Source organism: Gordonia desulfuricans NBRC 100010, assembly GCF_001485495.1.
Classification (GTDB): domain Bacteria; phylum Actinomycetota; class Actinomycetes; order Mycobacteriales; family Mycobacteriaceae; genus Gordonia; species Gordonia desulfuricans.
In genome coordinates, this window is the sequence record NZ_BCNF01000065.1 from 1 (window position 1) to 53,369 (window position 53,369).

General features: G+C 68.1%; 55 protein-coding genes and 2 tRNA genes. 30 read left to right on the forward strand and 27 right to left on the reverse strand.

The annotated features are described in order from the left end of the window. Positions 1-123: 123 nt before the first annotated feature. Positions 124-273, reverse strand: a complete 150-nt coding sequence (locus tag GD1_RS24700; protein WP_157079443.1) for a hypothetical protein — start codon at positions 271-273, stop codon at positions 124-126. Between the two features lie 357 nt (positions 274-630). Here GD1_RS24700 and GD1_RS24705 point away from each other — a divergent pair, with 357 nt between their 5' ends. After that, positions 631-864 carry a hypothetical protein gene (locus GD1_RS24705; RefSeq protein WP_157079444.1) on the forward strand — a complete coding sequence of 78 codons (234 nt, stop codon included), beginning with the start codon at positions 631-633 and terminating at the stop codon, positions 862-864. Positions 865-1,022: 158 nt separating this feature from the next. Here GD1_RS24705 and GD1_RS11325 read toward each other — a convergent pair. The 4 genes from GD1_RS11325 to GD1_RS11340 form a co-directional block, all read right to left on the reverse strand. Next, positions 1,023-1,111: transfer RNA gene (locus tag GD1_RS11325), tRNA-Ser, on the reverse strand. 47 nt (positions 1,112-1,158) lie between these two features. Continuing rightward, entirely contained in the window at positions 1,159-2,247 is a 1,089-nt protein-coding gene (locus GD1_RS11330) for an HtaA domain-containing protein (protein ID WP_059037098.1), read from the reverse strand. A gap of 42 nt (positions 2,248-2,289) precedes the next feature. After that, positions 2,290-3,372, reverse strand: coding sequence for a DNA polymerase domain-containing protein (locus GD1_RS11335; RefSeq protein WP_059037099.1), 1,083 nt, complete (start codon positions 3,370-3,372; stop codon positions 2,290-2,292). Further along, the gene (locus tag GD1_RS11340; protein ID WP_059037100.1) at positions 3,372-4,424 is read right to left on the reverse strand and encodes an ATP-dependent DNA ligase; all 1,053 of its coding nucleotides are present in this window, start codon (positions 4,422-4,424) and stop codon (positions 3,372-3,374) included. The genes GD1_RS11335 and GD1_RS11340 overlap by 1 nt, the downstream gene beginning before the upstream one ends. Positions 4,425-4,458: 34 nt before the next feature. On the opposite strand from GD1_RS11340, the gene gluQRS reads away from it, so the two are divergent. Further along, the gene (gluQRS, locus tag GD1_RS11345) at positions 4,459-5,391 is read left to right on the forward strand and encodes a tRNA glutamyl-Q(34) synthetase GluQRS (RefSeq protein ID WP_083534101.1); all 933 of its coding nucleotides are present in this window, start codon (positions 4,459-4,461) and stop codon (positions 5,389-5,391) included. Between the two features lie 138 nt (positions 5,392-5,529). On the opposite strand, the gene GD1_RS11350 is transcribed toward gluQRS, so the two are convergent. The 3 genes from GD1_RS11350 to tgt form a co-directional block, all read right to left on the reverse strand. After that, entirely contained in the window at positions 5,530-6,531 is a 1,002-nt protein-coding gene (locus GD1_RS11350) for a hemolysin family protein (RefSeq protein WP_059037101.1), read from the reverse strand. Then, complete coding sequence (locus GD1_RS11355) at positions 6,528-7,922, reverse strand: hemolysin family protein (RefSeq protein ID WP_059037102.1); 1,395 nt, start codon at positions 7,920-7,922, stop codon at positions 6,528-6,530. The genes GD1_RS11350 and GD1_RS11355 overlap by 4 nt, the downstream gene beginning before the upstream one ends. A gap of 244 nt (positions 7,923-8,166) precedes the next feature. Beyond that, positions 8,167-9,429 (reverse strand): tRNA guanosine(34) transglycosylase Tgt, encoded by a 1,263-nt coding sequence (gene tgt, locus GD1_RS11360; RefSeq protein WP_157079449.1) that lies wholly within the window; start codon positions 9,427-9,429, stop codon positions 8,167-8,169. 124 nt (positions 9,430-9,553) lie between these two features. Between tgt and GD1_RS11365 the strand changes: the two genes are divergently transcribed. Together GD1_RS11365 and GD1_RS11370 are read left to right on the forward strand one after the other, a co-directional pair. Continuing rightward, positions 9,554-10,000, forward strand: coding sequence for a hypothetical protein (locus tag GD1_RS11365; RefSeq protein ID WP_059037136.1), 447 nt, complete (start codon positions 9,554-9,556; stop codon positions 9,998-10,000). A gap of 74 nt (positions 10,001-10,074) precedes the next feature. After that, on the forward strand, positions 10,075-10,863 hold the full coding sequence (locus GD1_RS11370; RefSeq protein ID WP_059037104.1) for a MerR family transcriptional regulator: 789 nt from the start codon (positions 10,075-10,077) through the stop codon (positions 10,861-10,863). Positions 10,864-10,876: 13 nt separating this feature from the next. Here GD1_RS11370 and GD1_RS11375 read toward each other — a convergent pair whose 3' ends face one another. Beyond that, complete coding sequence (locus GD1_RS11375) at positions 10,877-12,193, reverse strand: UDP-N-acetylmuramoyl-tripeptide--D-alanyl-D-alanine ligase (protein WP_059037105.1); 1,317 nt, start codon at positions 12,191-12,193, stop codon at positions 10,877-10,879. 60 nt (positions 12,194-12,253) lie between these two features. Here GD1_RS11375 and GD1_RS11380 point away from each other — a divergent pair, with 60 nt between their 5' ends. The 15 genes from GD1_RS11380 to nuoN all read left to right on the forward strand — a co-directional run bounded on the left by GD1_RS11380 (position 12,254) and on the right by nuoN (position 29,744). After that, positions 12,254-13,330, forward strand: a complete 1,077-nt coding sequence (locus GD1_RS11380) for a D-alanine--D-alanine ligase family protein (protein WP_059037106.1) — start codon at positions 12,254-12,256, stop codon at positions 13,328-13,330. Positions 13,331-13,360: 30 nt separating this feature from the next. Further along, positions 13,361-13,774, forward strand: a complete 414-nt coding sequence (locus GD1_RS11385; RefSeq protein ID WP_174519043.1) for a hypothetical protein — start codon at positions 13,361-13,363, stop codon at positions 13,772-13,774. A 212-nt stretch (positions 13,775-13,986) separates the two neighbouring features. After that, positions 13,987-14,376 carry an NADH-quinone oxidoreductase subunit A gene (locus tag GD1_RS11390; protein ID WP_020792022.1) on the forward strand — a complete coding sequence of 130 codons (390 nt, stop codon included), beginning with the start codon at positions 13,987-13,989 and terminating at the stop codon, positions 14,374-14,376. Positions 14,377-14,447: 71 nt separating this feature from the next. Then, positions 14,448-15,002, forward strand: a complete 555-nt coding sequence (locus GD1_RS11395) for a NuoB/complex I 20 kDa subunit family protein (protein WP_059037107.1) — start codon at positions 14,448-14,450, stop codon at positions 15,000-15,002. Beyond that, positions 14,999-15,685: an NADH-quinone oxidoreductase subunit C gene (locus GD1_RS11400; RefSeq protein ID WP_059037108.1), complete on the forward strand. Its 687-nt coding sequence runs from the start codon at positions 14,999-15,001 to the stop codon at positions 15,683-15,685. Before GD1_RS11395 ends, GD1_RS11400 begins: the two co-directional genes overlap by 4 nt. Beyond that, positions 15,682-17,007, forward strand: a complete 1,326-nt coding sequence (locus tag GD1_RS11405) for an NADH-quinone oxidoreductase subunit D (protein ID WP_059037109.1) — start codon at positions 15,682-15,684, stop codon at positions 17,005-17,007. The genes GD1_RS11400 and GD1_RS11405 overlap by 4 nt, the downstream gene beginning before the upstream one ends. Next, on the forward strand, positions 17,004-19,085 hold the full coding sequence (gene nuoF, locus GD1_RS24280; RefSeq protein WP_083534103.1) for an NADH-quinone oxidoreductase subunit NuoF: 2,082 nt from the start codon (positions 17,004-17,006) through the stop codon (positions 19,083-19,085). The genes GD1_RS11405 and nuoF overlap by 4 nt, the downstream gene beginning before the upstream one ends. After that, positions 19,082-21,472, forward strand: a complete 2,391-nt coding sequence (locus GD1_RS11415) for an NADH-quinone oxidoreductase subunit G (protein WP_059037110.1) — start codon at positions 19,082-19,084, stop codon at positions 21,470-21,472. Before nuoF ends, GD1_RS11415 begins: the two co-directional genes overlap by 4 nt. After that, complete coding sequence (nuoH, locus tag GD1_RS11420; protein ID WP_059037111.1) at positions 21,469-22,803, forward strand: NADH-quinone oxidoreductase subunit NuoH; 1,335 nt, start codon at positions 21,469-21,471, stop codon at positions 22,801-22,803. The genes GD1_RS11415 and nuoH overlap by 4 nt, the downstream gene beginning before the upstream one ends. Continuing rightward, positions 22,796-23,449, forward strand: coding sequence for an NADH-quinone oxidoreductase subunit NuoI (gene nuoI, locus GD1_RS11425; protein WP_083534105.1), 654 nt, complete (start codon positions 22,796-22,798; stop codon positions 23,447-23,449). Before nuoH ends, nuoI begins: the two co-directional genes overlap by 8 nt. Then, entirely contained in the window at positions 23,446-24,207 is a 762-nt protein-coding gene (locus GD1_RS11430; protein WP_059037112.1) for an NADH-quinone oxidoreductase subunit J, read from the forward strand. The genes nuoI and GD1_RS11430 overlap by 4 nt, the downstream gene beginning before the upstream one ends. Further along, on the forward strand, positions 24,204-24,518 hold the full coding sequence (gene nuoK, locus GD1_RS11435; RefSeq protein WP_059037113.1) for an NADH-quinone oxidoreductase subunit NuoK: 315 nt from the start codon (positions 24,204-24,206) through the stop codon (positions 24,516-24,518). Before GD1_RS11430 ends, nuoK begins: the two co-directional genes overlap by 4 nt. 13 nt (positions 24,519-24,531) lie before the next feature. Then, entirely contained in the window at positions 24,532-26,448 is a 1,917-nt protein-coding gene (gene nuoL / locus GD1_RS11440; protein ID WP_059037114.1) for an NADH-quinone oxidoreductase subunit L, read from the forward strand. 3 nt (positions 26,449-26,451) lie between these two features. Next, positions 26,452-28,032, forward strand: coding sequence for an NADH-quinone oxidoreductase subunit M (locus GD1_RS11445; RefSeq protein WP_059037115.1), 1,581 nt, complete (start codon positions 26,452-26,454; stop codon positions 28,030-28,032). Then, entirely contained in the window at positions 28,029-29,744 is a 1,716-nt protein-coding gene (gene nuoN, locus GD1_RS11450; RefSeq protein WP_059037116.1) for an NADH-quinone oxidoreductase subunit NuoN, read from the forward strand. Before GD1_RS11445 ends, nuoN begins: the two co-directional genes overlap by 4 nt. Before the next feature lie 34 nt (positions 29,745-29,778). Here nuoN and GD1_RS25435 read toward each other — a convergent pair whose 3' ends face one another. Beyond that, the gene (locus tag GD1_RS25435) at positions 29,779-30,756 is read right to left on the reverse strand and encodes a DUF4234 domain-containing protein (protein WP_244882675.1); all 978 of its coding nucleotides are present in this window, start codon (positions 30,754-30,756) and stop codon (positions 29,779-29,781) included. A 259-nt stretch (positions 30,757-31,015) separates the two neighbouring features. Here GD1_RS25435 and GD1_RS11460 point away from each other — a divergent pair, with 259 nt between their 5' ends. Next, on the forward strand, positions 31,016-32,692 hold the full coding sequence (locus tag GD1_RS11460; RefSeq protein ID WP_059037117.1) for a nitrite/sulfite reductase: 1,677 nt from the start codon (positions 31,016-31,018) through the stop codon (positions 32,690-32,692). Here the strand turns inward: GD1_RS11460 and GD1_RS11465 are convergent, their stop codons facing one another. After that, positions 32,693-33,184, reverse strand: coding sequence for a hypothetical protein (locus tag GD1_RS11465; protein ID WP_059037118.1), 492 nt, complete (start codon positions 33,182-33,184; stop codon positions 32,693-32,695). It lies immediately after the preceding gene. A gap of 116 nt (positions 33,185-33,300) precedes the next feature. Here GD1_RS11465 and GD1_RS11470 point away from each other — a divergent pair, with 116 nt between their 5' ends. Both GD1_RS11470 and GD1_RS11475 read left to right on the forward strand, forming a co-directional pair. Next, positions 33,301-33,963: a fasciclin domain-containing protein gene (locus tag GD1_RS11470; RefSeq protein WP_053777025.1), complete on the forward strand. Its 663-nt coding sequence runs from the start codon at positions 33,301-33,303 to the stop codon at positions 33,961-33,963. A gap of 37 nt (positions 33,964-34,000) precedes the next feature. After that, positions 34,001-34,582 (forward strand): lipocalin family protein, encoded by a 582-nt coding sequence (locus tag GD1_RS11475; protein ID WP_059037119.1) that lies wholly within the window; start codon positions 34,001-34,003, stop codon positions 34,580-34,582. A gap of 93 nt (positions 34,583-34,675) precedes the next feature. On the opposite strand, the gene GD1_RS11480 is transcribed toward GD1_RS11475, so the two are convergent. The 5 genes from GD1_RS11480 to GD1_RS11500 all read right to left on the reverse strand — a co-directional run bounded on the left by GD1_RS11480 (position 34,676) and on the right by GD1_RS11500 (position 37,738). Next, positions 34,676-36,037 carry a TIGR01777 family oxidoreductase gene (locus GD1_RS11480; protein WP_059037120.1) on the reverse strand — a complete coding sequence of 454 codons (1,362 nt, stop codon included), beginning with the start codon at positions 36,035-36,037 and terminating at the stop codon, positions 34,676-34,678. A gap of 145 nt (positions 36,038-36,182) precedes the next feature. Beyond that, a tRNA-Ser gene (locus GD1_RS11485) sits at positions 36,183-36,273 on the reverse strand. 89 nt (positions 36,274-36,362) lie between these two features. Beyond that, entirely contained in the window at positions 36,363-36,629 is a 267-nt protein-coding gene (locus GD1_RS11490; RefSeq protein ID WP_059037121.1) for a hypothetical protein, read from the reverse strand. A 96-nt stretch (positions 36,630-36,725) separates the two neighbouring features. Next, positions 36,726-37,160, reverse strand: a complete 435-nt coding sequence (locus tag GD1_RS11495; RefSeq protein ID WP_053777055.1) for a nucleoside deaminase — start codon at positions 37,158-37,160, stop codon at positions 36,726-36,728. Between the two features lie 38 nt (positions 37,161-37,198). After that, complete coding sequence (locus GD1_RS11500) at positions 37,199-37,738, reverse strand: tRNA adenosine deaminase-associated protein (RefSeq protein WP_020793121.1); 540 nt, start codon at positions 37,736-37,738, stop codon at positions 37,199-37,201. Between the two features lie 103 nt (positions 37,739-37,841). On the opposite strand from GD1_RS11500, the gene GD1_RS11505 reads away from it, so the two are divergent. Next, a complete protein-coding gene (locus tag GD1_RS11505; RefSeq protein WP_373855313.1) occupies positions 37,842-38,804 on the forward strand; it encodes a prephenate dehydrogenase in 963 nt (320 codons plus the stop codon). Positions 38,805-38,882: 78 nt separating this feature from the next. Here the strand turns inward: GD1_RS11505 and GD1_RS11510 are convergent, their stop codons facing one another. The 4 genes from GD1_RS11510 to aqpZ form a co-directional block, all read right to left on the reverse strand. Continuing rightward, positions 38,883-39,488 (reverse strand): putative glycolipid-binding domain-containing protein, encoded by a 606-nt coding sequence (locus tag GD1_RS11510; RefSeq protein ID WP_244882676.1) that lies wholly within the window; start codon positions 39,486-39,488, stop codon positions 38,883-38,885. Between the two features lie 63 nt (positions 39,489-39,551). Then, complete coding sequence (locus GD1_RS11515) at positions 39,552-40,448, reverse strand: hypothetical protein (RefSeq protein WP_157079445.1); 897 nt, start codon at positions 40,446-40,448, stop codon at positions 39,552-39,554. Between the two features lie 85 nt (positions 40,449-40,533). Then, positions 40,534-42,228 (reverse strand): cation:proton antiporter, encoded by a 1,695-nt coding sequence (locus GD1_RS11520; RefSeq protein WP_059037123.1) that lies wholly within the window; start codon positions 42,226-42,228, stop codon positions 40,534-40,536. A 163-nt stretch (positions 42,229-42,391) separates the two neighbouring features. Then, positions 42,392-43,165, reverse strand: coding sequence for an aquaporin Z (aqpZ, locus tag GD1_RS11525; RefSeq protein WP_059037124.1), 774 nt, complete (start codon positions 43,163-43,165; stop codon positions 42,392-42,394). Between the two features lie 308 nt (positions 43,166-43,473). Between aqpZ and GD1_RS11530 the strand changes: the two genes are divergently transcribed. From GD1_RS11530 to GD1_RS11540, 3 genes are all read left to right on the forward strand, one after another. Continuing rightward, complete coding sequence (locus GD1_RS11530; RefSeq protein WP_059037125.1) at positions 43,474-44,262, forward strand: DUF899 family protein; 789 nt, start codon at positions 43,474-43,476, stop codon at positions 44,260-44,262. Positions 44,263-44,427: 165 nt separating this feature from the next. Beyond that, on the forward strand, positions 44,428-44,634 hold the full coding sequence (locus GD1_RS11535) for a cold-shock protein (protein ID WP_059037126.1): 207 nt from the start codon (positions 44,428-44,430) through the stop codon (positions 44,632-44,634). A gap of 317 nt (positions 44,635-44,951) precedes the next feature. After that, positions 44,952-46,016, forward strand: coding sequence for a fatty acid desaturase family protein (locus GD1_RS11540; protein WP_059037127.1), 1,065 nt, complete (start codon positions 44,952-44,954; stop codon positions 46,014-46,016). Positions 46,017-46,532: 516 nt separating this feature from the next. Here GD1_RS11540 and GD1_RS11545 read toward each other — a convergent pair. Both GD1_RS11545 and GD1_RS11550 read right to left on the reverse strand, forming a co-directional pair. Next, positions 46,533-46,982 carry a helix-turn-helix domain-containing protein gene (locus tag GD1_RS11545; protein WP_059037128.1) on the reverse strand — a complete coding sequence of 150 codons (450 nt, stop codon included), beginning with the start codon at positions 46,980-46,982 and terminating at the stop codon, positions 46,533-46,535. A gap of 96 nt (positions 46,983-47,078) precedes the next feature. After that, positions 47,079-47,276 (reverse strand): hypothetical protein, encoded by a 198-nt coding sequence (locus GD1_RS11550; RefSeq protein ID WP_059037129.1) that lies wholly within the window; start codon positions 47,274-47,276, stop codon positions 47,079-47,081. A 210-nt stretch (positions 47,277-47,486) separates the two neighbouring features. On the opposite strand from GD1_RS11550, the gene GD1_RS24715 reads away from it, so the two are divergent. Together GD1_RS24715 and GD1_RS11555 are read left to right on the forward strand one after the other, a co-directional pair. After that, the gene (locus tag GD1_RS24715) at positions 47,487-47,702 is read left to right on the forward strand and encodes a hypothetical protein (protein ID WP_157079446.1); all 216 of its coding nucleotides are present in this window, start codon (positions 47,487-47,489) and stop codon (positions 47,700-47,702) included. A gap of 345 nt (positions 47,703-48,047) precedes the next feature. After that, the gene (locus GD1_RS11555) at positions 48,048-49,166 is read left to right on the forward strand and encodes a Fic family protein (RefSeq protein WP_202927089.1); all 1,119 of its coding nucleotides are present in this window, start codon (positions 48,048-48,050) and stop codon (positions 49,164-49,166) included. An 80-nt stretch (positions 49,167-49,246) separates the two neighbouring features. On the opposite strand, the gene GD1_RS25760 is transcribed toward GD1_RS11555, so the two are convergent. Then, entirely contained in the window at positions 49,247-49,714 is a 468-nt protein-coding gene (locus GD1_RS25760) for a DUF2690 domain-containing protein (RefSeq protein ID WP_157079447.1), read from the reverse strand. A 485-nt stretch (positions 49,715-50,199) separates the two neighbouring features. Here GD1_RS25760 and GD1_RS11560 point away from each other — a divergent pair, with 485 nt between their 5' ends. Next, complete coding sequence (locus GD1_RS11560; RefSeq protein ID WP_059037130.1) at positions 50,200-50,622, forward strand: hypothetical protein; 423 nt, start codon at positions 50,200-50,202, stop codon at positions 50,620-50,622. Between the two features lie 32 nt (positions 50,623-50,654). On the opposite strand, the gene GD1_RS11565 is transcribed toward GD1_RS11560, so the two are convergent. From GD1_RS11565 to GD1_RS25250, 4 genes are read right to left on the reverse strand one after another with little or no spacing between them, the layout of a single operon-like run. Next, positions 50,655-51,020: a hypothetical protein gene (locus tag GD1_RS11565; RefSeq protein ID WP_059037131.1), complete on the reverse strand. Its 366-nt coding sequence runs from the start codon at positions 51,018-51,020 to the stop codon at positions 50,655-50,657. Next, entirely contained in the window at positions 51,020-51,280 is a 261-nt protein-coding gene (locus tag GD1_RS11570) for a hypothetical protein (protein ID WP_059037132.1), read from the reverse strand. Before GD1_RS11570 ends, GD1_RS11565 begins: the two co-directional genes overlap by 1 nt. Further along, positions 51,277-52,299 (reverse strand): glycine-rich domain-containing protein, encoded by a 1,023-nt coding sequence (locus GD1_RS11575; protein WP_059037133.1) that lies wholly within the window; start codon positions 52,297-52,299, stop codon positions 51,277-51,279. Before GD1_RS11575 ends, GD1_RS11570 begins: the two co-directional genes overlap by 4 nt. A gap of 5 nt (positions 52,300-52,304) precedes the next feature. Next, positions 52,305-52,676 (reverse strand): hypothetical protein, encoded by a 372-nt coding sequence (locus GD1_RS25250; protein ID WP_217997890.1) that lies wholly within the window; start codon positions 52,674-52,676, stop codon positions 52,305-52,307. Between the two features lie 415 nt (positions 52,677-53,091). Here GD1_RS25250 and GD1_RS25255 point away from each other — a divergent pair. Then, a partial coding sequence (locus GD1_RS25255; protein WP_217997891.1) for a hypothetical protein occupies positions 53,092-53,369 on the forward strand: 278 nt, incomplete at its 3' end.

Sequence of the window (53,369 nt, forward strand, 5' to 3'; positions counted from 1 at the left end):
AGCGCGAGGACCCGAGTCGAAATCTCCGCAGCATGCACCGGGAGGTGACCACTCCCCGAGCCCGGCCGGCGGAGTTTCGACACGCCGTCACCACGCTCGGCGTCGGCTCAGCTCGACCAGCAACTACCCCGCCGGCGCGGAGATCAGAACGATCGCAAGCATCAGCACTGCAACAACGCAGGCCAGGGTGAAGAGTGCGGCAGTGGTGGCCCCGAACGTGGAGGGCGTGTCGTCGACGGTCGGCGAGCTTCCCGGTGCGGTATCTGACTGCATGGGAAGAACTTCACCATAGATAACAGGATGTTTTCAATCATACATCCGAATGAACGTGCAACAGCCCAGGTCAGAGGATCTGACACACTATCCGGTCCGGAACGGTCGGCGCGCGTTCAGCCGACGTTGCGCAGGACGTAGAACCAGTAGGCCCCGTCGTGGGCGAAGCACTCGCTCTTGACCGACGGCCACACTGCGTGGCTTCGACCGCATAGCCCATCCTCTGCGTACGGTCCGAGCGGTATCCACTCCCGGCCGGCTGCCGCCGGAAATGGCGGGCTCGGCCAGTCGCCCGCCCGGACCGGAGGTTGCGCCGGTTCCGGCGCGGCTGCGGCCGGAGACTCGGTATAGGTCACCGTGACCGTTCTGGTCGAGGACAGCCGCTCGGTGTGCGTCGTCGTCGTAGTACTCGGCACTGCCGCCGAGGAGGCCGTTGCCTCGACGGTGGCCACCACGGCCCAGACCAGAAAGACTGCGGCGAGGAATGCGCTGATACCGGCCGGCCAGAGCCACATCCTGGTGTCGCGTGAAGGCGGTGTCATCAGCGGCGTCGGCGATCCCTGCGGCACGCCACCGGGCAGTAGGAACTGACCGGTCGTCGAGTGATACGGATGCTGTTGTGGTCCCCCCGGGTACGTCATGGCCTGACGATAGGCCGCGACATGCCGACTGACGGGTGCTGCGGGGAGCCTGTGGATAGCTGAAACGAACCGGACCGGTTCTCGACTACTCGAGAACCGGTCCGGCTGTGGCGGAGGATAGGAGATTCGAACTCCTGAGGGCTGTTAACCCAACCCGCGTTCCAGGCGAGCGCCATAGGCCACTAGGCGAATCCTCCAACGACGGTCGATCATATCCGAGCCGACCTCACAAACCCAAACCGCCTCAGTTGACCGGGAAGTTCAGGTCGAGCGGCGACGCCTGACCCAGGCTCAGCGCAGCGAGGACCTCCGGGGTGATCCCGGCGCGGAAGCGCACCGGCGCGCCGTGGACGTCGGACCCGTTGCCGATACCGGCGAGGTCGACGTCGGCGATGTCGACGCGACGCAGTGCATCGGTGCCGTTCATGTTGGTGGTCGAGGTCTTCATGCTCAGCACGCCCTTGCCGCCCTGGACACGGATGATCGGGTCGACGAGCGCGATCTCCGACAGATGGAACCGGCTCCACGCGACGACGGTCCCCTCGAACCGCAGCTCACCGGTGCCGTTGCGCACAGTCGACGAGGCCAGGGTGAAGGTCATCGCACCGTTGTCGGTGATACCTGCGCCCTTCGAGCCGGAGATACCGCCCTGCGCGTCCTCGGTGATGGTGCGATGGAACGACGGCGAGTATCCCCACACCAGGTTGCGCGGGGCCGGTGCCGGCGTGTTGGGGCCGGGGGCGGTGGAGTAGTTGACCGGGACCGACAGTTCCTGTGCCGCGTTGTCGGCGCCGGCGGCACCGTAGGTGTAGACGCCGTAGCGGGCACCGGCCGGGATGTCCTTCGGGGTGGAGGCGGTCACCGTGGCCGTGAACGAGCCGTCGGTGTTCAGCGGCACCCACTGCTGCCGGATCGTGCGACGCATGTCGAACGGCACGTCGGGCACCTGGGCGAGTGCCGAGCGCGACAACGCCCAGGCCACACCCGAACGGTTGGTGGCCCGCGCCGACTCCGGGGCACCCGCCGACGGCTTCCAGTCCGGGGCGAACGCACCGAATGCGATGAAGGTGCCGTGCGGCACACCCGGCGGGACCGGCAGCGGCAGGCCACTGCGATTGGCGTTCGGGTCGAACCCGGTGCCCTTGACGACGAGCTTGTCACCGGGATGGACGACGGTCTGACCGACCGGGGTGGTGCCGTCGGCGAGGAAAACCGAGACCGCCGGTCGCCACGTCGGCGCCGCCGATGCCTCCCCGGTCCCGACGAGTCCGCCGGCCACCAGACCCACCAGGGCCACCACGACTCCGACAACCAACCCAAAGCGTGCGCGCATGAGGCGACCCTAACCTACGAGTCACGGGCCGGACCAGGGTATTCAGTCCTCGATCCGGTTGCCCTCGGCATCCCAGTGCGCGGCGACCTTCTTGCTGGGCTGCACCCGGGGCGGCTCCCCCGGCATCTTCGGATAGCTCGGCGGATACGGCATGTCCCCCAACCCGTCCGCGTCGTCACGCTGCACCATCTCCAGCAGCGGTTCCAGTCCGGCGCGGTGCTCGTCGATGCCCGCCATCGGGTCGCCGCGGCGGGCGACGAGGTCGGCGACGGTGGCCATGGTGCAGTCGTCGGGATCGACGTCGACGAGTTCGGCCCACGTCACCGGCGTCGACACCCGGCCACGGGCATTTCGCCGTACCGAATACGGCGAGGCCATCGTCCGGTCGCGGGCATTCTGGTTGAAGTCGATGAAGATCCGTTCGCCGCGTTCCTCTTTCCACCATGAGGTGGTGACCGAATCGGGGTCACGACGTTCCATCTCGCGGGCCAGTGCGATCACGGCGCGGCGGCCGGCGATGAAGTCCCACCGCGGTTCGATCGGGATGTACACGTGGATGCCCCGACCACCCGAGGTCTTGGGGAATCCGGTGTAGCCCAGGTCGTCGAGGATCGGGCGCAACACCTCCAGCGCCACGCGACGGACGTCGTCGAAGTCGGTTCCGGGTTGCGGATCGAGGTCCACCCGAAGCTGATCCGGGTGATCGTGGCCGGAATCGGTTCGGGTGGGCCAGGAATGGAAGGTGACGGTCCCGAGATTGGCGGCCCACACGATGTCGGCGGGCACGGTGGGCCGGAGGGCATCGCCGGTTCGCCCGGACGGGAACACGATTCGGGTCGACTGCACGTGTTCGGGACGCTTCTTGGCGATGTGCTTCTGATAGATCTCGTCGCCCTCGATGCCGTCGGGGAAGCGCTGCAAGAAGGTGGGGCGATCCCGCAGGGCGGCCATGATCGGCCCGTCCGCCCCGTCGCGGGGCAGTGCCATGGTGCGGTAGTAGCCGACCAGATCGCGCTTGCGCCCGCCGTCGTCGCCGAGTTCGGGGAAATAGATCTTGTCCGGGTTGCTCATCCGGACGTCGATGCCGTCCACCTCGAGCTGTTCGGCGGGTGAGCGGGACGCCATCAGTCGGTTCCTTCCAGCACATCGTGCAGGTCGTAGGTCAACGGCACCTCGAGCTGGTCGTATCCACAGCTCTCCGGCTCACGGTCGGGCCGCCAGCGCAGGAACTTCACCGTGTGCCGGAAGCGGCCCTTCTCCATCTGGTCGTAGGCCACCTCGGCGACCAGCTCGGGCCGGATCGGAATCCACTCCCCCGACTTCTCCGACCGCCACCTCGTGGGTTCGCCGGACGCGGGCTTGTCCGGGTCGAGCCGCATCGGCTCGAACTTCGCCTGCAGCTCCTGACGTTTGGCGTCGGTGAAGGCACCCGCCCCGCCCACCATCCGCAGCTCACCCTCATGGAACAAGCCGAGCAGCATCGACCCGAGCCCGGTCCCCGACTTGTGCACCCGGTAGCCGATGACGACGCAGTCGGCGGTGCGCTTGTGCTTGATCTTGACCATCTCGCGCTTGTTCTCGACATACGGTCCGTCGAGACGTTTGCCGACCACCCCGTCCAGGCCGGCGCCCTCGAATGCCGAGAACCAGTCCTGCGCGATCACCGGGTCGGTGGTGACGCGGCTGACGTGGAAATGCCGATCCCGTGACCCCGGCCCGATGGCCTCCACCAGGGTCTCCCGGCGCACCCGGAACGGCTCGGCCATCACCGGCTCCGATCCGAGCGCCAGTGCGTCGAAACCGATGAACACCGCCGGGGTCTGTTCGGCCAGCAGGGCCACCCGGGATGCGGCCGGATGGATGCGTTGGGCGAGACGATCCCAGTCCAGGCGGTGGGTGCCGTCGATCAGATGCGGCACCCCGATTTCGCCGTCGAGCACCACCTTGTACGGCAGTTCTTCCTTGGCGGCGGCGACGATCTCCGGGAAGTACCGGGCCAGATCCTTGCCGCCGCGCGACCCGATGACCACCTCGTCGCCGTCTCGAAAGATCAACGCGCGGAATCCATCCCACTTGGGCTCGTAGGACCATTCCAGGGCATCGGCGGGCTGGGCGGGGACGGTCGTGACCGCCTTGGCGAGCATGGGCGCGACAGGTGGTGTGACGGGGAGCTCCACCCGACCATCGTCACCCACTTGTAGCCTCAGGGCAATGACCTCGGACTCCGGAACCCTCCGACCGGCCGGCCCCGCCGGCCGGTATGCGCCGTCGCCGTCGGGTGAGCTGCACGTCGGCAACCTCCGGACGGCGGTGCTCGCATGGCTGTTCGCCCGCACCACCGGACGCCGATTCCTGCTGCGTATGGAAGATCTGGACCGTACCGCCGCCGGCGCCGACCGGCAGCAGATCGCCGACCTGATCGCCCTCGGTGTCGAGTGGGATCCGCCGATCGTCTATCAGACCGATCGGCTCCCCCGATACCGCGAGGTGATCGACGAGCTCACCGCCGCGGGCCGCACCTTCGAGTGCTTCTGCACCCGCCGCGAGATCCTGGAGGCACCGAGTGCCCCGCACACCCCGCCGGGTGCATATCCGGGGACGTGCCGTCGGCTCGGCGAGGCACAGCTGGCGGCGAAGCGGGCATCCGGTCGCCCGCCGGCCATCCGGATCGTCGCCGACGTCACGCAGTTCACCGTCACCGATGTGCTCGCCGGCCAGTACACCGGAGCCGTCGACGACTTCGTCATCCAACGCGGCGACGGCACCCCCGCCTACAACCTCGCCGCCATCGTCGACGACGCCGAGCAGGGTGTCGACCAGGTGTGCCGCGGCGACGACCTGCTCGCCTCGGCGCCGCGCCAGGCGTATCTGACGGCACTGCTGGGCTATGCCCCGCCGGTATACGCCCATGTCCCGATGGTGTTGAACGCCGACCACATTCGGCTGAGCAAACGCGACGGGGCGATCACCCTGGCCGATCTGTCCGCCCGCGGGGTGGACACCGCCACCGTGCTCTCGCACATCGCGGTATCGCTGGGCCTGGGCGCCGTCGGTGAGCGGGTGGACCTGCCGACGCTGGCCGAACGATTCGATCCGGCGACCCTACCCAGACACCCCTGGATTCTCACCGACGACGAGTGGTGAGGTGCGCGCGGACCGAACACCGAGAGACACCGGCGACGATGCGGCCGTCGAAACCTCCTGCGGCCGAAGCGCGTAGGTGACCACCTCGGCGGCGGTCACCTGCTGGCGCCACCCGCCGGCGGGCCGCTTCACCGAGGACTATCGCGCGGTGGCCAGCAATCTGGTCAGCACGTCGTCGATGGACAGGATGCCGGTCGCGACCCCGTCCTCGACCACCACGGCGATGTGGTTGCGGCTCTGGCGCATCCGGTTGAGCACGTCGTAGACCGGTACCGTCGGCGACACCTCGAGAACCGGATGCATCAGATCCACCGCGGTGGCGCCGGCGGGAGCCTCCAGGCTGTCCCGCACGTGCACCACCCCGCAGATGAGGCTGCCGTCGCGCACCACCAGGCGGCGATGCCGCGTCACCCTCGACAACTCCTGGATCTCGCCGACACCCGCGGTGCGATCCACGCCGCTCGGCTCTCCGACGCCGGCGACATCACCGACGGTCAGAGACGCCAGATCCAGTGCGCTGGTGAGGTGCTCGCTGTAACGATCCTCCAGGGTGCCGACCATCACGGAATGCTCGACGAGCTGGCGCAGCGTCTCCGGATCCTGGCCGGAACCGACCTGGTCGACGGCCTCCACACCCACCTTGCGCAACACCCAGTTCGCAAGCTTGTTGAGCTGCACGATGATCGGGCGGGTGAACCACATGAACACCCGCATCGGGACCGCCAGCATCATGGCCGAGCGCTCCGGGTGGGCGATCGCCCACGACTTCGGTGCCATCTCGCCGATCACCAGGTGCAAGAAGGTCACGATGATCAGGGCGAGGATGAAGCCGGCCACGTCGGCCAGCCACAACGGTGCGCCCAGGTGCTCGATGGCCGGGGTGATCCAGTGATGCACTGCGGGTTTGGTGATCGAACCGAGAGCCAGGGTGCAGATGGTGATACCCAGCTGCGATCCGGCCAGCAGTACCGACAGCTCCGATGCGCTGCGCAGGGCGGCGCGGGCGGATCGACTGGTCGGGGCGGCGTCCTCGAGGCGATGACGACGTGCCGCGATGAGTGCGAACTCGACGGCGACGAAGAAGGCGCTGGCCGCGATCAGGACGACGGTGGCGACGAGCACCACCCACGGGTTGCTCATCGCGGGTCCTCCTCGGGATCGGCGGTGGCCGTGGCCGGTTCGGCGACACTCACCCGGACCCGGCCGGGCACCCGGTTGACCACCTCGACCACGGTCGCGATCAGGCGGGGCGCCTCCGGCACATCGGCTTCGGCGAAGTCGCCCGGATCCTGTTCCACCGGGAGTTCGACGGTGTCGCCGACCGCGGGCAGGGTGCCGGCCGCGGCGATCACCAGACCGCTGAGGGTCTCGTAGTAGCCCTCGCGCAGTTCGTGTCCGATCGCCCGCGACACCTCGTCGAGGTGGGTGTCACCGAGGATCAGCCAGCCACCGTCGATGGGTTCGACCGGTTGCGGCGCATCCGGGTCGTGCTCGTCGTCGATCTCGCCGACCAGTTCCTCGGCGATGTCCTCGGCGGTGACGATGCCGGCCACACCGCCGTATTCGTCGATCACCACCGCCATCTCGTCGCCGGCGGCGACGATCCGGTCCAACACCTGCGGCAGCGGCAGCGTGGTGGGCACGATCACCGCCGACCGCGCGAGGTCACGTGCGGTACGTGCCGTCGCGTCGCCGTCGGCCGACCAGTCGAGGATGTCACCGAGGTGCACCACACCGATGATGTCGTCGGAGGCGTTGTCGAGCACCGGGTATCGCGTGTGACCGGTGGCCATCCGGGTGCGGACCTCGGGCAGCGGGAGGTCGGCGTGCACGGTGTCGACCTTGGGTCGCGGCACCATCGCGTGCTCGGCGTTGCGGTCCGGGAAGTCGAGCACGCGGTCGAGCAGCTGCGACAGTTCGGCGGGCAGTTCACCGGATTCGGCCGACTCGGCGACGATGTGCTCGAGGTCGCGAGGGGTGGCCGAGTGTTCGACGTCATGCACCGGTTCGATCCGCAGCAGCTTGAGCAGCAGGTTGGACGATGCGTCGAACAGGGTGATGATCGGTCCGAAGATGCGCAGGTAGATGTTGGTGGAGAGGGCGAGGCGGCGCGCGACGGGCTCGGGCCGCGCGATCGCGAGGTTCTTGGGGAACAGCTCACCGAAGACCATCTGGACCACGGTGGACACCAGCAGCGCGACGATCGCGCCGATCGCGACTCCCACCGCCACCGGCACACCGGCGTCACCGAGGAGGTCGCCGACGCCGGCACCGATCAGCGGTTCGGCCACATAGCCGACGAGCAGGCCGGTCACGGTGATGCCGAGCTGGGCGCCGGAGAGCATGAACGACGTTCGGCCGGTCACCGACAGGACGCGCTTGGCAGTGGCGTCACCGGCCTCGGCACGGGCTTTGAGGCGGGAACGGTCGACCGCCATGAAGGAGAACTCCTGCGCCACGAAGTAGCCGGTCAGGGCCGTGATCACGACCACCACCAGGACTCCGAGCAGGATGCCGAGCACGGTCATCATCGGCCATCACCGCGTGGGTGGGCGGAGACCAGGGCTCGCTCAGGAATGGTTGCCCCCGATTGGGGGCCGGTTCGTCGGGGTTTCTTGCGTTTGCGCTGCGCGCGGGACATCGCATCTTTCGTGGTCGGTGGACAAGATGTGAGGGACCGGGGTCCATCGGGACATCAGGGTACGCACCCCCAACGTCGCAGAACGCGGCGGAGTTCCCGGATATCGCAGACCTCCGGATATCCGCTTTGTACGGTTATGCCTTCTTCGCGTAGTAGCGGCCGAGGAAGTCGTCGCGGTAGGCCTCGTAGTCGCCGCTCTCGATCGCCTTGCGGGCACCGTCGACCAGGTCGATCACGAAGGCCACGTTGTGCAGGGTGGCGAGGGTCGCGCCGAGACCTTCCTTGGCCTTGAACAGGTGATGCAGGTAGGCCCGCGAATACTGCGAGGTGTAGTTGGTGGTCTCCGGATCGATCGGCCCGAAGTCGTTACGGAACCGGGCGTTGGTGATGTTGAACCGGCCGTCGCGCGAGTACACCGCACCGTTGCGGGCGACGCGGGTCGGCGAGACGCAGTCGAAGGTGTCGGCGCCGTTCTCGATGGCGGTGAAGATGTCGTCGGGTTCGCTGATCCCGAGCAGGTGTTTCGGGGCGTCCTCGGGCAGTTCGGAGTTCACCCAGCCGACGATGGTGCCCAGATTGTCCTTCTCCAGCGCTCCACCGATCCCGTACCCGCCGAAGCCCTTGCCACCGGCGTCCCGGTCGCGACGGCTCAGTTCGGTGAGGTCGCGGGCGGCCTTGCGGCGCAGATCCTCGTACTGGGCGCCCTGGATGACACCCCACAGTGCCTGCTGCGGACGGTGTGCACGCTCCACCGACAGCCGATTGTGTTCGGCCAGACAGCGGATCGCCCACAGCCGGGTGCGTTCCAGCGAGTTCTCCTGGTATCCACGGGTGTTCATCAGGGTGGTGAGCTCGTCGAACGCGAAGATGATGTCGGCGCCGAGCTGATGCTGGATCTGCATCGACACCTCGGGGGTGAACCGGTGGAACGATCCGTCCAGATGCGACTTGAACGTCACCCCGTCGTCGTCGACGCGGGAGAGCCGTTCCTTGCCCTCGGCGATGATGTCGTCGTCCTGCTGACCGGTGACATCCATCGAGATGACCTTCTTGAACCCGACGCCGAGCGACATCACCTGGAATCCGCCGCTGTCGGTGTAGGTGGGTCCCGACCAGTTCATGAACGCGCCGAGACCGCCGGCCGCGTCGATGATCTCCGGGCCCGGCTGCAGGTAGAGGTGATAGGCGTTGGCGAGCACCGCCTGGGCGCCGAGCGCGGCCACCGATTCCGGCAGCACCGTCTTGACCGTCGCCTTGGTGCCGACCGGGACGAATGCCGGTGTCGCGATCTCGCCGTGCGGGGTGGAGATCACCCCGGTGCGGCCGAGGGTGCCGGGCAGCCGGGTGCCGACGCGGAAGCCGTGCGTGTCGGTGGAGGTGCCGGCCGGACTGTCGATCGGGGTGTCGTGCGAGCTCACGGGTGCATCTTCCCAGGACGGCCCGGCTCACCCAAACCGGACGGCCTCGCGACGGCAGGCCGCCGGCCGGGAGCCGATCGGTGTTTTCGATACGGTGAAGACCATGTCGCACCGCATCACCCGCTGGACCCTCGCCGCGGTGGCCGGGGCCGCCGCGCTCACCCTCGCCGCCTGTGGCAGCGAGCAGGAATCGTCCTCCGCCGAGTCCGCCCCGTCCGCATCTGCGCCGGTCGGCGCGGGTCCGTCGGGCTCGGCCCCGGTGGTCGCCGGTCCCCGCCCGGCCAGCCCCACCCGCTCGGTCTCCGACACCGTCGCCGCCTCCCGTGAGGTCTGCGGCACCACCCCCGGCCCCGACGGCGCGCTGCGCGTGATCATCCTCGAGGGCTCCACCAGCTGCACCGACGCGAAGGCGCTCGCCGAGGCGTACGGACCGAAGATCGCCACCGGCGCCCCGCAGACCGTCGACGGATGGGACTGCGAGCCGTCGTCGCAGGCCGGTTTCCTCTCGACCTGCACCAAGGACGGCGCAACGGTCGGATTCGCACCCTGAGCTGCCGGTCGCCCGGCAACGCACACCGGCGGTACTTGACCCTCACGCCGCGTGAGCCCCGAAGGTGGTGAGTCGTGAGCGAAGGAGATCCCCGCGACGACGGGCGGTGCGAACTGACCGTCGGCGCCACCGCCGGGCTCGTCGGTGTCAGCGTGCGCACTCTGCACCACTACGACGCCATCGGGCTGGTGGTCCCGTCCGGGCGTACCCCGGCGGGCTACCGCGTCTACCACGACGCCGACGTCGAACGGCTCCACCAGGTACTCATGTACCGGGAGTTGGGATTTCCGCTCGAGCGGATAGCGACCCTGCTCGACGATCCGACCGCCGATGCACTCGAGCATCTGGCCGTCCAGCGCGACCTGCTGAACGAACGGATCGCACGCTTGCACCGGACGGTCGCAGCCGTGGAGGCGATGATGAACGCGAAGAAGACCGGAATGTATCTGTCGGCGGCCGAGCAGGCGGAGATCTTCGGCGACGACTGGCTCGGCGAGCAGTATGCCGAGGAGGCCGAACAGCGCTGGGGTGACACCGATGCGTGGGCGCAGAGCCGCGAACGCAGCGCGTCGTTCACCACACAGGACTGGCAACAGGTCAAGGCCGAGACCGACGAGTTCGAGGCCCGCCTCGCCGACGCGATGACCCGCGGGGTGCGGCCGGGCTCGACCGAGGGCAATGCCCTGGCCGAGGAGCATCGCGCCCAGATCGCACGCTTCTACGACTGCGATCACGCGATGCAGGTGTGCCTGGCCGACATGTACGTCGCCGACCCGCGGTTCACCGCGCACTACGACGACATCGCATCCGGCCTCGCCGGATACCTCCGTGCGGTGATCCGCGCGAACGCCGGAGCCGAGTAGGGCGCGACCCGCCTCAGGCGAGTCGGTCGGCGACGCGTTCGAGGGCGGCCACACGGCTGCCCTTGACCAGCACGGCGTCACCGGCGGCGGTGCCGGCGAGTGCGGCGACCGCCTCGTCGACGCCGGCAACATGGGTGGCCGACGGCCCGTAGGCCGGTTCGTCGACGGCGATCACCTCGATGCCCAGGTCACGGGCCTGTTCGGCAACGGCGACGTGGTGGCGGTCGGAGTCGTCGCCGAGTTCGGCCATGCTGCCCAGCACCGCCACCCGACGACCCGCGTTCAGGGTGGCGAGGGAGCGCAGCGCCGCCGACATCGACGTCGGGTTGGCGTTGTAGGCGTCGTTGATCACGATCACCCCGGCCGCGGTGGTGGTCATCTCCATCCGCAGCCCCGACAGCGCGGCACCGAGCAGACCGCCGGCCATCGCCTCCACCGGCACACCCAGGCCACCGGCCGCGGCGGCCGCGGCCAGGGCGTTGGCCACCTGGTGCTCGCCGCGGGCACCGAGGCGCACCGCGGTCGATCCCCACGGGGTGTGCAGCCGGAACGATGCGCGCAGCTGGTCGTCGAGGGTGATGTCGGTGGCCGACACATCCGCCGACGGTGTCAGCCCGTAGCTGAGCACCCGCGCACTGGTCCGCGGCGCCATCCCGATGACCACCTCGTGGTCGGCGTTGAGCACGGCGATGCCGTCGGCGGGCAGGGCCTCGATCAGCTCCCCCTTGGCCTGGGCGACGGCGTCGATGCTGCCGAACAGCTCCAGGTGCACCGCCTCCACCCGGGTGATCACGCCGACGGTGGGATGGGCGATGGAACACAGATGCGCGATGTGGCCGATCCCACGGGCACCCATCTCGGCGACGACGGCCTCGGTGTCGTCGGGGGCGTTGGCCAGGGTCAGCGGCAGGCCGAGCTCGTTGTTGAACGACTTCTCACTCGCCGCGGTCACGAACGTGGTCGCGAGCACTCCGGCGAGGAGATCCTTGGTGGAGGTCTTGCCGACCGATCCGGTCACGCCGACCACCCGCTCGGGCAGCCGACGCCGCACCGCGCGGCCCAGATCGGAGAACGCCTCGGCGGTGTCGGCGCAGGTGATGGCGGTGGCATCGACCCCGGCGACCGGTCCGGTGGCGGTCAGGTAGGCACTCGCGCCGGCCTGGACCGCGGCCGGGATGAAGTCGTGTCCGTCACGGGCGGCGACGATCGGGACGAACAGCCGGCCCTCGGCCACGGCCCGGGAGTCGATACTCGCCCCGGTCACGGTCACGTCGGGTCCGATCAGTTCTCCACCGACCGCGTCGGCCACATCACTCGCCTGGATACGCACGCCACAACCCTAGGCCCCATGCCGAGAACTGCCACGGTCGGTGGCCGTAAGGTGACAGGCATGTCGACTCCCCTGCTGCGTCTGGTTGTTCTCTACGGTGGCGCGTCCGCAGAACACGACGTCTCCCGGGTGACCGCGGCACATGTCATCGCCGCCGCCGATCCGGCCAAGTACTCGGTGGTCCCGATCGGCATCGGCAAGGACGGCACCTGGGTTCGCAACGACAAGGTGATCGCCGCGCTCTCCGACGGCACCCCGCTGCCGTCGGAGCTGGAGATCGCCGGCACCATCGTCGCCCCGCTCGCCGAGCTGCGCGCCCATTCCGAGGCCGCGCTCACCGTCGTGCTGCCGCTGCTGCACGGCCCGCACGGCGAGGACGGCACCATCCAGGGGATGCTCGAACTGTTCGGTCTGCCCTACGTCGGCACCGGGGTGCTCGGCTCGGCGGTGTGCATGGACAAGGCGATGGCCAAGGTCGTCGCCGCACAGGCCGGAATCCCGCAGTGCAGGTGGGTCGAGTTCCGCGACGGTGTGGACGACTCGAAGACCATCACCTTCCGGGCGATCGAAGAACTCGGTCTGCCGGTGTTCGTCAAACCCGCCAACATGGGCTCGTCGGTGGGGATCACCAAGGCCCACGACGCCGCCGAGCTCGATGCCGCGATCAACCTGGCGCTGCGCTACGACGACGTCGTGGTGATCGAGGAGATGGTGACCGGCCGCGAGATCGAGGTGGCCGTGCTCGGCAACACGCTGCCCGAGGCATCGGTGCCGGGCGAGATCGTGCCGGGCAGCGAGTTCTACGACTACGAGGACAAGTACGTCACCGGTGCGGCCGAACTGGTCATCCCGGCACCGCTTCCCGGCGCCGACGCCGCACAGGTGCGGGAGCTCGCCGCGCAGGTGTTCGGCGCGATGCGGTGCACCGGGCTGGCCCGGGTCGACTTCTTCTTCGAGGAGAACGGCCGTGGCTGGCTCCTCAACGAGGTCAACACCATCCCCGGCTTCACCCCCGGATCGATGTACCCCAAGCTGTGGGAGGCCACCGGCGTGCCCTACGCCGACCTCATCGACCGCCTGGTCACTCTGGCACTGGAGTCCCATCAGCGACGCTCGGGTTTCTCCACCGAGCACTGAGACCGATTGTGGTGTCGTAACATCGGGGACGTGACCGACGTGCAGCCGCGCCCGCCTTCGGTGTTGCGCGTGCTGGTGTACTCCGACGACGCGACCACCCGACGTGAGGTGATCGGCGCCCTCGGGCACCGTCCCGACCCGGAACTGCCGGAGCTGAGTTTCGTCGAGATCGCCACCGGTCCGATGGTGTTCTCCCAACTCGACGCCGGCAACATCGACGTCGCGATCCTCGACGGGGAGGCCAGTCCGCAGGGCGGGATGGGGATCGCCAAGCAGATGAGCGACGAGTACGACCCGCGCCCGCCCACCCTGGTGCTGCTCGGCCGCGCCGACGACCGCTGGCTGGCCGACTGGTCGCGGGCCGACGCCACCGCATCCCTGCCGGTCGATCCGATCGGCCTGCCGCAGGCCTTCGTCACGATGCTGCGCACCGCCGAGTTCTGAGCGCGGCCCGATCGCGGGCACCGGCGGGTCACGAGCACTGCCCCACTCCCCGGATCGAGGTCTCTGACCACCGGTTTCGGCTCCTCGGCGGCCGAGAACGCCGAAATCAGCACGGCAAACTCGGTGAATACAGTCGACTTCCCCGACACCGCTTGTAAGGTTGTGGTGTACCTCACACCAGTCCCGGTGGAGTACTCGGAGGGCTCGATCGTATGAACGCTTACGTCCCGATCCTGGTGCTCGGGGCGATCGCTGTGGCGTTTGCGGTGTTCTCGGTGTTCATCGCATCGGCGGTCGGCCCGCGCCGAGACAACCGTGCCAAACTCGAAGCCTACGAATGCGGCATCGAGCCACTCGGCAAAGGCGCCTTTGCCACCCCATCCGGTTCCAGACCGTCGGTGGTGCAACGCATTCCGGTCAAGTACTACCTCACCGCCATGCTCTTCATCATCTTCGACATCGAGATCGTGTTCCTGTACCCGTGGGCCGTCGCCTTCGACGCCCTCGGCTGGTTCGGCCTGGCCGCGATGGCCCTGTTCATCGTCAACGTCTCCGTTGCCTACGCCTACGAATGGCGCCGCGGAGGACTCGCTTGGGATTGACCGTTCCGGCCGGTGCCCGACGCCCCTGAACCGGGGCCGACAGCACGGCCGGCGACACGAGGAGGTGCCCGATGGGTCTCGAGGAGAGACTGCCCAGCGGATTCCTGCTGAGTACCGTCGAGGAACTCGCCGGATTCATGCGCAAGGGCTCGTTGTGGCCGGCCACCTTCGGGCTCGCGTGCTGTGCGATCGAGATGATGGCCACCACGTCGGGCCGCTACGACCTCGCCCGCTTCGGCATGGAGGCCTTCCGCGCATCCCCCCGGCAGGCCGACCTGATGATCGTCGCCGGCCGGGTGAGCCAGAAGATGGCGCCGGTGCTGCGGCAGATCTACGACCAGATGACCGAACCCAAATGGGTTCTCGCGATGGGGGTGTGCGCGTCGTCGGGCGGCATGTTCAACAACTACGCGATCGTCCAGGGTGTCGACCACGTGGTCCCCGTCGACATCTATCTGCCCGGCTGCCCGCCGCGCCCCGAGATGCTGCTCAACGCGATCCTCGCGCTACACGACAAGATCGCACAGACCCCGCTCGGGGTGAACCGCGAGGAGGCGATCTGGGCCGCCGAACAGGCTGCGCTGCAGTCGGCTCCGACCATCGAGCTCAAGGGGTTGCTGCGATGACCGAACACAACCGGCAGGCCGGTGACGAGGTGATCGGCGTACGCCGCGGCCTGTTCGGGGTGCACGGCAGCGGCGACACCTCCGGCTACGGCGGCCTGGTGGAGCCGGTCACCCTGCCCGCCGCGGCACGCCCGTACGGCGGGTACTTCGACGCCGTCGCCGACGACCTGGCCACCGCACTCGCCGACGCCGGCGGTCCGGCCTACGACGCCGCGATCGAGAAGGTGGAGATCCACGCCGGCGAGATGACGCTGTACGTGGTGGCCGAACATCTGCCCGCGGTGGCACTGACCCTGCGTAACCATCCGGCGCTGCGTTTCGAGTTGTGCTTGGGCGTCAACGGGGTTCACTATCCCGACGACGCCGGCCGCGAGCTGCACGCGGTGTATCCGCTGGCCTCCATCACCCACAACCGCCGGCTGCGGCTGGAGGTGGCCGCATCCGACGCCGATCCGCACATCCCCAGCCTGTGCGATGTCTACCCCACCAACGACTGGCACGAGCGGGAGACCTACGACTTCTTCGGGATCGTCTTCGACGGGCACCGCGCCCTGACCCGGATCGAGATGCCCGACGACTGGGTCGGACATCCGCAGCGCAAGGACTACCCGCTGGGTGGTGTCCCGGTGGAGTACAAGGGAACCCGCATCGCGCCCCCTGACCGGCGGAGGTCGTACTCATGACGAAGGTGGAGCACCGTCATCCCGAGCACACCTACACCGTGTCGGGACAGGACTGGGACGAGATCGTCTCCGAGGTCGCCGCGCGGGCCGCCGAACACCACGGCGAGGAGCGCATCGTGGTGAACATGGGCCCCCAGCATCCCTCCACCCACGGGGTGCTGCGCCTGATCCTGGAGATCGAGGGTGAGACGGTCACCGAGGCCCGCTGCGGAATCGGCTACCTGCACACCGGGATCGAGAAGAACCTGGAGTACCGCAACTGGATTCAGGGGGTCACCTTCGTGACCCGGATGGACTATCTGTCACCGTTCTTCAACGAGACCGCCTACTGCCTCGCGGTGGAGAAGCTGCTCGGTATCACCGATGCGATCCCCGAGCGTGCGTCGGTGATCCGGGTGATGCTGATGGAGCTCAACCGGATCGCCAGCCACCTCGTCGCCCTGGCCACCGGCGGGATGGAACTCGGTGCGGTCACCGCGATGTTCAGCGGATTCGGCATCCGGGAACGAATCCTGGACCTGTTCGAGCTCGTCACCGGCCTGCGGATGAACCACGCCTACATCCGGCCCGGCGGTGTGGCCGCCGACCTGCCCGACGGCGCCACCGACGCGATCGCGGCCACCCTCGCCGACCTACCCGGCGAACTCGACAAGCTCGGGGATCTGCTGACCGACAACTACATCTGGAAGTCACGTACCTGCGACGTCGGATATCTCGACCTCGCCGGATGCATGGCCCTGGGCATCACCGGACCGGTGCTGCGGTCCACCGGCCTGCCCCACGACGTCCGCAGGTCCGAACCCTACTGCGGCTACCAGGACTACGAGTTCGACGTGATCACCGACACCACCTGTGACTCCTACGCCCGGTACGTGATCCGGGTACGGGAGATGTACGAGTCGGTGCGGATCGTCGAGCAGTGTCTGGCCCGGCTGCGGCCCGGCCCGGTGATGGTCGCCGAGGCCGACATCGCCTGGCCCGCCGACCTCACCGTCGGACCCGACGGTCTGGGCAACTCGCCCGCACACATCGCCGAGATCATGGGCGAGTCGATGGAATCGCTGATCCACCACTTCAAACTGGTCACCGAGGGGATGCGGGTCCCGCCCGGCCAGTGCTACGTGGCGGTCGAATCGCCCCGCGGCGAACTGGGCGTACACATGGTCTCCGACGGCGGAACCCGGCCCTACCGAGTACATTTTCGCGATCCGTCGTTCACCAACCTGCAGGCCGTCGCCGCGATGTGCGAGGGCGGCATGGTGGCCGACGTGATCACCGCGGTGGCCAGTATCGACCCCGTGATGGGAGGGGTGGACCGATGAGTGAACCCGTCTTCGTCGAGCTCGGGGTGGGCCCGCCCGACCCCGTCGCCGAACCCCCGGCCACAGGCGGCCCCGGCGCCCATCCACCGATTACGTTCTCCGGACCCGATTCCTACCCCGACGACGTCCTCGCGCGGTTGCGTGCACAGGCCGGTCCGGTGATCGCCCGCTATCCGCAGTCCCGCTCGGCACTGCTGCCGCTGCTGCACCTGGTGCAATCGGAGGACGGACTCATCTCCCGCGCCGGAATCGGCTTCTGCGCCGAGGTTCTCGGACTCAGCGACGCACAGGTCGCCGCCGTCGCCACCTTCTACTCGATGTTCCGGCGCACGCCCACCGGCGAGTACCTGATCGGGGTGTGCACCAACACGCTGTGCGGGATCGTCGGCGGCGAGGAGATCCTGCGCCGGCTGTGTGATCACCTGGGCGTGGAACCCGGTGGCACCACGTCGGATTCGCGGATCACCGTGGAGGAGATCGAGTGCAACGCGGCCTGCGATCGCGCGCCGGTGGTGATGATCAACTGGGAGTTCTTCGACACCCAGACCCCCGAGTCGATCGTCGAGATCGCCGAGGATCTGCGTGCCGGGCTGGTCCGGGCGCCGTCACGCGGGTCGTCGACGCTGTGCGGATTCCGCGACACCGAACGGATCCTGGCCGGGGTGGACGTGGGGGCACGCCCGGCCTCAGATCCCTCTGCACCGGATTCGTCCGAGGCCACCGCCGAACCCGAACCCGAACCCGCCGAGGTTCCGGTGCTCACCCGGCACTGGGGTGAGCCACAGTCGTGGACGCTACCCAACTATCTGCGGCACAACGGCTATCGCGGCCTGCGCACCGCACTCGGGATGGCACCCGACGAGGTGATCGAACTGGTCAAGGCCTCCGGGCTACGCGGGCGCGGAGGCGCAGGCTTCCCGGTGGGCATGAAGTGGTCGTTCATCCCCCAGTCCGACGACCCGCACGCGCCGCCGCACTACCTCGTGGTCAACGCCGACGAATCCGAGCCGGGCACCTGCAAGGACATGCCGCTGATGCTGGCCGACCCGCACTCGCTGGTGGAGGGCGCGATCATCGCCGCCTATGCCATCCGGGCCCGGCATGCGTTCATCTATCTGCGCGGCGAGGTGGTCGGTGTGCTGCAACGGCTTCGCGCCGCCGTCGACGAGGCCTATGCCGCAGGCTATCTGGGCGAGAACATCCTCGGTTCCGGGGTCGACGTGGAACTGCTGGTGCACGCCGGGGCCGGTGCCTACATCTGCGGTGAGGAGACGGCACTGCTCGACTCGCTGGAGGGTCGTCGCGGGCAGCCCCGACTACGACCGCCGTTCCCCGCGGTCGCCGGACTGTATGCCAGTCCGACGGTGGTCAACAACGTCGAGTCCATCGCGAGTGTGCCGGCGATCCTGCGCAACGGGATCGACTGGTTCCGGGCGATGGGCACCGAGAAGTCGCCGGGCTTCACGCTGTACTCGCTGTCGGGACATGTGCGCAACCCCGGCCAGTACGAGGCCCCGTTGGGGATCACGTTGCGGGAGTTGCTCACCCGGGCCGGCGGGGTTCGACCGGGGCACACCCTGAAGTTCTGGACCCCGGGCGGCTCGTCCACCCCGATGTTCACCGCCGGGCACCTCGACGTCCCGCTCGACTACGAGGGGGTGGGTGCGGCCGGTTCGATGCTGGGCACCAAGGCATTACAGATCTTCGACGAGACCACCTGCGTGGTGCGGGCAGTACTGCGGTGGACGAGGTTCTACGCCCACGAATCGTGCGGCAAGTGCACGCCCTGCCGCGAGGGCACCTACTGGCTGGTCCAGCAACTACGCCGGATCGAGTCCGGGCAGCTCACCGAACCGGAGATCGTCGCGGCCCTCGACGTCCTCGCCGACGTGACCGACGGGGTCGTCGGGAAGTCGTTCTGCGCACTCGGTGACGGCGCAGGCAGCCCCATCACGTCCTCGCTCGCCCACTTCCGCGACGAGTATCTCGCCCACGCGCGCACCGGCCACGGCCCCGGTGGCTGTCCGTTGGATCCAGCCGCGGCCACGGTGTTCGCCGATCACGGAGGTGTCCGATGACCGCGTTGTCCGACCGCCCCACCGGCACCGAACAGGCGAATCCGGTGTCGGCGACCATCGACGGCATCGAGATCCACGTCCGCCCCGGCACCCTGGTGATCCGGGCGGCCGAGCAGGTGGGCATCACCATCCCCCGCTTCTGCGATCATCCGCTGCTCGCACCGGTCGGTGCGTGCCGGCAGTGCCTCGTCGACGTCGAGGGTCAGCGCAAACCACTCGCCTCGTGCACCACCACGGTCACCGAGGGCATGGTGGTGCACACCCAGTTCACCTCCGGCGCCGCGGCCAAGGCGCAGGGCGGGGTGATGGAGCTGCTGCTGATCAACCATCCCCTCGACTGCCCGATCTGCGACAAGGGCGGCGAGTGCCCGCTGCAGAACCAGGCGATGACCGCCGGTCGCGCCACCTCACGGTTCACCGGGACCAAACGCACCTACGTCAAGCCGGTGCCGCTGTCCACGGCGATCCTGCTCGATCGTGAACGATGTGTGCTGTGCGCCCGCTGTACCCGCTTCGCCGATCAGGTGGCCGGTGACCCGCTGATCGATCTCGCCGATCGCGGTGCGCTGCAACAGGTCAGCACCGCCGACGGGACACCGTTCGACTCCTACTTCTCCGGCAACACCGTGCAGATCTGTCCGGTGGGGGCGCTCACCGGCACCGACTACCGCTTCCGGGCCCGGCCGTTCGATCTGATCTCCACCCCGAGCGCGTGTGAGCACTGCGCGAGCGGCTGCGCCCAGCGGGTCGACCACCGGCGCGGAACGGTGTTGCGCCGCCTGGCCGCCGACGACCCCGAGGTCAACCAGGAATGGAACTGCGACAAGGGCCGCTGGGCGTTCGCCTATGCCACCGCCGCGGACCGGCTGACCACCCCGCTGGTCCGTGACGCCCACGGCGAACTCCGCGAGGTGTCGTGGGCCCATGCACTGCGCGCGGCCGCCGACGGTCTCGCCACCCGCCGCACCGGGGTGCTGACCGGTGGCCGGGTCACCGTCGAGGACGCCTACGGATACTCGCGGTATGCGCGAACCGTGTTGCAGACCAACGACATCGACTTCCGAGCCCGCGCCCACAGTGCGGAGGAGAGCGCCTTTCTCGCCGACCGGATCGCCTCCCGCACCGACGATCTCACCTACGCCCAGCTGGTCGCCGCGCCGACGGTCCTGCTGGTCGGATTCGAACCCGAGGAGGAGTCCCCCATCGTCTTCCTGCGGTTGCGGCGGGCGGTACGGGAGTCCCGCACCCGGGTGGTCACCATCGCCCCGTGGCGCAGTCCCGGGAACGCGAAGCTGTCGGCGACGCTGCTGCCGACCGCCCCCGGCGGCGAGGCAGCACTCCTCGAGAATCCCGACACCGCAGCGCTACTGGATGATCCGGCCTCGGTGATCGTCGTCGGTGAGCGTCTGGCCACCAGTCCCGGAGGACTGTCGGCGGCGGTGTCGCTCTCGGCGCGCACCGGCGCCCGACTGGTCTGGATTCCCCGGCGGGCCGGGGAACGCGGCGCCCTCGAAGTGGGTGCGACGCCCGGCCTGCTGCCCGGAGGGCGCCCCGTCTCCGACGACACCGCCCGCACCGAGATGGCGGTGGCCTGGGGGGTGCGGTCCCTACCGACCCGCCCCGGCCGCGACACCTCGGACATCCTGGCCGCGGCCGCCGCCGGCGACCTCGACGCGCTGCTCGTCGGCGGGGTCGACCCCGCCGATCTCGCGAATCCCGATCTCGCTGTGCGAGCGCTCGACACGGCCTTCGTGGTGAGCCTGGAGATCCGACGTTCGGCGGTCACCGATCGTGCCGACGTGGTGCTCCCGGTGGCCACCGTCGCCGAGAAGTCCGGCACCTTCCTCGACTGGGAGGGACGGGCCCGCAGTTTCCCGGCCGCGCTGGGTGAGACCGGCCGGATCTCCGACCACCGGGTCCTCGACGCGCTGGCCGCCCACACCGGTGTCGACCTGGAATGCGATGACGCCGAGGACATCCTGACCCAACTCGGCACCATCGGGCCGTGGAGCGGACCCCGGGAGCTCCGCTCGTCCACCCCGGCATCCGGCCCACCCGATGTCGGTGACGGACAGGCGGTCCTGGCGTGCTGGGCCCACCTGCTCGATCACGGCCGGATGCAGGACGGTGCACCGCATCTCGCCGGCACCGCCCATCCCGCCCGCGCACGGCTGTCGGCGACGACCGCTGCACGCGTGGGCGTGGGCGACGGGGACCGCCTCGAGATCCACACGGCCACCGGATCGCTGGTCCTTCCGCTGGCGGTCACCGAGATGGTCGACGACGTGGTGTGGGTGCCCACCAACTCCGCCGGCGCCCCACTGCCCGCGCTGTTGGGGGCCGGAGCCGGGGACGTCGTCGGACTCCGACCGGGAGGTGACCGATGACCACCTCGTTCTCCGCTGCCACCGAGTACCCGACACTCACCGACTTCGGGCACGATCCGTGGTGGCTGGTGATCGTCAAGGCGGTGGCGGTGTTCGCCTTCCTCATCGTCAACCCGCTGGTCGCGATCCTCGCCGAACGAAAGATCATGGCGCGCATGCAGAACCGGATCGGACCCAATCGGGTGGGTCCACGCGGACTGTTGCAGAGCCTGGCCGACGGCGTGAAACTGGCCCTCAAGGAGGGGATCACCCCGAGCGGCGTCGACAAGGTGATCTACCTGCTCGCCCCGATCATCGCGGTGGTGCCGGCGGTCATCGCGTTCGCGGTGATCCCGTTCGGCCCGATGGTGTCGGTGTTCGGTCACCACACGCCGCTGCAACTCACCGATCTGCCGGTGGCCGTGCTGTTCATCCTCGCGATGGCCTCGGTCGGGGTGTACGGGATCGTCCTGGCCGGATGGTCGTCGGCGTCGACCTATCCGCTGCTCGGCGGGCTGCGGTCCACCGCGCAGGTGATCTCCTATGAGATCGCGATGGGGCTGACCTTTGCCGCGGTCTTCCTCGACGCCACCACCATGTCGACGTCGGGAATCGTGGCCGGCCAGCACAATTACTGGTACGCCCTGGTCCTGCTGCCGTCGTTCGTGATCTATGCGGTGTCGATGGTCGGTGAGACCAACCGCGCCCCGTTCGATCTGCCCGAGGCCGAGGGCGAACTCGTCGGCGGCTTCCACACCGAGTACTCGTCACTCAAGTTCGCCATGTTCATGCTCGCCGAATACATCAACATGGTCACCGTGTCGGCGCTGGCCACCACCCTGTTCCTGGGCGGCTGGCAGGCCCCGTGGCCGCTGTCGCTGATCGACGGCGCCAACTCCGGATGGTGGCCGATCCTGTGGTTCACCATCAAGGTCTGGGTGTTCCTGTTCGTGTTCATCTGGCTGCGCACCAGCCTGCCGCGACTGCGCTACGACCAGTTCATGAATCTGGGCTGGAAGGTACTGATCCCGGTGTCGCTCATGTGGGTGATGGTGGTGGCGCTGATCCGGGTGTGCATCCCCGGAGCCGACAACACGGTGCCGCGGGCGCTGGTGTCGGCGGCCGCCGGACTCGTCGTCACCGTCGGCCTGCTGCTGATCATCCGTCGGGTGATGCGCCCCCGCCGTCCCGCAGCTCCCCCGGCTGCAACCGCCGGTGCGACAACCGCATCCGGTCCGCCTGCCTTCGATGCCTTCGCCGGTGGCTTCCCGGTACCCCCGCTCCCCGGCCAGTCCCTACCCGGCCACACACCGGGTCCCACGCCGACCGCAAAGGAGACCTCCGATGCCTGACACCTCGCGTACAGAATCGGCCGGCGCCGCACCGCCCCCCACCGACGCACCCCGGCCGGGGACCACCCGCACCGATGCACCCCGGCAGGATCCGTTCGGCCCGGTCGGCGGTCTGCGCCGCACCTTCGAGGCGATGTTCGGCCCCACCGTCACCGAACAGTATCCGGAACAGAAACGGCCCCCGGCACCGCGCTATCACGGTCGGCACCAGCTCAATCGGCATCCCGACGGGCTGGAGAAATGTGTCGGGTGCGAACTGTGTGCGTGGGCGTGCCCCGCCGACGCGATCTTCGTCGAGGGCGCCGACAACACCGACGCCCAACGCTTCTCGCCCGGGGAACGCTACGGCCGGGTGTACCAGATCAACTACCTGCGGTGTATCGGCTGCGGGTTGTGCATCGAGGCGTGCCCCACCCGGGCGCTGACCATGACCGGCGACTACGAACTCACCGACGACAACCGCGCCGACCTGATCTACGAGAAGAACCAGCTGCTCGCACCGCTCCCGCCGGACACCGAACCGACGCCCCATGATGTGACCGCGCAGGTCGCCGCCGGCACCGCCCCCACCGAATCCGACTACTACCGTGGCCGGGTCGGCGCGGACGGCATGGTGCACGACACCACCGGGACGGTCTCGGCATGACCGGGGAGGGCGTCCTGTTCTGGATCGTCGCGGTGATCGCCGTGGCCGGCGCCCTCGGTGTGGTGTTCGCGGCCAAGGCGGTGTACTCGGCGATGTTCCTGGCCACGACGATGATCGTGCTCGCCGTCGCCTATGTGGCCCAGGGCGCGCTGTTCCTGGGTGTGGTGCAGGTGGTGGTCTACACCGGTGCGGTGATGATGCTGTTCCTGTTCGTGCTCATGCTGATCGGCGTCGACTCGTCGGATTCGCTGGTGGAAACCCTTCGGGGCCAGCGTATCGCCGCAGTGATCATCGGGATCGGCTTCGGCGCCCTGCTGTGCGGCGGGATCGGTACCGCCGCGGTTGCCGCGACCACCTCCCCCACCACCGGGGTACCGACGGCCACCCAGGGCAACATCGAGGCGATCGCCGAACTCATCTTCGTCCGGTACCTGTGGGCATTCGAGCTGACCGGGGCGCTGCTGATCACCGCCACCCTCGGCGCGATGGTCCTCACCCATCGGGAACGCTTCGGCCCCAAACGGTCTCAACGGGAACTGTCGATCGAGCGGGTGCGCCGCGGAACCGGCATCACCCCGCTGCCGAGCCCGGGTGTGTTCGCCCGGCACAACGCCGTCGACGTGCCGGCGCTGCTGCCCGACGGCCATCCCACCGATCTGTCGGTGTCGGCGATCCTGCGTTCGCGAGAACCCGATGCCCCCTCGGCTCCCGCCCCGGCCGATCCCCTACCGGCGCCGCGGACGGAGGACCGGCGATGAACCCCGACAACTATCTGTATCTCGCGGCGGTGCTGTTCGCGATCGGCGCCGCCGGAGTCCTGCTGCGGCGCAGCGCGATCGTGGTGTTCATGTGTATCGAGCTGATGCTCAACGCGGCGAACCTCTCGTTCGTGTCGTTCGCCCGCAAGCAGAGTTCTGGTGGCATACCGAATCTCGACGGTCAGGTGATCGCCTTCTTCACCATGGTGGTCGCCGCGGCCGAGGTGGTGGTGGGTCTGGCCATCATCATGATGATCTTCCGGTCCCGGCGGAGTGCTTCCGTCGACGACGCGGCGCTGCTGAGGCGATAGCGGAAGGGGCGGCATGAGTACCGAAACGTCCGGGAACATCCTGTGGTTGGTGCCGCTGCTGCCGCTTGCCGGGGCGCTGGTGCTGCTGGTGTCCGGGCGCCGCACCGACCGCTGGGGCCATCTGCTCGCCTGCGTCCTGGCGGTCGCGTCGTTCGTGGTGGGACTGGCCCTGTTCATCGGGATGCTCGGGCGCCCCACCGCCGACCGTGCCGTCCACACGGTGGCCTACACCTGGCTCGACGTCGCCCCGGCCGGCGGGTCGAGTGGGCTGTCGGTGGACATGGGGCTCTACCTCGATCAGCTGTCGATGTGTTTCGTCCTGCTGATCACCGGCGTCGGCAGCCTGATCCACATCTACTCGGTCGGCTACATGGCCCATGATCCCGACCGCCGCCGATTCTTCGCCTACCTCAACCTGTTCCTGGGCGCCATGCTGGTGCTGGTCCTCGCCGACACCTACCTCGGGCTCTATCTCGGCTGGGAGGGTGTGGGTCTCGCCTCCTATCTGCTGATCGGGTTCTGGCAGCAACGGCCCGCGGCGGCGACCGCCGCCAAGAAGGCGTTCGTGGTCAACCGCGTCGGCGACACCGGCCTGGCGGTCGCCCTGATGGTCATGTTCGCCACCTACGGGTCGGTCTCGTTCCAGACGGTGTTCGCCGGTGCCGAATCCACCGGCCGCGCAACGCTCACCGCGATCGGACTGTTGCTGCTGCTGGCGGCGTGCGGAAAGTCCGCCCAGGTGCCGCTGCAGTCGTGGCTCGGGGATGCGATGGAGGGCCCCACCCCGGTGTCGGCGCTGATCCACGCCGCCACCATGGTGACCGCCGGGGTGTATCTCATCGCCCGCTCCAATCCGATCTTCGATCTCGCCCCCGACGCCCGGCTGGCGGTGTGCGTGGTGGGTGCGGTCACCCTGCTGTTCGGTGCCGTGATCGGTTGCGCCAAGGACGACATCAAGAAGGCGCTCGCCGCGTCGACGATGAGTCAGATCGGCTACATGGTGCTGGCCGCCGGGCTCGGTCCGGCCGGGTACGCCTTCGCAATCATGCATCTGCTCACCCACGGATTCTTCAAGGCCGGGCTGTTCCTCGGTGCCGGGTCGGTGATGCATGCGATGGACGACGAGACCGACATGCGGCGCCTCGGCGGATTGCGGTCGGTCATGCCGATCACCTTCGTCACCTTCGGGATCGGCTATCTGGCCCTGATCGGGGTGCCGCCGTTCGCCGGGTTCTTCTCCAAGGATCTGATCATCGAGGCGGCATTCGGTTCCGGCGGGGCACGCGGTGTGATCTTCGGTTGTGCCGCACTTCTCGGCGCCGGGATCACCGCGTTCTACATGACCCGGATGATGCTGATGACGTTCTTCGGGGAGCGCCGCTGGGCACCGGATGCGCACCCGCACGAGTCGTCGCCGGTGATGACCGGCCCGATGATCCTGATCGCCGTCGGCTCGGCGATATCGGGAGCGTTGCTGGTGGCCGGGGACTCGCTGGTGAACTGGCTGACACCGGTTGTCGGCGAGCACCATTCGGAGTTGCCGATGCCGACCTGGGTGCTCACCGTGATCATCCTGGCGGTGGTGGCGGTGGGCTTCGCCGCCGGATATGCGGTGTACGCGCGCCGCCCGATCCCGGTGACCGCCCCCGAGGAGGTGAACGCACTGACCCGCGCGGCCCGCCGCGACCTGTACGGGGATGCGTTCAACGAGAAGGTCCTGATGGTGCCCGGGCAGGCCCTCACCCGGTCTCTGGTGGGCGTGGAGGCCGGTGCCGTCGACGGCGCCGGTCAGGGGGTGGGTGCGCTGGTCACCGCGTCGTCGAATCGAATCCGGGTCTGGCAGAGCGGATATGTGCGCTCGTATGCGTTGTCGATGCTCGCCGGGGCCACCGTGGTGGTGGCCGCGCTGATGCTGGTGAGGGGGTTGTAGGCGATGAGCTGGTTGACCATCCTGTGGCTGGTGCCGGCCGTGACCGCGGTGGGGGTGCTCGCCGTGCCCGCCTCCCGGGCCGACGTGGCGAAGTGGATCGGGCTCGGCGGATCGCTGGTGACCCTCGCCCTCTCGATCGGCCTGGCCGTCGGATTCGATCCGAATGGCGCTCGCTACCAGTTCATCTCCGATGTGGAGTGGATTCCGTCGTTCGGTGCGCGCTACCAGCTGGGTCTCGACGGTATCGGCCTGGTCCTCGTGCTGCTCACCACCGTTCTGCTGCCGCTGCTGATCCTGGCCGGGTGGCCGGATGCCGACCACACGGGCTCGCTGGATCATGCGGGCGGGCGCCGCCAGAAGGGCCCGCATGTCTACATCGCGTTGATGCTGTCGGTGGAGGCGATGGTGGTGATGAGCTTCGTCGCCACCGACGTCCTGCTGTTCTATCTCGTGTTCGAGGCCATGCTCATCCCGATGTACTTCCTGATCGGCGGGTTCGGGAGCGGCCCGGCGCGCTCGGCGGCCGCGGTGAAGTTCCTGCTGTACAACCTGTTCGGCGGTCTGCTGATGCTCGCGGCGGTGATCGGACTCTACGTGGTGACCGCGAATGCGTCGATCGGCGAGGACGGGCACGGGACCTTCGGGTTGCCGGCCATCGCCGACGCCGTCGCCGACGGTCGGCTGCACTCCGATTCCGGTGTGATGATGCTGCTGTTCGGCGGGTTCATGATCGCCTTCGCGATCAAGGCGCCGTTGTGGCCGTTCCATTCGTGGCTGCCCGACTCCGCGGTGGCCGCCACCCCGGCGTCGGCGGTGCTGATGATGGCGGTGGTCGACAAGGTGGGCACCTTCGCGATGCTGCGGTTCTGTCTGTTGCTGTTCCCCGAGGCATCCAAGACCTTTGCGCCGCTGATCATCACCCTCGCGGTGATCGGCATCGTCTACGGCGCGATCCTCACCATCGGGCAGACCGATGTGATGCGGCTGATCGCCTACACCTCGATCTCGCACTTCGGGTTCATCATCGTCGGGATCTTCGCGCTCACCCCGCAGAGCCAGGGCGGGGCCACGCTCTACATGGTCAATCACGGAATCTCCACCGCCGCACTGTTCCTGATCGCGGGGTTCCTGGTGTCGCGGCGCGGCAGCCGGATAATCGCCGACTACGGCGGAGTGCAGAAGGTGGCACCGGTCCTCGCCGGCACCTTCCTGGTGGCCGGACTGGCGACGCTGTCCCTGCCCGGCCTGGCCCCGTTCGTCAGTGAGTTCCTGGTGCTGGTGGGTACGTTCACGCGGTATCCGATGGCGGCGGTGGCGGCGACGAGCGCGCTGGTGCTGTCGGCGATCTACATCCTGTGGCTGTATCAGCGGATGATGGGTGGGCCGGTCCGGCCGGTCGAGGGACCGGGCGCGGCGCGGGCGGCCATGCCGGATCTGCGGCTGCGTGAGCGGGTGGTGGTGGCACCGCTCCTCGTCCTCCTGCTGGTCCTCGGCTTCTATCCGCAGCCGCTGCTCGACCTGATCGATCCCGTCGTCGATCACACGATCTCGACGGTGCAGCCCGAGTCCGGAGGTGCGCGATGACCCCCGATCCCACGACCGTCACCACACTGGCGGCGATCACCCCGCCCGATGTCGAATACTCGCTGCTCTCACCGATGTTGATCGTCTTCGGGGTCGCGGTGGCGGGTGTGCTGGTGGAGGCCTTCGCATCGCGTTCGGGACGTCGGCGGATTCAGCCGGTGCTGTCGCTGGTCGGCCTGGTGGCCGCGCTGGCCGCGGTGATCTGGGTGGCGGTGATCCTGACCCGCGACGGCGGTCAGGGCCGTACCGCGATGTCCGGGGCGGTGGTGCTCGATCGTCCCGCGATGTTCCTGCAGGGTCTGCTGCTGGTGATCTCGGTACTCGCGGTGGCGTTCATGGCCGAACACGGCCTCGAACGGGTGGTGACCCCGTCGAAGCGGTTCAGCAACGGCCCCGGTGCGGCTGCGCAGGCCTCGCTCGAGGGCGCCGACGCCGACCTGTTCACCCCGTCGGGGGCCAGTGTGCCCAACTCCGACAACGAGTTCGAAGCGACCCGCGCCGGCGGGGTGACCACCGAGGTGTTCCCCCTGACCCTGCTCGCCGTCGGCGGCATGATGCTGTTCGTCGCCTGCGGTGACCTGCTGACCATGTTCATCGCCCTCGAGGTGTTCTCGCTGCCGCTGTACCTGCTGTGTGCACTGGCCCGCCGACGCCGCCTGCTCTCCCAGGAGGCGTCGCTGAAATACTTTCTGCTGGGCGCCTTCTCGTCGGCATTCTTCCTGTTCGGTGCGGCCTTCGCCTACGGGTCGACGGGGTCGCTGAACCTCACCGAGATCGGTGCCGCACTGGCGGTCGGGGGCAACGACGTCACCCGCCTGGCCGTGATCGGCCTGGCCATGCTGGCGGTGGGATTGCTGTTCAAGGTGGGCGCCATGCCGTTCCACGCGTGGGTGCCCGACGTGTATCAGGGTGCGCCGACGCCGGTGACGGCCTTCATGGCCGCGGCTACCAAGGTCGCCGCATTCGGCGCGCTGCTGCGGGTGTTCTGGGTGGCCTTCGGACCGCTCGTCGACGAGTGGCGGCCGGTGCTGTGGGCGGTGGCCATCCTGACCATGATCGTCGGGGCGATCATGGCGGTCACCCAGTCGGATGTGAAACGCCTGCTGGCGTATTCGTCGGTGACCCACACCGGGTTCATCCTGCTGGGGGTGATCGCCTTCGATCCCACCCGCACCGATCAGCCGGGATTGTCGGCGACGTTGTTCTACCTTGCGGCGTACGCCTTCTCGACCTTCGGCGCATTCGCCACCACCGCGGTGGTCCGTGAGCCGGTGGACGCCGGCCGACGGTCAGGAGTGTCGGGACCGCACCTGTCCGGGCGGGAGGCCACCGGACTCGACCAGTGGGCCGGGCTGGGCCGGCGGTATCCGCTTGTCGGCGCGATGTTCTCGATGTATCTGCTCGCCTTCGCCGGAATCCCGCTGACGAGTGGCTTCATCGCCAAGTTCGACGTCTTCGCCGCGGTCGCCGGAAACGGCGGCGCGGTGCTCGTCGTGATCGGCGTGATCGGCAGTGCCATCGCCGCCTACTTCTACATCCGGATCATCGTCGCGATGTTCTTCGACGACGTCCCCCTCGACGCCCCGCACGTGGTGCGGCCGAGCCCGCTGACAACCGTGCCGATCGCGGTGTGCACCGCGGTCACGATCGTCCTCGGGTTCTACCCACAGCCACTGCTGGACCTGGTCGGCAACGCGGCGTCGTTCCTGTGAGAACTGCTGCGGCCCAACCGAACAGGACTATCTGTCAGACGAACAGGGGAACCTGGGTTCCGGGTTCGACGCCGTAGCGGTCGACCACCTTGTTCAGTTCGGTCTGCATGTACCAGGTGTGGAGACCGAAGGCGAACATCAGCAGCCAGCACAGCAGCGGGTTGCACGTCTCGGGAAGCCCCGCCGCACGCTGCGCATCACGAATCCGCTTGCCCGCGTTGTTGTAGCTGATGATCGGCGCGATGATCGTCCAACCCAGGAAGATGATCACCAGCAGCGGCCCTGCCACCGGGATCTCCTTGCGCGGATCGAACTGCGCCATCTCCTTGTGGATCTTGTAGTACCAGACCAGCCCGTAGATGCCGAAGGTGATCAGCGGCAGACCGATCCACACGCCGAGCGGATTGCGATGCTTCATCGACAGCCCGTCGGCCACCGGACGCCCCGCACCGGGGGCGGGCTGCTGCGATGCGAGATGGGCCGGCACACCGTCCGACGGCGGCGGGACATGCGGCGCAGGCACATTCGGTACAGAAGCGCCGGGTGCAGGAGCGCCGGGTGCAGGAGCGCCGGATGCGGGACCGCTGGGCGGCGGTCCCGGCTGGAAGTGCGGCGGCGGACCCGGGCGGAACTGCGGCGGCGGTCCGGGCTGGAAACCCTGGGGCGGCTGACCCTGCGGCCCCTGATGCTGGGGTGCCTGATGCTGGGGTGCCTCATGTTGAGGTGCCTGATACCGGGGCGGTTGCTGCGGGGATGGTTGATGCCGGGGCGGCTCCGCGTGCCGTGGCGCATCCGCCGGAACGCCGGTCTTGGTGTAGACCGCGGTCGGGGCCGCACTCGGCGGTGGCGGGGCCGGGCGCGACACGAACTCCGTCTTGGCCTCCGACGCGGCATCCGGTGGCAATTGCGGCGGGATCGGCGTCGGGGGCGTGACCTTCTGGTTCAGGCGGGTGGCCGCTTCCGATGGACCGGCCGGTCGCTGCTCGTCTTCCGGGTTCTGCGGAGTGCTCACGCGTCGTATCATCCCCCACCAGCGGGGCCGGGACCAGCGATATCGTGCGAACGGTGGACCCCGAATCGGGCGTTCTCCCCTATCCCTTGTCTCGCCGATCCCCGAACGCGATCATCACGCCTTCCACGCGTCGCATGTCACGGCGGAGCCGATCCGCAGGTCACGGCGACGGCTTGTCGATCGGGCCGACGTCCGAGCCTTTTCGCTCAGCGTGAGCCGGAAGTCGCGACGGCTCGCTCGTGGGCGTCCCCGTCGAACTGTGACCAGGACACGCCGCGACGAAGGTCAGTGGGCGGTCGGCGGACAGGTCCCCCTCAACGACGCCGAGCAGATCAAGGCCGACGATGACGGATTGAACGTCCGTGCCCAGATCGAGGAGATCTACTCCGAGCAGGGGTGGGCGAGCATCGAGAAGACCGACCTCCGCAACCGCTTCCGATGGTGGGGTCTCTACACACAGCGCAGACCCGGCATCGACGGCGGCAAGACCGCGACCCTGGACATCGCCGACCTCGAAGACGAGTACTTCATGTTGCGCGTGCGGGTCGACGGCGGCCGTCTGTCCACCGAACAGTTGCGGACCATCGCCGACGTCTCGACCGAGTTCGCGCGCGACACCGCAGACATCAGTGACCGCCAGAACATCCAACTCCACTGGATACGGGTCGAGGACCTACCGGAGATCTGGCGCCGGCTGGAGGGTGTCGGGTTGACGACCGGCGAATCCGCCGGTGACACACCACGAGTCATCCTCGGGTCACCGCTCGCCGGAATCGCCGCCGACGAGGTCCTCGACGGGACACCGGCATCGACCGCACTGCGAGATCTCCTGCTCGCGAATCCCGAGTACTCCAACCTGCCGCGCAAGTTCACGACCGCGGTGTCGGGACTCCACGAGGTCGCACACGAGATCCAGGACGTCGCCTTCATCGGCGTCGACCACCCCGAGCACGGCCCGGGCTTCGACGTCTGGGTGGGTGGTGGACTGTCGACCAACCCGATGCTCGCCGTCCGGCTCGGCGCCTGGGTGCCGAGCGAGGACGTACCAGAGGTGTGGGCCGGGATCGTGTCGGTGTTCCGTGACCACGGATATCGTCGGGTCCGGACCCGTGCCAGACTGAAGTTCCTCGTCGCCGACTGGGGTGCGCAGCGGTTCCGCGACGTACTCGAAACGGAGTACCTCGGCCGCACGCTCGCCGACGGTCCGGGTCCGACCCGAATGGCGCGACCCCGCGACCATGTCGGGGTACAGCCACAGAAGAACGGGCTCAACGCCATCGGGGCCGCACCCACCGCCGGCCGATCGAGCGGTACACAGCTGCGGGCCGTCGCCGATGCCGCCGAGGCCGCCGGCTCCCACCGGGTGCGACCGACCCCGATGCAGAAGCTCGTCGTGCTCGACGTCGACGACGATCACGTCGCACCGCTCACCGGCGAGTTCGACCGGATCGGCCTGGCCGTCGAGCCGTCACCGTGGCGTCGCTCGACAATGGCGTGCACCGGGATCGAGTACTGCAATTACGGCCTCGTCGAGACCAAACACCGTGCAGCACAACTGATCACCGAACTCGAGCAGTCGCTGGCCGGCATCGCCGGTGGGCTCGGGACCCCGATCAGCATCCACCTCAACGGCTGCCCGAACTCGTGTGCCCGCATCCAGGTCGCCGACATCGGGTTGAAGGGGATGCGTGTCGCCGCACCGAACGGCGAGATCGTCGACGGTTTCCAGGCACATCTCGACGGTTTCCAGGTACATCTCGGCGGAAGCCTGGGCTTCGACGCGGGGATGGGACGCAAACTGCGGGGACACAAGGTGCTCTCGTCGGATCTGCACGACTACGTGACCCGCGTGGTCACCCACTACCTCCGAGAACGACTGTCGGACGAGACCTTCGCCACGTGGGTCGGCAGTGCCGACGAGCAGAAGCTCCGCTGATCACAACGACTCCCGCACAGCCGCTTTCGCCTTACGGCGAGAGCGGCTGTGCACTGTGCGTTCCGCCACGAGCCGACTCGTGCCGGGCGGTGACAAGCCACCGCTGGTCCCATCGCCCAGGTGCGGGACCGAGCGTCCTCGGGCCGCCTCGACCATCGCGGTCCACCCCTGCACCCACTGAGCAGAAGCCGGGCGCTGCTGCATCTCGTCGGGTTCGGCGCCCACCACTCGCCGCACCATCGTGCGGTCATCGACCGTCGACAACTGCTCACCGGCGCGGATCTGGATGACATCGAGGGTGATCCGCCACCGTCGTCCTCGCACCATACCCGGCAGGCTCGGCGTCGGTGGGGTCAAGATCTCGCTGCGCGCGACCCCCGGCATGGCGAACCCCGGTTCTCGGCGGCACACCCCGATCGGAGCACCTTCAGAGCTCTCGGTCACCGTGCTCGCCGCGTCGTCGGCCACCATGCTCGCCACATCGTCGGCCACCGGCCGAAAGAAATTCTTCGATTCGACCCATCCGGATCGTCGATGGCCGCGAATGGCCCTGTGACCCACCACCGTGCCGGGCCCGCCGGGCCCTCCACACAGAAAGTTGATCAACGATGGCGAACAGGACACGAAAGAGCTTGGCGCTGAGCGTTATCGCCGCAGGAGCGGTGATCGGTCTGGCCGCATGCTCCTCGGAGGACACGACCACATCCGCCGAGTCGACCTCGATGGCGTCCGAAATGACGTCGACCTCCTCCATGGCGACGAGCACCATCCCATCGGCGACCGAGCTCGTCGGACCGGGATGCGCCGCGTACGCACAGCAGGTCCCCACCGGCCCCGGCTCGGTGGCGGAGCTGCGTGATCAGCCGGTGGCCACCGCCGCAGGTAACGTCCCGGTACTGACGTCCCTGAGCGCGGCACTGTCCGGGCAGCTCAATCCGAACGTCAACCTGGTGTCGACGCTCAACGGCGGCCAGTTCACCGTCCTGGCACCGGTCGACGAGGCCTTCGCCAAGGTCGACGCCGCCACGATGGAGAAGCTCAAGACCGACTCCGACCTGCTCACCTCGGTCCTGACCTACCACGTGATCCCGGGTCAGATCGCACCCGCCGACATCGCCGGCGACCAGACCACCGTCGAGGGCGCGAAGGTCACCGTCACCGGGTCCGGAGACAGTCTGAAGTTCAACGATGCCGGCCTGGTCTGCGGTGGTATCAAGACCCAGAACGCGACCGTGTACCTGATCGACGGCGTGCTGCTGCCCCCGCAGTGATCACCGCATCCACGAGGCATCGAGAAACGGAGATCCGATGAGGAGAATTGTTCTGGGACTGTTCACCGCAGTCCTCGCCGCGGCCGGTTTCGCGGTGTCCGCCGCTCCCGCTCACGCGGGACCGCTGACACCGGTACCGCAACTCGACGTCGAACGCTACGTCGGGACGTGGTATCAGCTCGCCGCCAATCCGGCGCCCTACAACCTGGATTGTGTGCGCGACACCACCGCGAAGTACACCCTCCTCGGTGAACGGGATGTGCGCGTGGAGAATTCGTGTACGACGATCACCGGCCAGCGGCGGGGGATCGTCGGCAACGCACGCGTCAACGGCGTTGCGTCACTGCACGTCTCCTTCCCCGGAGTGCCCACGCAGGAGTCGCTCGACGGACCCAGCAACTACCTGGTGACCTACCTCGCCGATGATTACTCCTGGGCACTCGTCGGCGATCCCAGCCGTGTGTCCGGCTTCGTCCTGTCCCGGTCTCCGGCGGTCGACAAGGCGGCCTGGCAGAAGATCCGTCGAGTCGTCGAGGCCTCGGGGTACAACTCGTGCCTGATGCTGACGTCGCCGACCGCGCAGGGTCTACAGGAGATCAAGCCATTGTGCACCGTGTGAGCGGGCCGAGGGACTGACCCGTCGAGGTGGCCGGTGACCCGGTGAGGTCACCGGCCACTCGTGCGTTCGGCTCCGACGACCGCGGCCGCGCAGTCACCCCGACCCACGAATGTGGCCGAGTTGGTGACGCAGGCTGTCCTCGAGATCGGGGCGTCGGAAGGCGTGACCGCGCTCGAGCAGTATACGCGGTTGCACCCGCTGGTCGGCAAAGGCCAACTCCCGCGCGCCCTGTCGGCCCAGGAGCAACTCCGGGACCGGCGACGGCACCGGCAACAACGCCGGTCGGTTGAGTACACGCGCCAGGGTCCGGGTGTACTCGTCGTTCCGAACCGGTTCGGGTGACACCGCGTTCACCGGTCCGGCGAGCTCCGGATCGAGAATCGCCCGGTGGTAGACGTCGACCAGATCCTCGATGTCGATCCAGGACGTCCACTGCCGGCCGTCGCCGAGCCGGCCGCCGATACCCGCGGTGAACAACGGGCGCAGCAATGCAACCGTGCCGCCCCGCCCGGACTGTACGATGCCGGTGCGTACCTGCACGACGCGTAGGCCCCCGGCCTGCGCCGGTGACGTCGCCGCCTCCCAGCCGGCGACCACGTCTGCGAGGAATCCCGCGCCGCGAGAACTGCTTTCGTCGAGGAGCTCGTCGCAACGGTCGTAGCCGTACAGCCCGATCGCCGACGCCGACACGAACACACCCGGTCCGCCGCTGACCGCGGCACGCTCGGCCAGCAACCGGGTGGGTGTGATCCGGCTGTCACGGATCGCGGTGCGGTGGCCGCCGGTGAAGCGACCGGCAATCGACGCGCCGGCCAGATGGACGACGGCGTCGACCCCCTGCAGGAGGTGGTCGGCCGGATCCATCGGGTCCCAGTACCGTTCATCCGGCCCCGACGCGGGTCGCCTCACCAGTCGGACGACCCGATGCCCACCGGTGGTCAGAAAGGCGGTGAGCGCACTGCCGACGAGCCCGGATGCGCCGGTGACGGCGACGGTCACCGGGGTCGCGGCCCAGCTCCGTGCCCGATGATGGGCATCGACGTCGTCGGCGAGTTGCCGGTGCCGGTATCGGAACGTCTGCCGGAGAAGTCTCCCCGGGATCGGCGTGTCCACCCGGTCGATGACCCGCGTCCGCCCCGGATCGACCGACTCGAACTCATGGTCATGTCGCCATCGGCCGACCAGACCGACCGGGAGGGAGGCCAGACCATCGCGGCCGAGTTCATCGACGAACCGCCACGGCGGGTCGTAGGCCGCGGGTTGGTGGTCGGCGGGCCAGCGCAGACCCCCGGGCAGCCCGAGGATCGCGCGGCCGCCGGCCAACGACGACGCCTCCTCGATCACCCGCATCGGCTGCCACGGCGGCACCAGCCGCCGGATCGCACCCGGTCTGCCGTGCCAGGCGAAGACCTCATCCGGTGGCGCGTCGACGACACTCGAATACTCGATACCCATCGTGCTTCCCTTCACGCGGACCGCCCCAGCGTGGCCGGCGAATCTGCGGTTGCCTATGTCTGAGGCCCCGGGTCGGTCGCCCCAGGACTGCAGGGCGCGGGAACAAGAAATGACCCCGTACTCATCGAGAGTACGGGGCCATTTCTGGCGGTGGCGGAGGGATTTGAACCCTCGGTACGGGGTTACCGCACACAGCATTTCGAGTGCTGCACCTTCGGCCGCTCGGACACGCCACCGCGGAAAACTGTACCGCAGCACCTGCCTGAGCATTAAATCGGCTGGTCAGCGAGATGAATCGCCGGTATCAGCCCTCCCCGCGCCGATGTCAGCCGCCCAGCTTGCCCTTCAGCTCGTCGAACTTGCCCTTGGCCGCGCCGAGCGCGTCGTGCACCTTGGGGTTGGCGGCCAGCTCGTCGATCTTCTCCTTGGCGGCCCCGATGACCTCGTTGACCTTCTCGTTCTCGGCCAGCTCGGAGATCTTGCCCTTGGCCGAGTCGATCGCCTCGTTCACCTTGGGGCTGCCGGCGAGCTCGGTGATCTTGTCCTTCGCGGTGCCGATGACCTCGTTGACCTTGTCCGTCGCATCGGACATGGCGTCCTCCTGTGGTCTGGATGATGTGCCGGATTCCCCGGCCCCTCACCAGCCTCCCACCGACGACCGATCAGCGCACCACTCCGGCGACAACCGCTACCGGCGGTCGGTGAAGAAGTCCACCATCAGGGCGCGGCACGGCTCTTCGAGGATGCCGCCGCGCACCTGCGGCCGGTGCGGATGTCGCGGATCGCGCACCACGTCGTACAGCGATCCGACGGCCCCGGTCTTGGGTTCCCAGGCACCGAAGAGCAACAGTTCGACACGCGACAGCGAGATGGCCCCCGCGCACATCGTGCACGGTTCGACGGTCACCGCCAGGGTGCAGCCGGGCAGCCGCCAGCCGTCACCGAAGGCGTGGGCCGCGGCCCGCAGCGCGAGGATCTCGGCGTGGGCGGTCGGGTCTGCGTCGGCCTCGCGCCGGTTGGCCGCCCGCGCCAGTTCCACCCCGTCGGGATCGAAGACCACCGCCCCGATCGGGACGTCGTCACCCCCGGAGAGCGCGGCCGCCTCGAGCGCGGAGGTCATCATCGCCTCCCACACGACCTGCCGGCTCGCGCCGCCGGGCATCAGTGACCGAGGGTGTCGAGGACCCGCCCGAGCTCGTCGGCGAAGCCCAGACGCGCGGCGATCATCCCGATCTGCTCGTCGGCGTAGAGGTCGGTGTCGCCGACGATGACGCCCATCACCGCATCGGGCAATCCCAGGTCCGACAGGATGCCGAGATCCCCCTCCTCCCAGGGGTCGACGTCGTCGAGCTCATCGGGGTCGATGTCGGGGACATCGATGTTGAGGGCCTCGAGGACGTCGGCGGCGACGTCGTAGTCGACTCCGGCGGTGGCGTCGGAGATCAGCATCCGGGCGCCGCCGGGGGCAGGCCGGATCACGATGAAGAACTCGTCGTCGACGTCGAGCAACCCGAACACCGCGCCCGCCGCGCGCAATTCGAGCAACTGCCGTTCGGCTGCGGCGAGGTCGGACAGCGCCGGCTCCTTGAGTGCCGTCACCTTCCACTTCGCGTCCTCGCGGACCACCGCGACCGCGAAACCCTCGACGCCGTCGACGACGTCCTTGCTGTTGGAACCCGAAACCGCGCCGGCACCTGCCATGCGGTCACGGTAGCCGGAATCGGGGGTCCTCCCCAAGTCCCGAATGGTCACATCCGCCGAACTGCCGTGCCCCGGACACCGCGCGTGTGGAAATCTGGAGGGCGTGACTGAGCTCCCCAACCGGCCGGTGTGCATCCTCGGACTCGGACTGATCGGCGGATCGATGATGCGCGCGCTGCACGATGCGGGCCGAGAGGTGTTCGGCCACAATCGTTCTGCGGCCACCGTCGAGGCCGCGACCGCGTCGGGACATGATGCGTCCACAGATCTGGTCGCCACCCTGCGCCGCGCCGCAGACTCCGACGCGGTGATCGTGCTGGCCACCCCGGTCACCACGATCGAGCCGATCCTCGCGGCGATCGCCGAGCACGCACCCGGCGCTCTGGTCACCGACGTGATCAGTGTGAAGCGTCCGGTCGCCGAGATCGTCCACCGCGTGCACCCGCAGGCCCGCTACGTCGGCGGGCATCCGATGGCCGGCACCAGCCACTCCGGGTGGGCGGCGACCGACCCGGCACTCTTCACCGGCGCGATGTGGATGGTCACCACCGAGGACACCACCGACGCCGCCGACTGGGAGACCGTCGCCGACATCGCGCTGCTGCTGGGCGCCGCGGTGGTACCGGCGGCCGCCGATGCCCACGACCGGGCGGTCGCGGCCATCTCGCACCTGCCGCATCTGACCGCGGCGGCCACCGCGACGGTCGGGGCCGGGGAGAGCGATCTGGCACTGCGGCTGGCGGCCGGCAGCTTCCGCGACGGCACCCGCGTGGCCGGCACCGCACCGGCATTGCAGCGGGCGATGATCGAGGCCAACGGGGTCGCGGTCCTCAATGTGCTCAGCGAGACCATCGACCGGCTGATCGCCGCCCGCGACGAGCTGCGCGATCACGGGACCACCAGCGTCCTCGTCGACGACGGGCATCGCGCCCGGCTGGCCTACGAGTCGATGGCGCAGTCGCCGCGTGCACTGATCGCCGACGTCGAGATCGGCGCGCCCGGATGGCAGGCCGATATGCGCAGGCAGGCCCATCAGGGGCGTGTCTGGCTGGGCCGGGACGACTAGTCGGGACGACCCGGCCGGGACCGCACACCGCGACCGGCCGGGAGCCCCTGGCGGGACCACACCCGACGCGGACGGGACCTAGACGCGGGTGGCCAGGCCCGGGTAGTCGATGACGAACCCGTTCTCGTCGACGGTCAGGGCCGAGTTCGCGACCGGGGAATCCACGGTGATGGAGTCGGGGCCGGCGGTGTAGGTCAGCGTCGCCGGTTCGATCCGCGACGACGGCAGGTACACATACAGCACCGGGACCTCGACGGATCCGGTGCCGCCCGCGAGGCGGTGACGGCGGATCGGCAGTGCGTTGAACATCGGCGAGAGCGCCACGTCGACGTCCTCGGCACCGTCGAAGTCACTGCGGATCATCTCGCCACCGGCCCGGACGAGCCACTTGTTCTCCTCGTCGCGGGTGATCCCGATCTGGCTCTCGCCGTCGGCGCGGACGAGGTGGATCGACAGCCGCTTGGTGACACCGGCGTCGTTGGTGACCAGCTCATAGGAGCAGGAGAAGGCTTCTTGATCGCCGTGGGCTGCGGCGATGATGCGTCCGTAGGCCTTGACACGGGCGCCGTTGACGTTGAGCCGAACCTGCTCGAGGCGGTTGACACCCTCGTCGCCGCGCCACGTGAGCAGGGTCTTGAGGTCGCCGGCGGTGGACGTCTGGCCGGCTGTCTGCGGAGAACTCACATGACCACGGTAGCGACCCGGGGCCGCGCCCACACCACGAGCACCGCAAAACGACCACGGCGATCAGGCGATGCAGCTGGCGGTTCGCCTCGTCGAATCGGCTGCGACGGTGTCGGTGACCACCTGCTCCTGCCCCACGTTGATCGAGCACTGCGCCGACGATCCCTGCCCGACCACCACCACCAGCCGCAGCGGATTGGTGTCGGCGGTGAAGGTCAGCGTCCACGTGGGCGGCGGGCTGAACTCGGTGTGCACGCCGGTGTCGTCGACGTAGAGGATGGTGCCCGACCCCTCGATGGTCACCGTGTAGGTGACCGACTCGCCGACCGGACCGACTCCCCCGCCGGGAACCGTCGGCCGGGTGGTCCGCGGTCGGCTGGGCGTGGGTGTCCGGTTCGGGGTGAGGGTCGGCAGGGTGTACTCGTCGGTGATCGTGGCCGGCGGCAGGGTGATCTCCTCCGGCCGGTCGCGCAGCGAGTTCACCGCGACCAGCAGCAGGCCCACGACCAGCGCACCCACCACGACGAACACCCCGACGGTGGTCCCGACCCCCGGTTCGATGCCGAAGAGGCGGCGGGGCGGCGGGGTCGGTCCGTCACCGTCCGGAGGTCCGGCGGGGCCGCCCGCAGATCCGGTGGCCGGTCCGGACAGGGTCGTCGGAGAACCGGTCGCCGACGCGGCCGGCGAGCCCGGTCCGGTCGAGCCCGGGGTCATGAGGCCGGAGGCAGTGGGACCGGTCGCCGATCCTGGGATGCCCGTGCCGAGGTCGGCGGGGGTGAAGCGGGGCGCACCGGTCGGCGAGTATCCGAGCGGCGGGTAGCCGCCGGGCAGCAGCGGGACGCGGTAGTCGTCACGCGGACCCTTCGTGCCCCCGGATCCGCCCCCTTCGGATCCACCGGCAGCGGGTCCACCCACTGCGGATGATCCGCCACCGTGTGGCCGCCCGTCGGGCCCTGCCATCGTGCCCTCCATCGAATCCGGTCCCGGACATCGTGGGTCCGGTCGTCTTCCCTACGACCTTACGGGCCGGCGTCGGGCGCGGCCGCTACAGGCGACTCTCCAGGCGCGCCGACAGCCCGGCCTCCTGCAGGTCGAGGCGTTCGAGCATGGCGCGTACCGCCTCGTCCTCCACCGTCCCGGCGTCGCGCTGGTCGACCAGGGCGACGCGCTGTGCGGCGAGCACGTCGCGGTAGAGCGCGGCGAAGGCGTCGTTGCGGGCGGTGTGCGCCTCCGGATCGGGCATCTCCTCGGCATCACGGGACTGCCGGGCGACGGTCTCCTTGATGAAGGCGACGGTGTCCTCGTCGAGTCCGGCGGGCGGATTGTGCACGAAGTCGTCGATCACCTCGTCGGCGGCACCGTGCACGATCTCCTCGGCCCTGGCGGTCTGCTCGAAGTCGTAGCGCTCCTCGTCCTCGTTACGCAGGTGCAGCCGGGCGATCAGCCACGGCAGGGTGGGGCCCTGGATGAGGATGGTGCCCACCGCGACGACGAAGGCGATGGCCTGGATGGCCGACCGTTCCGGGAACGGCGAGCCGTCGGCGATGGTGAGCGGGATACCGGAGGCCGCGGCGAGGGTGACCACACCGCGCATGCCGGTCCAGGCCACCACCGTCGACTCCTGCCAGGTGAGCGGACGATTGTCGATGCGTTTGCGCCACTTCTCGCGCAGCGCAGACGGTTTCGTGTCGCGTCGGCCGGCCGCGGGCCGACGCGGATTGGACGGGACCGCCACGTCCACGGCGGTGTCGAGACGGCGGCTGACCACGCCGCGCCCGAACATCGCGAAGATGCACAACGGACGCACCACCAACACCACGACGAGCACCAAGAGTGATGCGATGATGATGTGCCACAACGATTCTCGAGCTTCACGGAGGTCCTCCACGATGAATCTCAGTTGCAGGCCGATATAGGCGAAGACGAACGCCTCGAGCAGCACGTCCACCGAATGCCAGACATACCGTTCCTGGAGTCGGGTCTGGTATCCCGCATGCACCGATCCCGATCCGACGACGAAGCCGGCCACGACCACCGCGAGCACTCCGGAGGCGTGGATGTGTTCGGCGGCGAGGAACGCCGCGAACGGCACCACGAAACCCTGCACGGTCTCCAGGGCCGGATTCTGCAGATGGCGACGAATCCAGAGGGTGAGGAAGCCGACGACGAGCCCGACGATCGGGCCGAGTACCGCGTTGTAGCCGAACAGCAGCAGCGGATTCTCGATGAAGGCGTGGGTGCTGGCGATCTGCGAGATGGCGATCGCGAACAGCGACAGCGCCGCGGCGTCGTTGACCAGGCTCTCACCGGTCAGGATGGCCATCAGTCGCTTGGGCAGCCCGAGTTTGCGGCCGATCGCGACGGCGGTGACCGCATCCGGTGGGGCGACGATGGCGCCGAGCAGCAAGGCCAGCGCGAAGGTGAACTCGGGCAACACCAGCGAGGTGATCCAGCCGACCGCGAAGGCGGTGATCACCACCATCGCGACACCGAGGCCGAGGATCGGTTTGATGTTGCGGATGAAGTTGGGCACCGAGAAGCCCAGCGCCGCCGAGTAGAGCAGCGGCGGCAGCACGACGGTGAGCAGGATCTCCGATTCGAGTTCGACGTGCGGCATACCCGGGATGAACGAGACCGCCAGGGCGACCACGACGATGATCAGCGCGGGCTGCATGCCACGCCGGTCGGCGATCGCGGTGACGATCACGGCGCCGACGAGGACGAGGATCAGCAATTCCATGGAGAGTGATTCTGTCAGCCGGTGTCCGTTTCCGTCGGACTCGCACCGGCCGACCGAACGACCGACGACGCCGCGAACCGCCCAGGGGATGTCCGTGCGGCGGACATCGGGATCCGGACGGTTCGCCTGGTGAGGGGCGATTTCTGCCCCGGCGTCGAGTGTTCTAGGAAGCACTCACCTCCTGCTTTGCCGCACCGAACCGGAACTTTCCGTCCTCGAACAGCAGCGGGTAGACCAGGCCCCCGACGAGGCCGCCGATCAGCGGCGCCACCCAGAAGACCCACAGCTGGCCGGGTGCGCCGTCACCGTTGAAGAAGGCGACCGCGGTGGAGCGGGCAGGGTTGACCGAGGTGTTGGAGATCGGGATGGAGATGAGGTGGATCAGGGTGAGGGTGAGACCGATGGCCAGCGGCCCGAAGCCGCCGGGCGCCCGGCCGTCGGTGGCACCGAGGACCACGATCAGGAAGAACGCGGTGAGCAGGATCTCGGCGATGATCACCGCTGCGAGGGTGTAGTGGCCGGGACTGTGCTCACCGTAGCCGTTGGCGGCCATGTTGCCGGTGGCCTCCCAGCCGGGCTTGCCGGATGCGATCCCCCACAGGGCGAGGCCGGCGAGCAGGCCGCCGGCGACTTGTGCGATCCAGTAGCCGGGTAGGTCCTTCCACGAGAGCCGGCCGCTGATGGCGGCGCCCAGGGTGATGGCGGGATTGAAATGTGCACCGGAGATGTGTGCCAGGGCGTAGGCCATGGTGACGACGGTCAGACCGAAGGCCAGCGCGACACCGAGGAAGCCGACGCCGAGCTGGATCAGCGTGCCCTTGTCGTCGCCCTCGGCCACCTGCTTCGCCGCGAAGATCGCGGTGCCACAGCCACCGAAGACCAGCCAGAACGTGCCGAAGAGTTCGGCGAGATATTTGTTGATCGGTTCGGGGATCATTCGCGATACCTTCCACAGAACGGGGAATGTGAGGCATGCTGACGTGAGTCACATCAGCAACTCCTGAGACTTGCGTAACGCAATTCAAACATCCGCCGGCGTGAATCGCCTAGGCGGAACCGGTCCCGGTGACCACTCTGAGACCAGACCGTGCCATCCCGTTGGCGCCCATGTCACCGAACCGATGCCAAACGGTCGAATCGCCCATCCGATGAGTCCTGCGCCGCCCACCGGTCTGTCCCCACAGCCGGGTGCCGCAGTCCCGGCGCCCGGCGAACCATCCGGGACGAACCATCCGGGAGGACACCATGACCTTCATCTCCACCCCGCGCCCTGACGATCTGCCCGGCCGGCCGGCGATCGTCGACCACGCCACCTGGCAGAGCGCCGTCGACGACCTGCTCGTCCGCGAGAAGGCCCACACCCACACCGGCGACCGGCTCGCGGCCGAGCGGCGCCGGCTGCCGATGGTGGAGTTCGACGGCACCGTCGAGGTGGTCGGCGCGGCCGGCCCGATCCGGTTCATCGACCTGTTCGACGGGCGCGACGAGCTCGCCGTCTACAAGCACATGTGGCATGACGGTGCGCCGCATCAGGGCCAGTGCGAGGGCTGCACCGTCACCGCATGGCATCTGCAGGACGCCACCCCGTATCTGGCCGCACGCGGGGTCTCGTCGGCGATCTTCACCGTCGGCGTCCAGGACGAGGTGGAGCCCTACACCGATTTCATGGATTACCGCGTCCCGTGGTTCTCGGTGCGCGGGCTCGACGAGCCGATCGGCGGTGACATGGGTTTCTACACCGTCTACCTGCGCGACGGCGATCGCACCTTCCTCACCTACCGGACCACCGGCCGCGGCCTGGAACCCCTGGCCGGCGCCTTCGGAGCGCTCGACCGGACACCGTACGGACGCGGCGAGACCTGGGAGGACACCCCGCAGGGCGGGCCCGAGGGCGACCATGCGTGCTGGTACTGGCGCCGCGACGCCGACGGCAACGCGACCTGGGGTCCGACGGGACGACCGACACCGCAGTGGACCCGGCCCGACGCCACACCGGAGACCACCCTCGGACGCGACGGGTCGGATGCGGGGTAGATCCACCGCGCTGCGACACGGCCCACGATCGCCGTTCCGAGCCGAGCGGATGCTCGTGACGTCGATTCCCGGGCCAACCGCAGCGCGATTCGCGAATCCATGAGACAATGGACACGTGGGGTCCAGTCTTTGGCCCTACGCACTGAAGAAAGTAGCAACAACAGCATGGAACAAGGAACCGTCAAGTGGTTCAACGGCGACAAGGGCTTCGGCTTCATCGCCCCCGACGACACCTCGAAGGGTGACGTCTTCGTCCACTACTCCGCCATCGCGGGCAGCGGATACCGCAATCTCGAAGAGTCCCAGCGCGTTCAGTTCGAGATCGAACAGGGCAACCGCGGGCCCCAGGCCGTCAACGTGACCGTCGTCTGACCTCTGGTCGACGTCTGACACCTCAACACCCCGGCAGTGCCGGGGTGTTGTGCATTTCCGGGGTGGGTCAACCACCGTGGCGGCCGCCACCGGTGAGCGCCCGCCCCCGCCTTTTCCCTGTCACCGGCCCCGAGAATCGGCGTGGCCGGCACCATCGCTCCTGTACTGTCGAGACAACAGAAGGCGTATCCGCCCGAGCGGCCCCATTCCGTACATCCACGCACCGACGTGCGTTCTCAACCCTCCGCCTTGACACAACCGGTCTCGGTGTCCCAATGGACGAATTCCATGTACCCAGCCGAAAGCATCGAGGCGCCTTGTCGCACACCGACCAGACCCGTACCCGCAGCAATCGCTATGTGAGCACCTACACCGAGTTGGCCGCAGAGGTCCGCGCCTCGGGGCTCCTCGAACGCAGGCGCACCTACTACCTCGTCCGCATCACTGCCACCACGGTGAGTTTCGTGGCCGCGTGGGCGGCGGTCGTGCTCATCGGGAGCTCCTGGGCACAGATCGGCATCGCCGTCGTGCTCGCCGTGATCAGCACCCAGTTCGGGTTCCTCGGACACGACGGCGCACACCAGCAGATCTTCGCCTCCAAGGTGGCGAACGAATGGACGGCACGCCTCGTCGCGTCCCTGGGCGCCGGGCTGTCACTGCACTGGTGGCGCAACAAGCACAATCGTCACCACAAATCGCCGAATCAGATCGGCGTCGACCCCGATATCGACGGCGGCCCGATCGCATTCGTCCCGGAGGTCGCCGCCACCCGCTCCGGTGCATATGCATGGTTCACCCGACGGCAGGGGTGGTTCTTCGTCCCCCTGCTGACACTGGAGGCGGCGGCACTCCATTCGGCAAGCATCCAGGGCCTTCTGTCGAGAACTCCTGTCCCGCACCGGATTCTGGAGTTGTCTTTGGTCATCGTTCGGCTCGCCGTGGGATTCGCGGTGCCCTTCCTGGTCATGACCGTCGCCCAGGCAATCGTGTTCATCCTGGTCCAGCTGGCGGTCTTCGGCCTGCTGCTGGGTGGTGCTTTTGCACCCAATCACAAGGGAATGCCGTTGGTTCCCAAAGATATTCGTGTGGACTTCTTGCGCAGGCAAGTCCTGATGTCACGCAATATCCGAGGCGGGCGGGTCACCGACTTCATGATGGGCGGCCTGAACTATCAGATCGAACATCACCTGTTTCCGAGCATGCCTCGCCCGAACCTGGCCAAGGTCCGCCCACTCGTCCGAGCCCATTGTGCGCGCCATTCGGTGACCTACACCGAGACTTCGCTCCTCGAGTCCTACGCGATCGTCATCCGCTACCTCAATCAGGCCGGTCTCGGCGATCGCGACCCCTTCACCTGCCCGCTCGTCCGGATGTACCGGTGACCCGACGATCCACCGGGCTCACGGAGGCCTGCGCGCTCATCCCGGTGCCGTCCGAGGTCGTCGGGGTGCACAATCCACCTCACCGAGTGTCCTGACGCCGGCCAGGCCTACTGCGGCGGCCACCCCGAACCGGCCCCTGCGGACCGAGACCGTCGTTCAGAAGGTGCACGCAGAGCTGCCCGTCGCATGCGCCGTTCACGCAACCGGCAACTCCCGTGGACCACAGCAGTGCGGGTTCAAGGTGCCGCGAGAGCAACCGGATCACAGTTGAACCTCCTCGCACAGAAAAAGCCCCAGGCGATCCGACCATCGAAATGGTGTCTCACCTGGGGTTTCTTTGTGCGCCCGTAGGGATTCGAACCCCAAACCTTCTGACCCAATCCGGCGGTGACATCAGGACCAAGGAAGTCCGACCTGAGACATAGGGGCAGGTCACCGCGCGCGCCGAGTCGCGTCCAGTCCGGGACACTGGCGTAAATCCGACCATTTCGGGTGGGTTAGGGGGGCCCCACTCCGTCAGTGAGCAGTGCTGGCCAACGCAGCGACAGACGCCTCGGTGATCAGATTCCGGCCACCGACCATCTTCGCGGTCAGGCGCCCCGCCCCGATGGCCTTGTGGACGGCCTGCCTGCTGATCCCGAGACGTTCCGCAGCGGCCGCGACCGACAACGTCGGCACTGACGTCAGGCGGTCGACCATCGTGTCCCAGTCCGCCGTCGGCAGCACGTGCAACGACCGCAGCGATACGCCCGTCGGGATGAGTACCCGCGCCGCGATGACCGAGTGGGCCGTGGTGACAGCCTCCGAGCCGTCCCGGGCCCCGAGGGTGTATGTCACCTCGATCCTTCCGTTGTCGTCCTCGCTCACCGCCGGCGAATACGTCGTCAGCGCGTCGACGATGGTGTCGATGTTCTCGTCGGTGGCTGCGACGTCGCCGAGAACGGCGATCGCGTTGAACTCCTCCATGATTCCTTCCCTCTCTGTGTTGCGAGGACGTGGCGTGATGGTGCACCGTGGGTGGTGGTCCGGGGGCGGCTCCTACGCCCCCGGACCCCAGCATCCCTACTGCCGCGGTACGTACCCCGCGCGCTTGAGGGCTGCCATCGCGTTCAGCGATGCGCGCCGATCGCTCGGCGTGCCCGACAGGGTGGTCACCCTGCGACCGTCGCGGTAGACCATGATGTGGCTTTTCGCGGTGGTCCTGATCTCGAACCCCTGCTGCTGAAGGTCTTTCAGCAGCCTCTTGGTGTCCTTGTCCACGCTCACCTCCTCTCTTGAATTGTGTCTACAGCTTAACCCGTTTGGTTGTCGTGTGTCAACCCATTCGGTTTACGGATCGAAGAAGGGGCCCCGACCCTTTCAGGCCGGGGCGGGGGTTGTCAGGCCGCGTACTCGGCGAGCTCCATCAGGATTTCCATCTCGGCCTGGGCGGTGGCCTACAGCCCCCCCACTGCTCGCCGTGTGGGCGGCATGGGCCGGGATCACCGGGTGGGCGGCCGTCGTCGCGCACCGCAAGCACGCGTGACCTACCAGGTCGGCGACCGCGTCCGGGTGATCGAACTCGACACCGCGGGCCGGGTCGTCGATGTGCTCGATGACAACTCCCCAGCGCTGGTGATCGTCGACCTGCACGGCAGTGACGACCGGATGTGCCTGATGGTCGACAGCATCGAGCACATCGACTGACCGTGGACCACCATCAACGACGGCGAAACGGTACTGCTTGGCAGAACTCGCGGGCGAACCGACACTCATCGCCACTGGCGTCGGCGGGTAGACGAGATGCTGGCCAATGGTGGCCGATGGGTCCAGCCGGACCGGGTGATTATCGGACTCGCCGTCGAGTGCGACGACGTTAATTTCACCGCTGTGATCTAACGCCGTCGGCCTCTCGCGTTAAATCTCGCTGTTAGTATTAACGTCGACCGCCACCTGGCGGATGGGTTTGAACGCGTGAGGGGCGTGACGTTAATAGTGCAGGTAGATCGGTTTGAAAACTCGCCTATCGGACGTCTCGTTCCCATCGCGGGCATGGATCACATGCTCGGAGAGGCTTACGCGCATCACGCGTACGTACCCGCGCCACTTCCATCGGACATCACGTTGGCCGCTCGGTCCGTCAAGCTATTGGAAGAGGCCGCCAGGGCGCTCGGCGCGCTGGATAGCAAAGTGCAACTCCTACCCAATCCGACGCTCCTAGTACGGCCGTCACTGCGGAAGGAAGCGGTATCGACGACGGCGCTCGAGGGTACGTTCGCACCACTCGCGGAAGCGCTCGGAGCCGACTACGTCGATGAGAAGCGCCAAAGCGCCGAGATCCGCGAGGTTATGAACTACGTGCGCGCGGCAACCCAGAGCATCACATTGCTGGACAAACTGCCGATCTGCGTCAAGATGCTCGCCCAGCTGCAGGCGACTCTCGTGCGCGGCACGCGCGGCGACCAGTACGATGCTGGCCAGCTACGCCAGCGGCAGGTTTGTATCGGGCAGCAGGGACGCGGCGTCTCGGCGTCTCGGTTCGTCCCCCCTCCGAACGGCGACATCCTGGTCGACGGCATCAGCGAGTGGGAGAAGTGGGTCAACGCGGAAGATGATCTTCCCCTGTTGGTGAAGGTAGCTTTGGCTCACTATCAGTTCGAGACCTTGCACCCGTTCAGCGATGGCAACGGGCGTCTTGGACGTCTCATCATCACCCTCCAGCTCATGCAGGCCGGCGTGTTGAAGTACCCCATCTTGAACCTCTCGCCCTGGTTCGAGCCGCGTCGGGATCAATACATCGATCACCTGCTCGATGTCAGCGCCAGCGGCGACTTTGAGCCGTGGATCAATTTCTTCTGCGATGCGGTCGTTGCGCGCGCCAAGGCGGCAACCGAGGCGATCTCAGCAATGCTCGACATCCGCGAGACGTTCGTAGACATGCTCAAACGCAAGCGCGCTTCGGGGATGGTGCTGGACTTGGCTTCGGACCTGATCGGCTTCCCTTACATCTCAGCGAGCGAAGCCGCGGAGATGTATGACGTCAGTTACCCCACGGCGAACAACGCGATCGCGAAGTTGGTTGATCACGGCATCCTTGAGGAGATCACCGGTCGGGACTACGGACGGGTCTTCCGGTGTCCTCGCGTGTATGAGATTATCGCTCGCGCGTAAATAGCGGTGAGCTCAACAACACCACAGAAAAGTGAACACCGCCCCGACCGTGATGGCCGGGGCGGTGTCGTGTGCGCTCGCTACCAGACCGTGCAGCCCGTGCTCCAGCCGCCGTAGACAGCTCGGGAGCACTTGTTGCGGCTGTAGATCTGGGCGGTGTAGTAGGTACCCGGTTCGCGCGGCTGCCATGCGTGTGCCTTTCGGTACCCGTCGCTCTGAACAACCGCGAGGATGCTCCCACTGGACGCAGCGTGGTCAGTGAGAACCAGCCGCGCCCACCGGGTAGCGCATGAGCGTGAGATCCACAGTTCCAGACGGCCGGCCGAGGCGCTTTGATCGTAGTAAGAGCTGCCTGGGGAGGATGTTCGAACGGTGGCAGAACCCCACCGGTAGGAGTTCGCCGAGCAGCCTGTCGAGTAGGGATTCTTCCCCGAGCAGTAGTCGCCGTAGCAACTCGGAGCCGCCGCCGCCTGCGGCGCAGCGGGCAAGATCGCGAAGACCATAAGAGCACCGAGGACAACACACAGTCGCAGGATGAATCGATTCATGCTCCGACGCTATCGGCCACACCTCGTGAGTACGCTGCACCTGGCGACAATTCAGCCGATCGAGTGAACCGTGATTGATCGATCGTCCTGATCAATCGATCGTCCTGATGATGAGAGTGACGACGCGGCCGTCGAAGAACGGGCCGCGTCGCCGCTCAACCGGCGTCAGCCACCCCGAACGTCTCCGCGGCGGGCGTCGCGCACGATCACCTTATGTCACGAATCGGTCACGAGTCCGGATAGTTCGAGATCATCGGTCCCGCAGTGGATGAGTACGTGCGATACAGCCCCAACGACAAAACCGCCCCGACCGTGATGGCCGGGGCGGTGTCGTGTGCGGGGTCGTCGGACTTCGTATTTGGGGCGGGGAGTACCTTCTGAGGCGTAGTGTTGTGGCTACGTCGGATTTCACACCTGGCGGGCACCCGCCAGCGGCCCCGATGAAGCAATGGCCACACGCACTGCGGTCAGTCAGGTGAACTCTCATGATCACCACTTCCCGAATTCTCAACACAACCCCACGCAGCCATCTCTATGGGCACGCCCGCGACTACCACCGAGCACGACCAGGACACTCCGCCCGCCCAGAGATCATCGTGTCGAGCATTCAAGAAGAAGATGCCCGACACGTACCCGGGGACCTGCTCGCAGAATGGGACATCTTGTTCCACGCCGACACAACCTCCGAACGCGCCATTGGTGACCTCCTGGCCCGCCGGACCGTGCGGCGCGCCCGCCACTCACGAACATCGGTCCTCGATGGCGACTCACACCCCATCATTCTGCTAGCCACCGACATACCCCGCTCAGCCGCAGCCGACGTGTGGCAACGAGTGTTCTTGGCGGCCGAACGCGGCGGAACCCTGTCCGATGTGCTGCTCGAAGCCGACACCACGCGCCGACCGTGATGGCCGGGGCGGTGTCGTGTGCAGGGCGGGGGTCAGAGTCCGCGGTACCGCAGGATCGGCGTCACATCGACAGAGAAGGCCTGCGATCCGTCATTCACCGTGAGCGCGACGGGCAGGGCCTCGGTGCGGAGCAGGGTTGTCCCGTTGTGCACGCCGTAGCGGTCGATGACGGTGCCGTTGGCCACCGTCGACGCCGGCACCGTGATCGTGCCCGTCGACCCGATGATCTTGGCCCAGTCGTAGCCGTCTTCGGTGACCTTTGCCGCCGATCCCCAGGTGGTGTCGGCGTAGACGGTGCCGACGCGGGTGGCGCCGACGTACAGGCCGATCCGGTTGCCGAGGGCGGCGATCGCGTTGGCACACGCATTCCGGTGGGCGTCGGTGTAAGTGCTGGCCATCAGATGGTCCTTTCAGCGATGTAGATCGGGATCTGCGGGTCCGGATAGCGGCCCGCGGTCAGGGAGTAGCTGTGCTCGGTGGCGTCAGCGGCGGTACGCATGGTCAGGACCTCGCCGCTCCTGCGGGCGCGGTACTCACTGTCGCCGACCTCGGTCCACGAGTCGGTGACGGTGTCGGCCCACTCGCCATTGAGCAGGAACGCGGTCGGCCAGTAGTCGTCGTGGGGTGGCGAATCAAATGCGGTGGGATCGACGATCATTGGCCCACCCTCACCCATGCCTGACCTCGTGCTCCCTTGACTCCGTTGCCGGCGGCAGCCGCACCACCCTGCCCACCCGCCCCCGGTACACCCGAGTTGGCGGCACCGCCCGTGTAGGTGACGCCCCAGAAGGTGGTGTCGCCGGGTGATTCGCCGGTACGTGACCCGCCGGTCCCCGCACCACCCGCACCGCCGACCGCGGTCAGCGTGCCGACGCCGGTGATCGTGGCAGTGGTGGCCGACCCGGGCGATGAGTTGGTGGGGAACGCGCCACCGTTGGTCCCCGCACCACCGTCACCGACGGTGATGGTGATCGCGATGACAGTCCAGCCGATGTCGACACCACGCACGAGACGGACAGTCGACCATCCGGCAGCCTTCCCGCCGTTACCGGAGAGCACGAACCCGGCACCGTTACCGCCGCCACCCCCACCGATGAGGACGATGTCGACCCACAACGCCCACACCGGGATCGTGAACGTCGAGGTACCGACCGTGGTGAACGCGACCGTCCACGGCGCATCGACCGGGGCGCGGAATCCGGCTGTCGCGAGGTCCCCTGTCCCGCCGGCGTCCCGGACGGTCATGCTCGGCCGGAGCGTGGTCAGATCACCCAGCAGCGCGCTGTCCCGGCCGGGCACCGAGAGTCGCGCAGTCGCGCGGTCCGCAGCCACACCACTGTCGGTGCCACGCACACCGAGACGAGCAGCACCGTCGGCGACACCGGCCTCCCGGACAGGCAACCTAGCTCGCGCGGTCGCCGCATCCCCGAGCAGGACGCCGTCGCGCGCCACCAGCCGGGGTGTGATCACCGCGCGGCCATCCGCGACAGCGTTGTCCCGGACCGGGGTGTCCAGGACGGCGACCGCCGAGTCCGCGGCGACCGCGTCATGTCTGGCCGAGGATTGCGGCACCCACCACCAGCCGCGGCGCACCTCGGCGACCGCGTGGTCGGGGCCGTCGATCGTCCAGCCCTGGCGGGTGAGGGCGTCGACGGTGGGGCCGTCAGGGGTCCACATGACTGTCACCACTGGTAGTAGAGGACGACGCCGCCGGCCTGAGCCGGGGTCGAGCCGACACCGCCGGCTCCCAGTCCGTGCGTGAAAGAGGTTGCGCCGAACTGGATGCTGGCCGCTGACACGTTGCCGCCGGTGCCGCTGGACACACCGGAGAAACTTGTGTGCCCTCCGTAGCCGCCGACACCACCATTGCCGCCACCCGACCCTGTCGCGTCACCGCCCGCACCGCCGGGACCACCATCCTTGGATGCGGCCGTGCCGGCCGTGCCGACAGCACCGGTCGCACCGTTTGACCCGCCGGCGGCTGCCCCCGCGGCCCCCACAGTGCCGGCCGTGCCGCCAGTGACAGTGTCGCTGGCGCGGAGGATGATCGCCACCTCGACCAGACCTCGACCGCCTTGTCCGCCAGCTCCACCAGAGCCCTGCCCTCCGCTGCCCCCGGCACCACCAGTACCGCCGGCGTTGGTTGTTGCGCCGCCGCCGACGACGCCGTTGGATCGTCCACTTGACCCGGAGCTCCCCGAACTCCCGGCTGAGCCATTGTTGCCACCCTGGCCTCCATCACCACCGGCAGTCCCATACCCGCCCCAGCCTCCCCGGCCGCCATCTCCGTGGTTGGCGAGGTTGCCCGCCGCGCCGGTGTATCCATTTCCGCCGCGCCCGCCCGTGCCGCCAGACCGGCCCGCCGCCCCGTTACCGCCCCATCCGCCGCCGCCCTGGATCACCCAGGCGCGGGCGTACCGGAGTCCGTCCGGCCTCGTCCAGGATGTCCCGGGAGACAGGAGATCCCAGGTGGCATTGTTGATGAACGCCTCCCGGAATTTGGTGTCGTCGACGGGGATCGTCGACGAGGACCCCCACCCGAAGAATCCTGGATCAGCTTCGGCGAACCAGGACCATCCGGCCAACGAGTTGCACGTGACGGTCTTGCCGTCCGTCGTCAGGCCATCACCGAACAACGCGCCGGTGGCGATCAGCTCTTGGGTCTGGCTGAAGTCGACCATCGCGGTGACGGTGATCTGGTTGCTGACCAGGCCACTGATCACACCCTTGACATACACGTGGCTCTA

Coding starts and splice junctions, on each gene's coding strand:
- GD1_RS24700 (WP_157079443.1), bottom strand. CDS start 273: ATGCAGTCAGATACCGCACCGGGAAGCTCGCCGACCGTCGACGACACG.
- GD1_RS11330 (WP_059037098.1), bottom strand. CDS start 2,247: ATGCGCGCACGCTTTGGGTTGGTTGTCGGAGTCGTGGTGGCCCTGGTG.
- GD1_RS11335 (WP_059037099.1), bottom strand. CDS start 3,372: ATGGCGTCCCGCTCACCCGCCGAACAGCTCGAGGTGGACGGCATCGAC.
- gluQRS (WP_083534101.1), top strand. CDS start 4,459: ATGACCTCGGACTCCGGAACCCTCCGACCGGCCGGCCCCGCCGGCCGG.
- GD1_RS11350 (WP_059037101.1), bottom strand. CDS start 6,531: ATGAGCAACCCGTGGGTGGTGCTCGTCGCCACCGTCGTCCTGATCGCG.
- GD1_RS11355 (WP_059037102.1), bottom strand. CDS start 7,922: ATGATGACCGTGCTCGGCATCCTGCTCGGAGTCCTGGTGGTGGTCGTG.
- GD1_RS11365 (WP_059037136.1), top strand. CDS start 9,554: ATGTCGCACCGCATCACCCGCTGGACCCTCGCCGCGGTGGCCGGGGCC.
- GD1_RS11380 (WP_059037106.1), top strand. CDS start 12,254: ATGTCGACTCCCCTGCTGCGTCTGGTTGTTCTCTACGGTGGCGCGTCC.
- GD1_RS11390 (WP_020792022.1), top strand. CDS start 13,987: ATGAACGCTTACGTCCCGATCCTGGTGCTCGGGGCGATCGCTGTGGCG.
- GD1_RS11395 (WP_059037107.1), top strand. CDS start 14,448: ATGGGTCTCGAGGAGAGACTGCCCAGCGGATTCCTGCTGAGTACCGTC.
- GD1_RS11400 (WP_059037108.1), top strand. CDS start 14,999: ATGACCGAACACAACCGGCAGGCCGGTGACGAGGTGATCGGCGTACGC.
- GD1_RS11405 (WP_059037109.1), top strand. CDS start 15,682: ATGACGAAGGTGGAGCACCGTCATCCCGAGCACACCTACACCGTGTCG.
- nuoF (WP_083534103.1), top strand. CDS start 17,004: ATGAGTGAACCCGTCTTCGTCGAGCTCGGGGTGGGCCCGCCCGACCCC.
- GD1_RS11415 (WP_059037110.1), top strand. CDS start 19,082: ATGACCGCGTTGTCCGACCGCCCCACCGGCACCGAACAGGCGAATCCG.
- nuoH (WP_059037111.1), top strand. CDS start 21,469: ATGACCACCTCGTTCTCCGCTGCCACCGAGTACCCGACACTCACCGAC.
- nuoI (WP_083534105.1), top strand. CDS start 22,796: ATGCCTGACACCTCGCGTACAGAATCGGCCGGCGCCGCACCGCCCCCC.
- GD1_RS11430 (WP_059037112.1), top strand. CDS start 23,446: ATGACCGGGGAGGGCGTCCTGTTCTGGATCGTCGCGGTGATCGCCGTG.
- nuoK (WP_059037113.1), top strand. CDS start 24,204: ATGAACCCCGACAACTATCTGTATCTCGCGGCGGTGCTGTTCGCGATC.
- nuoL (WP_059037114.1), top strand. CDS start 24,532: ATGAGTACCGAAACGTCCGGGAACATCCTGTGGTTGGTGCCGCTGCTG.
- GD1_RS11445 (WP_059037115.1), top strand. CDS start 26,452: ATGAGCTGGTTGACCATCCTGTGGCTGGTGCCGGCCGTGACCGCGGTG.
- nuoN (WP_059037116.1), top strand. CDS start 28,029: ATGACCCCCGATCCCACGACCGTCACCACACTGGCGGCGATCACCCCG.
- GD1_RS11470 (WP_053777025.1), top strand. CDS start 33,301: ATGGCGAACAGGACACGAAAGAGCTTGGCGCTGAGCGTTATCGCCGCA.
- GD1_RS11475 (WP_059037119.1), top strand. CDS start 34,001: ATGAGGAGAATTGTTCTGGGACTGTTCACCGCAGTCCTCGCCGCGGCC.
- GD1_RS11480 (WP_059037120.1), bottom strand. CDS start 36,037: ATGGGTATCGAGTATTCGAGTGTCGTCGACGCGCCACCGGATGAGGTC.
- GD1_RS11490 (WP_059037121.1), bottom strand. CDS start 36,629: ATGTCCGATGCGACGGACAAGGTCAACGAGGTCATCGGCACCGCGAAG.
- GD1_RS11495 (WP_053777055.1), bottom strand. CDS start 37,160: ATGATGACCTCCGCGCTCGAGGCGGCCGCGCTCTCCGGGGGTGACGAC.
- GD1_RS11500 (WP_020793121.1), bottom strand. CDS start 37,738: ATGGCAGGTGCCGGCGCGGTTTCGGGTTCCAACAGCAAGGACGTCGTC.
- GD1_RS11515 (WP_157079445.1), bottom strand. CDS start 40,448: ATGGCAGGGCCCGACGGGCGGCCACACGGTGGCGGATCATCCGCAGTG.
- GD1_RS11520 (WP_059037123.1), bottom strand. CDS start 42,228: ATGGAATTGCTGATCCTCGTCCTCGTCGGCGCCGTGATCGTCACCGCG.
- aqpZ (WP_059037124.1), bottom strand. CDS start 43,165: ATGATCCCCGAACCGATCAACAAATATCTCGCCGAACTCTTCGGCACG.
- GD1_RS11530 (WP_059037125.1), top strand. CDS start 43,474: ATGACCTTCATCTCCACCCCGCGCCCTGACGATCTGCCCGGCCGGCCG.
- GD1_RS11535 (WP_059037126.1), top strand. CDS start 44,428: ATGGAACAAGGAACCGTCAAGTGGTTCAACGGCGACAAGGGCTTCGGC.
- GD1_RS11545 (WP_059037128.1), bottom strand. CDS start 46,982: ATGGAGGAGTTCAACGCGATCGCCGTTCTCGGCGACGTCGCAGCCACC.
- GD1_RS24715 (WP_157079446.1), top strand. CDS start 47,487: ATGGGCCGGGATCACCGGGTGGGCGGCCGTCGTCGCGCACCGCAAGCA.
- GD1_RS11555 (WP_202927089.1), top strand. CDS start 48,048: ATGGATCACATGCTCGGAGAGGCTTACGCGCATCACGCGTACGTACCC.
- GD1_RS25760 (WP_157079447.1), bottom strand. CDS start 49,714: ATGAATCGATTCATCCTGCGACTGTGTGTTGTCCTCGGTGCTCTTATG.
- GD1_RS11560 (WP_059037130.1), top strand. CDS start 50,200: ATGATCACCACTTCCCGAATTCTCAACACAACCCCACGCAGCCATCTC.
- GD1_RS11565 (WP_059037131.1), bottom strand. CDS start 51,020: ATGGCCAGCACTTACACCGACGCCCACCGGAATGCGTGTGCCAACGCG.
- GD1_RS11570 (WP_059037132.1), bottom strand. CDS start 51,280: ATGATCGTCGATCCCACCGCATTTGATTCGCCACCCCACGACGACTAC.
- GD1_RS11575 (WP_059037133.1), bottom strand. CDS start 52,299: ATGTGGACCCCTGACGGCCCCACCGTCGACGCCCTCACCCGCCAGGGC.